The following is a 57,671-nucleotide window of genomic DNA, read 5'->3' on the forward strand; positions in this document are numbered from 1 at the left end:
CGAGGCTACCAAGCCACTAAACTGGCTGCTCGTAAATGTGCCAAACCTGAATGAGTCGCTTTACATCAATGGTGTAAACGTATACAAGGGAGCTGCTGATAAAACTGCTGATGCTGCTCAAAAATTGGTTTACCAAGACAGCGTAATGGCCATCTACAACAAGCGCGGGGAGTTGTATAACAACGCTCCAAAGTGGATTGAAAACAAAGCCTACTTTGGGTATCAGTTTTTCAAGGGAGACAAAACAAGAATCCCTGGTGTGATTGCGGACTTTGAAAAAGCAGTTGAACTAAACGGTAATATCAATCACCAGCTGGTAGCAGCTTATTTCGACTTGATCTACAGAAACTATGCTTTGAATAAGGCATACACTGGAGAGCAAATCCTTGCTATCTATGATAAGGCAAATAAGCTTTTGGATGCATCAGCTGCAGCAGGAAAAGATGTGACCCAGCCAAGATCTACTTTGGAAACCTTGTTGGTCAACATGGAGCTGATCGATTGTAACTTTATTGAGAATACAATGGGTCCAAAGTTGACTGCTGATCCTACCAACGAAGACATCGCCAACCAGATCTTCAAATATTCGGTACAGTATAAGTGTTACTCTTCCAACTCCTTCCTGGCAGCTTTGGAATTGATCGACTCAAAGAAGCCTACCTTTGCGACTTCTCAGGTAAGAGCAATGAGATACATGGCATCAGGAGACTTTGACAAAGCACAACCTGTATTGGAGAAAGCATTGACACTTGCTGAAAACAACAAGCAAAAAGGTGAAATCCAAATGGAACTTGCCAAAGTTCATACCCAAGCGGGAAGAAAATCTGCTGCAAGAGCTGCTGCCAAAGAAGCTGCTTCTTTTGATCCGGAGCTAACCTCTGCTGCTTATTCCTTAATCGGTGACCTATACATGTCCGCTTTCAATGATTGTAGAGGTGGTGAAAGCCGTGCGAAAGACTACAGTATCTTTATCGCTGCTTATGGTGCTTACCAAAAAGCTGGCGACTCCAAAGGTATGGGTAATGCCCGTGCGAGATTCCCATCCAAAGAAGAGCTTTTCACTGAAGGCCTATCAGTGGGTACATCTATCAGCACCGGATGTTGGGTTGGTGAGACCGTTAGCTTGTCTACCAGAGACTAATTTTAGTTTACAGCATAAAGAAAGGCAGCCAAATTGGCTGCCTTTCTTCGTTTATTTGGTTCAAACAATCCTAGTATCTTTGCGACCGATGAATAAAGCCTCTTTTTCATTCTTTATCCTAGTGGTCGGCTGCTTGATGTTTTCCTGTCGGGAGACTATCGATCCGGAATCAGTGCCAGTATACGATGGTCCGATCAATTCGGCAGTCAATATTCACATTCTCCACAGTGACTCCGCGGTGCATCGGTCAGAAGTGACTGCCGCCAGGCAGCTGGATTTTGCCAATGGCAACATGGAGTTTCCTGAAGGGATAGCGATCAAGATATTTACTCCCGAAGGCCTTTTGGAAACGACCATGACCGCAGATCGAGGGTATTTTCTCCGAGACCAAAATCTATATAGAGGTGAGGGAAACGTCCAAATCCATAACCTGATCAAAGACCAACGTCTACAGACGGAAGAGATTTTTTGGAATCAGGCCCAAAAGAAAATTTACACGGAAAAGTTTGTCACCATCCAAGAGCGACAGACCATATTCAATGGAACCGGCATGGAAGCAGACGATACCTTTTCAAATTACCAACTTAAAAAAGTCAGGGATAGTCGTACCCTATTACCTGGAGAAGGCCTATGAAACTACTTGACGCATTGATCCTTTCGCTCTCTTTGGCACTCATCATAGTTGGCATTCACCAGACTTTGGTCAATGGAATTGGGTCTGCCTATGCTATATTTATGTTTGCGGTGGCACTTTTGTTTTGGTTTCAATTGAGAAGAAATCAAAAACAAAATCCTCCAGCTGAAATCCCAAAAAAATCCATCAATCCCAAGAAGAAAAACTGATCATGGACAGCACTTACATCCTTTATGTCTTGATCACGCTGATCTTTTCAGCATTTTTCTCAGGGATAGAGATTGCCTATATTTCTGCCAACAAGCTCCAAATCGAACTTCAGAAGAAACAGGGAGTCTTCAGTGGTAAAGTCCTCAGCAAGTTTATCCAAGAGCCAGGTCAGTTTATTGGAACAACTCTTATAGGAAACACCATCATGTTGGTACTTTATGGCACCTTCATGGCATTTTTGCTGGATGATGCATTAAGGAGTATACTCCCGGATTCATTGAATAATGAAGCAGTCATCCTCATTACCCAGACTTTTCTTTCCACGCTTTTGGTCCTAATAACCGGTGAGTTTTTGCCAAAAAGTCTGTTTATGCTAAATCCCAATAGCATGCTCAATTTCTTTGCATTGCCTTTTTTGGGAATTTATTATTTAATGTATCCCATCGTTTGGCTGATCGTAGGACTTTCCAGGTTATTTATCACCCAGGTGCTGAGGTTAGATTACAATGAGGAAAAGCCCGTCTTTACCATCACTGATCTCAATTCCTTCATCAAGGATCAAATGCGACAAAACCGAACTCCAGGGAAAGTCGAAATTGATTCCAAAATTTTTGACAATGCCGTCGAATTCAAGACAGTGCGCGTGAGAGAATGTATGATTCCCCGTACCGATATCGTCGCAGTGGAAGTAGATGATTCCATCGAGGAGTTAAAAAAAGTATTTGAAGAAAGTGGCCATTCCAAAGTGATCATTTACAGAGAATCGATAGATGAGGTCATTGGGTATTGCCATCAATTGGAGCTTTTCAAAAAACCCAAATCCATCGAAGACATCCTAAACCCGATCATCATTGCGCCTGAATCTGCCTTAGCCAATGAACTTTTGATCCAGTTTATCCAAGAGCGGAAAAGCCTGGCACTAGTAGTTGACGAATTCGGTGGCACGAGCGGAATCGTTTCGATGGAAGATATTATTGAGGAGATTTTTGGGGAAATTGATGATGAGTACGACAACGATGCGCTTACCGAGCAGCTCATTGGAGATCAGGAATACCTGCTCAGTGCACGACTGGAAATAGATTATCTCAATGATAAGTACGGGTGGAATTTACCCTATGGAGATTTTGAAACCTTATCGGGATTCATCCTTTCACTTACCGAAAACCTTCCAAATAAAGGTGAAACAATCACGTATGGAGGTTTTACCTTTACCATCGTGACCAAACAAGCCCACCGCATCGAGACTGTTCGGCTGAAAATCAGCGGCTCCGATATTTTTTAAGCTCAGACAATGTTCAGGGTTAAATTTTGAATTTCGCCCCTAATGCTATTATTTTGCGACACTTCAAAAAAAGCGTAGTAACTACAATGGCGTTAATTAAGCAAATAAGACAGCGGACAGGTCTCGCAATCGGTGTAATCGCCGGCGGGTTGATATTATTTCTTTTGGGCGGTGATCTCTTGAGCCCTAATTCATCCCTGCTAAATACGAACCAAAACATCGTCGGAGAAATTGCCGGTGAGGAAATCACTTTAGAAGAATTTGCCCTTAGGGTAGAGGAATTCAAAGCATCCTTCCAGCAACGTACTGGCAGAATCCCTTCAGAGCCCGAAATGGTATCTGTAAGAGAACAAGCTTGGCAAGCCATGATTGTGGAGCGAGTATTCGACGAAGAATATGAAAAACTTGGCTTACAGGTCTCCAGCCAAGAGCTGATCGACATGGTACAGGGCAAAAACATTGTACCGGAACTTCGCGCCCAGTTGACAAACCCTCAGACTGGTCAATTTGACAAGACTCAATTGATCTCTTTCCTTCAGTCTTTGGAAACTGCGGATCCAGCCCAACAAGCAGCATGGGCTCAGCAGGAGAAGCTTTTTGCGCAAGCAAGAAACCGTGTCAAGTACGATAACCTTCTTGCCACCTCAGAATACGCTACCACGGCAGAAGCGAAATTGGAGCATAAATCTGCCAATTCTATCGCCGATGCTACCGTGCTGTTTATCCCTTATGCTTCTGCTATTGCAGATTCAGAAGTAACCATCTCTGACAGCGAGCTTTCTGCTTACCTTTCCAAGAATCAAGAGAAATTCAAAGTCGGCAATTCTGCCAATTTGGAATATGTTTCTTTTAGTATTCTGCCTAGTGGGGAAGATTCAGCTGCGGTGATTTCCAGAATCAAGGAATTGACAGAAGGTCTGAAAACCGCTGAAAATGATTCTGCTTTTGTGAGTCAAAATTCTGAGACCCAATCTCCTTTTGTTACCGTTGCACCGGGTGATCAATTGCCTGCTTCATTGACTACCAATGTAGCTCAAGTGGTGAAAGGTGAGACTTACGGTCCGTTTATCACTGCAAATTCCTCCTATGTGACCTACAAAGTGACTGATCAATATGAAGGAACTCCCAAGATGAGAGCTTCCCATATATTGTTTGGTACCGATGGAATGGATGATGCCGGAAAAGCAGCTGTAAAGCAGCAAGCTGAAACTGTGTTGGCAGACATCAAAGCCAATGGCAACTTTGCAGAAGCTGCAAGACAATACGGTCAGGATGGAACGGCTCAAAATGGCGGTGACTTAGGATGGTTTGCAAAGGCTGATTTTGTAGAGCCTTTTGCCAATGCCGCTTACGCTGCCAAATCAACTGGACTTTTATCCAATCTGGTAGAAACTGAATATGGCTACCACATCATTGAAGTAACTGAGCTACCAAACTCTACCTATACCAAACTATCTGTACTCGAGCTTGAATTGGTAGCTTCTGATGCCACCAGAAACGAAGCTTTCAGAAACGCAGATTCTTTTGCGGCAGAAAGCGGAAATAGAAATCAGTTTACAGAAAATGCTACGGATAAAGGTTTCAGAATCTTACAGGCTAACAATGTTGATGCTTCTTCCAGAAACTTGAATAACATCGCCAATGCTAGAGAGGTAATTATCTGGGCTTTTGGAGAGGCTTCGGTCGGTGAAGTTTCTTCAGTTTTTGAATTGGACAATTCTTATGTAGTGGCCACTTTGGTAAGCAGAAAAGAAGAAGGTGAAGCTAAATTGGAAGATGTAAGGGATCAAGTGAAGCAACTAGTCATGAATGACAAGAAAGCAGCCATGATCCAGGAAAAACTTGCTGGAAAGACTACACTTGAGGAAATGAAGGCGGTATTCCCTGATGCATCTCTTAACGACGTGCCAGGTTTGAGACTTAGCACTTCCGTACTCCCAGGAATCGGTTTTGCACCAAAAGCTATCGGAACACTCTTCGGATTGAAATCTAGCGGACAGATCACCAAGCCTGTGCAAGAAGATATCGGAGTCATCGTAAGCAAGCTAAACAGCTTGACTCCTGCCACTGAGATCGGTGACTACACTTCTTACCAAGCTCAATTATCTCAAGCAGCTTCTCAGCGAATGACCTATCAGATTATGATGGCCCTTCAAGAACTAGCTAAGGTAAAAGACTACCGATACAAGTATTTCTAATCATTGATTCAATGAAACCCATGTCGAAAGGCATGGGTTTTTTGTTTTTCAGGAATCTTGAAAGAAAGGGTTATTTTTGGCCATGGAAAAGAAGTTTGATAAAATCGCCTTCAAGGAAAAGCTGGAGGCAGTGGGTCCGTTTCCTATGCTTTACATGTTTAAGTTTATTGTTCCTTCGGGAAAAGAACAGGAAATAGGTGCCCTTTTTCCAAAACATGAAATGAGTCTCAAACCAAGCAGCGGGGGAAAATATGTCAGTACCACTATTCACCTGATGGCTGAGAGTGCAGACTTTGTGATCGATGTCTATGAAAAGGCATCTCAAATAGAAGGAGTGATTTCATTGTAACTAACCGTAGTACAGGATGTGGATTGAAGAAAATAACCGGCTGAAGAAGAAGTTTACATTTAGAGACTTTCAGGAGGCCTTTGCCTTCATGACTAGGGTGGCTTTTTTGGCAGAGAAACTTGACCACCATCCCAACTGGAGCAATGTCTACAATACCGTGGAAATTGAACTGACCACCCACGACGCTGGCAATGTAGTTACCGAAAAGGATCACTACCTGGCCAAAGAAATAGACCGAATCCTCCAATGAGTGAGTTATCTGTAAGTCTTTTTTTGGTGCCTACTCCCATTGGCAATCTGAAGGATATTACCCTTCGCGCTATCGACACCCTCAAATCAGTGGATGTGATCTTGGCAGAAGATACGCGCACCAGCGGAATACTTTTGAAACACCTTCAAATCACAAAAACCCTCCAGAGTTACCACATTTTCAATGAGCACAAAGCCGTTGAGAAATTGGTGGAGCGGATGAAAAAGGGGGAGGTGTTTGCCCTCATCAGTGATGCGGGCACTCCTGCCATTTCGGATCCCGGTTTCCTACTTGTGCGAGAGGTAATTGCCGCCGGACTGGAAGTGCAGTGTCTTCCTGGTCCCACAGCTTTTGTACCAGCCTTGGTTAGTAGCGGGTTGCCTAATGATCGGTTTGTTTTTGAAGGCTTTTTGCCTCATAAAAAAGGAAGGAAAACCAGAATCGATGCCCTGCAAGAAGAGACCCGTACGATGATTTTTTACGAATCCCCTCATCGCTTGCTGAAGACACTTGAACAATTGGCAGAGGCATTTGGCAACGATAGACAAGGATCCGTCTCGCGGGAAATATCCAAACTACATGAAGAAAATGTCCGAGGAAGTCTGTCTGAACTGATCAAATACTATGAATCCAATCCCCTCAAAGGGGAAATCGTACTTGTGGTAGCAGGGAAGCCCGAACTCAAAGAGACTAGAGAAGAAAAGCAGGAGAAAAAACAAGCTGCCTGGAAAAAGGATAAATAAGCGAGACACTAGAATAAGACAGAGATTCACGTTGAGATAACCACTACATCCCTATGATTACCACAGAAAACCTCAGCAAACTGCTCGAACAAACGCAGGAAATAGCCAAAGAAGTAGGCGCATTCATCCGAAAGGAAAGGCAGCATTTTGATGTGGAAAAAGTAGAACACAAGGGATTCAATGACTTGGTGTCCTATGTCGATAAGGAAGCTGAAAGACAAATCGTAGAAAAGCTAAGTGCAATTTTTCCGGAGGCTGGATTTATTACCGAGGAAGGTACCAATACCACCAAGGGAGAAAAATACAATTGGGTGATCGATCCACTGGATGGAACTACCAATTTTATCCATGGTATTCCTGTATTTTCGGTGAGCATTGCCCTGATGGAGGAGGAAAAAGTCATCATGGGGGTGGTCTATGAAGTCAATCGTCACGAATGCTTTTACGCGATGATAGGCGGCGGAGCATTTTGCAATGACACACCTATCAAAGTAAGTAATGCCCCTGATTTATCCGCTTCCCTGATTTCTACGGGTTTTCCCTATTACAATTTTGAATTGATCGACCGATACCTCAATTCCATGAAATCGCTCATGCAAAAGACTCACGGGCTGCGAAGGTTTGGCTCGGCAGCAGTAGATCTTTGCTACGTGGCTTCAGGGCGTACAGAAGGTTTTTTTGAATATAATCTCAACTCCTACGATGTAGCTGCTGGTGCGATCATCGTACAAGAAGCCGGAGGAAAAGTGACCGATTTCGCAGGGGGGGAAGATTACATTTTCGGAAGAAAAATCGTAGCCAGCAATGCTGCTATTCATTCCGATTTCTTGGAGGTATTGAATGAATTTTGGGGATAAATCAGCCCAATAAAAAGTACCAAATTGCCAGTGTGATGGCTGATATCGGCATGCCAAGTCCAGAAAGTAACGTGGCTAAGCGGGGTTGAAGTCCAAACTGCATGGCAATGATTGATCCTGTAATCATGGGGGCCATCCCACTTTCCAATACGGTGACTTTAAACTCCAGAGAATCTTTGTCCATCACCTGAGAATAAACCAGCCATACTATTGCCGGTGCTAAAAGCAATCGGTAGCCTAATCCATACCAGAAAAATCTTGAAGTGATAGACTGTAGGTCCACAGAAAACCGCAAGCCAATCACCAAAAGCGCCATGGAAGGCATGGTCTTACCAATCAACTGTAACATGGAAATCAGCACCTCCGGTGTGCTGATCTGAAAGACACTCATCAACAAGGTGCCAACTAAAAACCCAAAGGGAGGAAACTTTAAAATCTTTATCGGGACTTTTTTTAAGCTTTCACTGTGATCTCCATAAATAGAACCAACCAAAATCGATAAAGAGGAAACTAGCAAAAACGAGCCTCCCTGATCAATCAACAAGGCAATTGGCAATCCTTCTTTGCCATAGAGACCCTCGATCACTGGAAATCCCAAAAAAGAAGTGTTGGCCAGTCCCGCCACAATAATCAAGCAACCGGTGATATTTTTTCCCCAATTGTTCTTTTTACCCAAATATCCAAAAACAGCCCAAGAAAGTAAGAAAGTAAACCAAGCTACCGATACCGGAAGCAATAGTCCCCAAGAAGGCTGGATCGCTGGAATATAGAGTAAGGCTAATGCAGGAAGAACAATATGAATGAGGTAAGACTGCACCCAAGCAGCTGCTTTTTTAGCCGGAAAAAGCTCAACTTTTTGGAGTGTCAACCCCAAAAACAGGCAAGCGATGGCAATGATGGCTCCGGTCATGTCAGAATAAACTTAGCCTTAATTTTGAATAACTTAAAAATAATTGAGGAATTGAGGGCTAAATGCTAAAGCAGTCCACCTTAATCAAACCCTTAGACTGGTGGCCAAGCTAATTCTTTAAGATATGATTATTACTCCAGGCCAAAGCTCTTTCGCTTTTCCTCAAAATACCTCTTAACCTCTGGATAAAAGTTGCTTTCCACTTCGGGGATTCCATCAAGCACCAACTCCATCGAGCCCTCACAAGTGTCTTTGTTTAGCTGCATTCCTTCGATGAGGTAAATGATTTCATCCAGGTTGAGCGGTTCCCAACAGCTTCCCGGATAGAGGATGTAGTCGTTTCCATAGAAATCGACTGCTTCAAACTGGATTTTTCCTTCCAAAAAATGGGCATAAAGGCTGATTTGCTCTCCCCAAGTACTTTCTGGATAATGCAGCCTTGCCAGCAAAACGGAAGTAGTTTCTTCTGAAAAGTAGGTTTCCGGTCTGTATTTGAAATCAATCATCGCGCTCTATTCTGAAAACCAATTTCGTCTTTATCCAACAAAATCTGTTCATTCGCTCAAATTTTTCATTCCTCAACACTTGGGAAAACCATCAGAAAGCGGCTTTTCAACACGATTGAGGGAGTTTTTTTTAAATCTGAAAGACCGTATCTGCATTTTCAGCATTAAGCTTTTTTCATCTTGGTTTCTACATTGGATAATAGGGACTTTAGGGCTATTTTTGGACTCCTATTCTTGAGACTGGACGAATATTCCGGTTGAATTACCTTGCTTTCAAACCCCTGATTATGAAAAGAGATTCGCTTGTTTTTGATCTGATTGACAGAGAAGAAGACAGACAAAAGAGAGGCATCGAACTGATTGCTTCAGAAAACTTCACCTCCAAACAAGTAATGGAGGCCGCAGGCAGCGTTTTGACGAATAAGTATGCAGAAGGCCTTCCTGGCAAGCGCTATTACGGTGGTTGCGAAGTAGTGGATGAAATCGAGCAGATTGCCATTGACAGAGCCAAGAGGCTTTTTGGAGCTACCTGGGCCAACGTCCAGCCACATTCCGGTGCACAGGCAAATGCCGCTGTGATGCTGGCATGTTTGAAGCCCGGCGATGCAATCTTAGGTTTTGACCTTTCTCATGGCGGTCACTTGACCCATGGATCTCCGGTAAACTTTTCCGGAAAGCTTTATCAGGCGAATTTTTACGGCGTGGAAGAAGCTACAGGAGTAATTGACTATGACAAAGTAGAAGAGAAGGCGTTGGCCGTTCAGCCAAAAATGATCATTTGCGGAGCTTCTGCCTACTCCAGAGATTGGGATTACGAGCGCTTGAGAGCCATCGCAGACGAGGTTGGCGCGATCCTACTTGCTGATATTTCACATCCATCAGGATTGATTGCCAGAGGATTGCTCAATGATCCCTTGGAGCATTGCCATATTGTGACCACTACCACACATAAGACCCTCAGAGGTCCAAGAGGTGGTTTGATCTTGATGAGAGAAGACTTTGACAATCCTTGGGGACTGACTACGCCAAAAGGCGAAATCAGAAAAATGTCTTCGCTTCTCGATATGGGCGTATTTCCGGGCACTCAAGGTGGGCCATTGGAGCACATCATTGCTGCAAAAGCAGTGGCGTTCGAAGAAGCCCTTTCAGACGAATACATGCATTATGTAATACAGGTGAAAAAAAATGCATCCGTAATGGCAGAAGAGTTCGTATCTCGTGGATACCAGATTATTTCCGGTGGCACAGACAATCACCTTATGCTGATCGACCTACGCAATAAAGATTTGACAGGAAAACTTGCCGAAGAGACTCTTGGCAAAGTGGACATCACCATCAATAAAAACATGGTGCCTTTTGACACCAAGTCCCCATTTGTGACTTCGGGAATGCGTGTGGGCACTGCTGCGGTCACTACCCGTGGGTTGAAAGAGGACGATATGAGAAAAATCGTAGGCCTCATTGACCGAGCCTTACAAAACCACTCCAACGAGGCAGAACTTGCTTCGATCAGGTCAGAAGTCAATGCTTGGATGGTTCAATTTCCTTTGTACTAATTATTAGATTCCCAAAGTGGCCTTAGATCAATATCAAGAGGAAGAAGAAGGAATGTCCTTTTTGGATCATTTGGAAGCACTCCGCTTTCATATCCTCCGGTCAGTATCAGCAATTCTCATCTTCACCATCATTGCCTTCTTGGCAAAAGACATTGTATTCGGAGTCATCATCCTAGGTCCATCCAAGGTTGATTTCCTGACCTACAGATTGCTATGTGATCTGGGAAATTACTTTGGAATATCGGCACTTTGTATAGACGAATTACCGTTTACGCTTCAAAGCAGGCAAATGACTGGGCAGTTTACCATGCACATGACTTCAAGTCTTGTAGTCGGTTTTGTGGTTGCCTTTCCTTATGTGTTTTGGGAAATATGGAGATTTATCAGCCCTGGCCTTTATGATAAGGAAAAAAATGCAGCACGAGGTGCCGTGTTTTTTGTGAGTTTCCTCTTCTTGTCAGGAGCCGCTTTCGGGTATTATGTACTTTCTCCATTATCAATCAATTTCCTTGCAAATTACCAACTTGATCCAACCATCCTCAATGAGTTTGACATCACTTCCTATGTCACCACATTGACGATGTTGGTTTTGGCTTCTGCGATTATGTTTCAATTGCCTGTGGTGGTCTATTTTCTATCCATGTCAGGATTGGTTACCTCCAAGATGCTGAAAGAATACAGAAGGCATTCGATCGTGGTGATTTTGGTGGTTTCTGCAATCATTACTCCTCCGGATGTAATCAGTCAGTTGCTTATCGCCATGCCGATTCTGGTTCTCTATGAAATCGGAATCATGATTGCCAAACGATTGGAAAAGAAAAAAGCAATTAAACTAGCTCAAGAAAGGGCTTCCGAAAATCAGAATTAAACCAATTCACCCATGTCCAAAAAAATAGCCATCGGAGGTGACCACGCAGGTTTTGAATACAAAGTAAAGTTGATTCAAAAATTAACAGATTTGGGTTATGAGGTGAAAGACTTCGGACCTTTCTCCACTGATTCAGTTGATTATCCCGACTATGTACACCCGCTTTCTACTGCAATTGAAAGTGGAGAATTTGAGCAGGGGATTGTCATCTGCGGAAGTGGCAATGGGGTAGCCATCACAGCAAACAAACATCAAGGAATCCGAGCAGCGCTTTGCTGGAATGAGGACCTCGCAGCACTTTCCCGTCAGCACAATAACGCCAATGTATTGGCTATTCCGGCAAGATTTATTTCTTATGAATTGGCCGAAAAGTTGGCAGAGATTTTCCTTACTACCGACTTTGAAGGAGGAAGGCACCAAAATCGGGTCAGCAAAATCTCCTGTATGTGATTAAAAAATAAACCTAAGCTGAACTTTCGCTTAGGTTTATTTTTTCTTTTCTGGTTATCCGCTTTTCTACCATTAACAAAATAAAACAAGGTTTGAAGTACGAATAGAGGTGCAGTGGACTGTCGTCTGTGGTCAGTCGACGAATATCCGCGGTCTTTATAGCCGATGACCTACTTGCTGGTAAGATTGCGGATATTCATATTTTCTTTTTCCCATTTCATAAATCCCGCTCAGGTTCTTGCCGGATCTACCACTCTCGTGCGTGCCGGGTCTACTACCCGGGTGCGAGCTGGATCTACTAAGCTTTCCGAGTCAGAATCATCCAAAGAATCATCCGATTCTTGTGAATCTGAACTTTCCTCTGATAAAGTCTCCTCTTCATCTCCTCCCGCTGATTTGAGCTCTGTGATCAATTTTGCTGTCAATAGCAGCGTCCAAGTGTTAAAAACTTCAGCATAAAATCTTTTCATGGTCGTAAGTTTAAAGTGCAAATAGTATATTCCTAAATATAAGTTGTTTAGGAATCCTTCCAAACTTTATTACTTTCGAATCCATTGACCGCCCTTTCCATTACTCTTGACACCCATGAGGTATCATTTTGATAAAGATTATAAGATTAAAATTGGAAGGCTTAGTCTGATCCTAGGTTTGGTTCTTTGCTTTTTGTGTATAAATGGTCTCCTGCAAGCCCATGCCCAAAGCTTGCAAGAACTTCAAAAAGAGCTAGAATTGCTGGCTAAGAAATCAAACCATATAGAGGACACCATTTACCTAAACAAGGCCAATGAACTTGGGTTTTTGCTTGCCGAAACCAATCCGGACAGTGCATTTCAGTTTTTGGAAAAGCAGGTTGCTCTTTGCCGTAAAGCCGGTTTCAAAAAAGGCGAATCAGAGGCATTGAAAATTTATGGAAATGCGCTTCAAAACAAAGGAGATTTTGCCAGCTCTCTGAAATATTACCAAGACGCCCTATTGATTGCCGAAAGTCTTGAGGATAAAAAACTAGTGCCCGGAATTCTGAATAACATCGGCCTGGTTCATTACAATCTGGGAAACTATGCAGAAGCGCTGAGCAAATTCTATGAAGCTATCAAAGGAGCAGAAACCTCCGGGAATCTGTATGTAAAAGCTGCCGCTCTGAATAACATCGCCTCGATCTATTTTGAGCAGGAAAAACTGGATGAGGCCAAATCCAAGTACCAAGAAATGCTAAAGATCTACCAAAAACTGGGAAATCAAGGCAGGGTAATTTTGGCTTATAATAATATCGGAGATGTAGAACTAAAGCAAAACAAGCCTTTTCAGGCCTTGGAAAATCTGAAAATAGGGCATCGCTCGGCGTTGGAGCTTAATAGTCCTGAGTACATTGAAATGACTGCGAGAACACTGGCAGGAATCTATGCAGCTCTGGACAGTGCTGAAAAAGCAGAAGCCTACTTTCGCCAATCCATCGAAATTGCCAAAGACAAGGGGTACGGAGTACCTTATTCACAGTCTTCGATTGGTATTGCCGACTTATTTTTCAAGCAGGAAAAATATCAGGAAGCATTTTACTACGTCAATGAAGGCCTAAATCAGGCACAGCGAATGGGGCAACCCATGCAGCTCAGAAATGCAAATGAACTGTTGGCCAAAATCCTGGAAAAGCAGGGCGACTTTGAAGGGGCTCTGGAAAAGTACAAGCTTTTCAAGCAGTTCAGTGACAGTATAAACAATACCCAAGGTAAACGGCTCGCCACAGCACTGGAGTCTGAATATGAGTTTTCTAAAAGAACTCTGGAATTTGAAAAAGCTACCATACGTCAACAATGGCTTTTTTATCTCAGTATTCTTGGACTTGTTACTTTCTTGGTGATTCTCTTTTTGGTCTACAGAAACCGCAATAACCTCAACAAAGCCTTTCAAAGTCTGAAAGAAAAAAATTCAGAAATCGAGACCAAAAACACGGTCCTTGAGAATACCCTTACCCAACTTAAATCCACCCAACAGCTCCTGATCCAATCCGAAAAGATGGCCTCATTAGGTGAGTTGACCGCGGGGATTGCCCATGAGATTCAAAACCCGCTCAACTTTGTCAACAATTTCTCTGAGCTCAGCATGGAGCTGGTGGATGAGATGAACCAAGAAATAGAAAAAGGTGATCTTGAGGAGGCAAAATTTCTTGCTTCAGAACTTAAAGGTAACCTCAATCGAATCAATACCCACGGAAAAAGAGCCGGTTCCATCGTGAAAGGGATGCTGGAACATAGCCGAAAAAGTGAAGGCAAAAAAGAACCTACTGACCTCAATCAGCTGGCAGATGAATGTCTGAGATTAAGCTTTCATGGTCTGAGAGCAAAGGACAAAAGCTTTAATGCAGACTTTAAAACAGCCTTGGATACTGCTTTGCCCCTGGTAGATGTAGTGTCACAAGATATTGGAAGGGTATTGCTCAATCTGATTAATAATGCATTTTATGCCTGCGCAGAACAGCCTCGTGAGCCAGGAAGTACCGATACTGACTATGGGGAAAATGGCCAAAAGGCAAAACCTCAAGTAACCATAAGTACTCAAAAAACCTCTAAAGAGGTTATCATCACGGTGAGTGATAATGGCCCTGGAATACCTGAAGCTATCCGAGAAAAAATTTTCCAACCTTTCTTCACTACCAAACCCTCCGGAAAAGGAACAGGTCTAGGACTGAGTCTGAGTTATGACATCATCAAAGCCCATGGGGGAGAATTGAAAGTTGAATCAAAAGTAGGCGAAGGCACCAGCTTTTTCATCCACCTCCCATTGAATTCCTAAAATCCTGTTTCTGGAAAATAAGTTTAGACACTTCGGAAGTTGAATTATGCCGGGTATTGCCAAAAAGAAAAGTTTTTCGCCTACCTTTTATTAGCTATGAAAATCTCCTCCCTACTTTCCACATCCCATCCATGATAAAAAAGATCTTTTTCTCGCTGATTTTACTCTTCCTTACTTGGCAGACTTGGGCACAAAGTGCCGAAAAAGTCAAATCTGCCACCATCAGCTTTATTCAGACGCTCGAAAAGCCGAAGCAGGACTCTGTTTTTATTGACTTTGCTGACAGTGCTAGAACCCAATGGACCAATCTGCCTCTCGGGCTACAAGCCAGGTCTGGGCTAAGGTACGGCGACCTTTCGGAGAAAAGCAAAATCGCGTTTCATAAAGTACTGAGCTCACTATTTAGCTCACAAGGATACCTGAAGACTTTTGCGATCATGCAAGTTGATGACATTCTACATGAGTTGTTCGAAATCCAGTTTCAGCAAGGTAAGGTCAATGAGCGGAGCATGCAGTTTATCCGAAAGCTCAACTGGGATTATGGTAATTATTATGTGGCTATCGCAGGAAATCCACAAACCGAGGATATTTGGGGCTTAAAGTTTGAAGGACACCATCTGTCCATCAATATCACTGCAGCAGGTGATTTGATCACCATGACCCCGCTGTTTATGGGTTCGGATCCGGCTATCGTCGAGGATACTCAATATGCGGGATTGCGACCGCTCAGCAAGGAAGAGGATTACGGGTTTTGGCTGATCAATGCCTTGGATGACACACAAAAAGTCAAAGCAACCCTAAGCGAAAAAGTACCAGGAGACATCATTACCAGTCCCGATCGACCACAGTGGCTGGAGGAATTCCGAGGCATTAAAGGCTCCGAACTCAACGAAGGCCAACAAAAAATTCTTCATTACCTGATCGAAGAATACATCGGCAATCTGGACCAACAGAAAGCCGAAGAGTACCTCGCTAAGCTACATGCCCGAGGAATGGATTCTGTATATTTTGCTTGGATCGGTAGCTACGAACCGATGAAGGCCCATTATTACATCGTTCATTCTCCAGACTTTCTGATCGAGTACGACAACGTCGGATTTCTAGACAATGCCAATCATATCCACAGCATTTGGAGAGAAAAGGGCAATGACTTTGGTGAGGATATTTTGAAAAAGCACCGAATGGATCACAAACATTAAATCAAAAAGACCCGGCAAGTTTTGAAACCTGCCGGGTCTTTTCGCTTTATCGCGTCTTTAATAGGGCAAAATCAATTTACTCCAGCGCCGAATAAATCGCCAGAATTCCAAATAGGCTTGGCAGAAGTATTTGCAATGGAATAACTGATCAGAAAATTCAATTGAACATACGTTTTAGCTGCAGTGAAATTGAAGATTCCATCCATTCCGTCGGCGGCACGGTGGTAGTACTTGGCTCTCCATTCCTTCACAAACTTATCCAGATCAAATCCAGGAATGTTGGATTTGTTGCCATACTTGATGTGCAACGCTGGAATCCCGCTGACCACAAAGCTGTATTGATCACTACGGACAAATCGGTTTTGCTCGGGTTCAGGATCCTTTTCCACATCCAATCCGAGGTAATCTGCTGCAAATTTCACATTGTTCATCAAGCTGGAGTGCTCAGCACCCAATGGAACCACCGAAAGCAAGGGAGCAATCACCGTAGGCATATCGGTGTTGACATTGGCTACAATAGATGATTTGGGCACAGAAGGTTTAGCGGCGAAATAAGCCGAACCCACCAAACCCATTTCTTCTGCGGTCACCATCACAATGAGGATAGAGCGCTTAGGCTTTGCTTTTCCATTGACATAGACTCGGGCGATTTCCAAAAGAGACGCCACCCCGGAAGCATTGTCATGGGCACCATTGAAAATCGAGTCGCCATTTTCCGGTCTGCCTATTCCCACATGGTCTAGGTGTGCCGAATGCACCACATATTCATTTTTCAACTTAGGATCAGTGCCCGGAATCAGACCGATGACATTGTAGCTTTCAAACTCACTGTGAGTATTGGAGTAGCTGGCTGAGAAGGTGTAAGGAAACTCAAAAGAGGAATTCTTTCGAGCTTTAATAGCTGCCAACACCTGATCGAGGTTTTTTCCCGAATTCAAAAACAACCCTGTCAGAAACGACCTGCTACCGTTGAGTGCAAAGCCCAGATTTCCGACAAATCCCCGACCATAGGCAGTGGTTTTCTCAGGATTCAACGCCACATTGGACTGAAGCATGGGATTGGAATTGGAGAAGTTAGCTCCCAACGTAACCATAATGGTTCCCACAGCACCTTTGGCAAAGGCCGTGTTCATTTTATTTCCCGGACTAGAAAAGTGAGAAACCAGGGTCGAAGCGGGAATGCCATCGGGAACTCCGGCTACAAAAACCACTACTTTCCCTTTTACCTCCACACCTTCGTAATCAGAGTAAAGACCAGGAATATCCACTCCATAGCCCACAAAGACGAGTTTGCCTTCTCCTGAAGCCTTTGAAGATAAAGGATGAGGAACAGGCATAAAGTCCTTTCCAAAGATCAAAGAATCCACGTTTCCAATGGGGTCTTTCAGCACCGCTTTGGCGGAGGAATTTTGAACGACTGTTTTTCGGAGGAAAAGCTTTTGGGTGTATTGACCGGGATCACCACCGGGTTGCACACCTATTTTTTTGTATTGATCGATCACATAGTCTACCGCCATCTGGTAGCCTTCGGTACCCGGAAGTCTTCCTTTCAGTTTATCATCCGCCAAGTAGGCAATATGATTTCTGATCGTCACCGTGTCGATCTGGTTCATGGCCTTTTTGACCGAACTGGAAATGGGGACTTTTTGGGAGAATGCCTGGAAAGATAGCAGCGCAAGAAAAAGGATACTGAGTTTTTTCATCATTACGAATGGGTTACATCTGAATAGGTGGCCCAAAGTATCATTTTTAAGGCAAACCACCATTTAGGAAAATTAGAGATTCAACGACTTCATTTTGATTGGTAGGAAAGATCAGGGTTTACCAAAACTTATTTAGAAAGACCCACTTCAATTTTACTTGACTGAACACTTCGCTTGCTTCTAGGTTTGAAATCTAGTGGACAATTCACGTGGCGAAAATTGGAAATTCACTTAATCTGGATTTCTCTTCACTTGAATAATTGAAAGGGCATCATCATCTTTATTCCAAAGCCCAGTTCCCAATTCAACAAAACTCAAAAAGAATGACCAAACTGCTGATCAACGGAATAGAGTATGAAGTAAATGCCGAAAATGGCATGCCTTTACTCTGGGCTATCAGAGAACAATGCGGATTGACTGGAACTAAGTTTGGGTGCGGAATCGCCCAATGCGGGGCCTGCACGGTTCATCTGGACGGGCAGCCCATCCGCTCCTGCATCACTCCCGCGATCAGTGCCGAGGGGAAATCGATCACCACCATTGAAGGACTTGCAAAAAATCCAAACACCCTCCACATCGTGCAAGAAGCCTGGATTGCCGAGCAAACCCCTCAATGCGGGTATTGCCAGTCCGGTCAGATCATGTCCGCCGTAGCACTTCTGAACGAGCATCCTGATCCTACCGATGAGCAGATTGATGCTGCCATGTCTGGAAATATCTGTCGCTGCGGAATGTATGGCCGGATCCGATCTGCCATCAAGCGTGCTTCGGCCTCACTTCAATCTTCTACCCTTTAATCCAGCTGAACATGAAAAAATGGACTAGACGCGCATTTATTGGAGCTGGAGTATTGGCTGGTGGCACCTTGGTGCTGGGAATAGCTATCCGTCCCGGTAACCGAGCTTCTAAAGTTGCCGGTTTGATCGCTTCCGAAGGAGAGACCGTCATGAATATCTGGCTGAAAATCGCCCCGGACAACACTATCACTGCCATCATCCCTCATGCCGAAATGGGTCAGGGAGTGCATACCGCCCTAGCAATGATGCTAGCGGATGAAATGGATGCAGATTGGTCAAAAGTGAAATTTGAAGAGGCTCCTGCGGAAAAAGAATACGCCAATTACTCGATTGCAAAGGGTTTTATCGCAGGTAATGCCCATTTCCCCAAATTCCTTGATGAAACCATCAATGGCATTTTCCTCACAGCAGTAAAGTCCCTCAACTTCCAAATCACAGGAGGAAGCGCCTCGGTACGGTTCACCGGACAAGATGCCATGCGCATCGCAGGGGCAGCAGCAAAAGCGATGCTCCTACAAGCTGCGGCAGACACTTGGAAAGTGCCGGCTGAAGAACTGGTAGCCGAAAAGAGTTTCGTCAAGCATGCAAACAGTGGCCGAAGTGCCTCCTTTGGTGAATTGGCACCCGCAGCTGCCAAGGTCAAAACCCCAAGCCATCCCAAGCTGAAGTCACCAAAGGAATTTACCCTTATGGGCACCTCGTTGCCGAGATTGGACATTCCGGCCAAGGTGACGGGAGAAGCCAAGTTTGGAATGGATGTACAGGTACCCGGAATGAAATACGCCACGGTCAAAGCAGCTCCGGTCTTTGGAAGTAAAGTGAAATCTGTGGATACCACTGTCGGCTCAGGTCAATCTGGAGTCCTCAAGATTGTAAACTTAGGCGATGCTGTCGCTGTAGTTGCTGAAGGATATTGGCAGGCGAAAACAGCTCTGGATAGACTTCCGATTTCGTTTGAATCCACAGAAAATGATGGCCTAAATCAAGCCGAAATCTTATCGAGATACCGACAGGCCATGGATACCGACCACGCTGAAGGAAATCTTGAAACCCACTTCAAAAATGGAGACGCATCTAAAGCCCTTCAGGAAGCAAAGGTCCTGATCGACGCCGAGTATCAGCTACCTTTCTTGGCACATGCCACCATGGAACCGATGAACTGTACCGCATGGGTACAGCCTGGAAAATGCGAAATCTGGTGTGGTAGCCAAAATCCCCTCGGAGTCAAAGCCGCAGCTGCCGAAGTCTTAGAGTTGGAATTGGATCAGATAACCGTACATAATCAGCTTTTGGGAGGAGGTTTTGGAAGACGCTCGGAGACTGATGTGATCAAGCAGGCCATCCTGATCGCCAAAGAAGTGGACTATCCGGTCAAATTGATTTGGTCGCGTGAAGAGGACACCCAACACGACTTCTATCGGGAAGCGACCCTCAGCCGACTAAAGGCGGGATTGGACGAATCTGGTATTCCTACAGCGTATTCCCATCAATTTATTTTCAAGCATCATCCGCCTGAGGCTGCGGACATTCCTTATGCCGTACCCAACCAATTGATCCAGTATTCCAGTCCTCCTTCACATGTTCCTTGGGGCAATTGGCGAAGTGTGGATCACTCCACACACGGGTTTTTGAGCGAATCATTCATTGATGAGATGGCTCATGCTGCCAAAAAAGACCCAGTTGCCTATCGAAAATCCCTGATCAAAGATCATCCGAGACTTCTGGCTGTCTTAGAATTAGCTTATGAAAAGTCAAACTGGGGGAGTCCCCTTCCTGCCAATTGGGGCAGAGGAGTAGCTATAGGACAGTCCTTTGGGTCAGTCGTGGCCGAAGTGGCCGAGGTGGAAGTCAACTTGGAAGGAAAAGTCAAAGTACATCGGGTCGTTTGCGTAGCAGATCCGGGATTTGCCATTCACCCGGATGGATTCACGGCGCAGATGGAAAGCGGGATCATTTACGGATTGGCAGCGGCCATGACCGGAGAGATCACCATCGAAAATGGTGCCGTGGCACAGGGTAATTTTCACAACTATCCTGTGCCACGAATGAGTGAGGCCCCTAAAATAGAAACCCACATCCTGAACTCAGGAAATGCCCCTGGAGGTGCAGGCGAACCTAGTACCCCATTTATCGCTCCTGCTGTGACCAATGCCATCTTTGCCGCTACAGGAATCCGAATCCGTCAGCTTCCAATCTCCAAAACTGATTTGCGGGTATCTATTCGCCAAACAAGCTGATCCTTATTCTTCCATTCAAACTTCACTAAATCACTATGGGACTATTCTGGAATCTTCTCCAACAAAGCCAAATCTCTGAACAAAGCACCCGGGCCTCTACCCTAGAAGCCCGGGTGGCCTATTTGGAACATGAGCTTCGCAAAACTCAGGAAGTACTGATCAAAACGCTCAAAATCCTCGAAGAGCAAAGTGGAAAAGACATCAACGGGGACGGTAAAATCGGGTAAAGATCTTTATTCAAAAATCTCTAAGTCTCTTTTTTTCAAGTCATCAATTCTGCCATAGGTCATTTTGAATTAGGAAGGAATCAATCATTTTCTCATATTGAGACAATAGAAATTGACTCTTAAACCCTTTCTAAATCATGAAAAATAACCGTCGTGACTTTTTGCAAAAAATCGGACTGGGAACAGCCGGGATTGCAGCAGCTCCATTTACAGTAGGTGCACAACCAATCACTCCATCTACACCAGCGTGGGATGATGAGCAATACCTGAAAATCGGAGATGATATTGCCATCGCTGATACCAGCTTCGGTAAAATCCGTGGCTACCAGTTGAATGGTGTTTACACTTTCCTAGGTGTACCCTATGGTGCAAATACTGCAGGGAAAAATCGATTTATGCCTCCTCAAAAACCCGAAAAATGGGAAGGAATCAAGGATACCATCTGGTGGGGAAATACTGCGCCTCAGATCATGGACAATCGTTATGCGGCTGTTCATTATTCATTCGCAGATCATTGGAACTATGATGATGTCTCCGAAGACTGTCTCAAACTGAATGTCTGGACCAATGGATTGGCTGATGGGAAAAAAAGACCTGTATTAGTTTGGCTTCACGGAGGAGGATTCACCAACGGTAACGGAATCGAACAGGATGGCTACCACGGAGAGAATTTCGCCAAAAGCAAAGATGTGGTCTTTGTCTCCATCAATCACCGATTAGGGCCTATTGGATTTACCGACCTCTCCGGAGTAGGAGGAGAGAAATATGCTTCCTCCGGTAATGTCAGCCAACTCGACATCATCGCTTCGCTTCACTGGGTGCGGGACAACATCGCCAATTTTGGAGGTGATCCGGGAAATGTCACCATCATGGGACAATCCGGCGGAGGCGCCAAAGTCACTTGTACGATGTCGATGCCGGCAGCCAAAGGTTTGGTTCATAAGGGTGTTGCACTTAGCGGATCGATGCTTAAAGCGAATGATCAGGATTACGCCAGAAAATTGGGCCGATACGTCTTGGAAGCTGCTGGTTTGACGCCGGATAATGTGGATAAGCTTCAGGAAATTCCCTGGAGAGAATACATCGATATTGCCAATAAAGCACTGGATCGTATGCGAAAGGAAAACCCACAACCCGGATTCAGAGGGGGATTTGGGCCTGTGGCGGATGGAGTCAATGTGCCGAAAGGGGAGTTTTTTTCCAATCCCAACGACCATACGGCTGACATGCCGCTAATGATCTGCACGACCTTTCACGAGTGGGGGGCTACCCGCACCAATCCACAATTGGAAGCTGCGGGTGAAACCGAGATCATTGAAGCCATGAAACAGCGATTTGGTGACAAATCCGCTGAAGTATATCGGGCTTATGCAGCCAATTTTCCTGGGAAAAAACCTGCAGAAATTATGACCCTTGCCGCATCCAACCGCGCCAATGCAGTGGCCTGTGGTAATGCAAAAGCCAAACAAAAAGCCCCAGTATATATGGCTTGGTTTGGTTGGGAGCCCAATCTTTACAATGGCAGAATGCGCGCTTTTCACTGCATAGACATTTGCTTCTGGTATGACAATACCGACCGGATGTATACTCATACCGGTGGAGGTAAACGCCCCAGATTGCTTTCCGAGAAAATGTCAACCTCTTTGCTAGCCTTTATGAAAACCGGAAATCCAAACGCAGGTGTACTACCCAATTGGCCCAAATTCACGACCGAAAAAGGGGAAACGATGATCCTGAATGACACCTGTGAAGTCAAAAATGATCCGGATCGTGAAGCCAGAAAAGCTCTTCCCATAGCTTAATCCTTGGACTCAAAGCTCTAAAAGACTTGGATTTATCAGAAAGATTCCCCTTTTTGAAGTCCAAGTCTTTTTATTTATGAGAAAAAAATCAAACCTTTTACCCATACTACTAGGTGCATTTATTGGTGCCTTCGGCTATTGGACAACAGATTTTTCAGAAGGAAATGCGCTGTATCATTCGCTGTTCTCCATCAAGGCTCCCGGAGCATTTTCAGCAACACTTCTTATCGGCATCTTTAGAAAAAACCAACCCGCATGGAATGCCTTGATGGTTTCTTTAGGAGTAATGCTGGGAATGCTTTCTCGGATTTTTGCAGATATGATTGTAGATCCGAGTTCACATAATTTGTTCCCTTTTGAGTTAATGATAGGCTTAGCGATCGTTTTACCGGTTTCATTCGTAGGGGCCTATCTCATTCACGGTGTCTTTTTCATCGCCGGTAAAAATTAATTTCTGGCCTCCCAATGGCCAATCCTTCGTAACTTTCACGCAGTTATTTGTCATCCTAATTTCTCGTTACCTATGACCGACTTTAGAAACTACAAGGTTCCTTATGAACCTGCGTCTGAATATTCCAAGTCCGTGGCCTACTTCTCCATGGAGTTTGCGATCCATCAGCCTTTGAAAATTTACAGTGGAGGATTAGGCTTCCTATCCGGGTCACATTTGCGCAGTGCATACGAACTGAAGCAAAACCTAATCGGAATCGGAATCTTATGGAAATATGGCTACTATGACCAAAGCCGCAATCAAGATCAGACACTTAAGCCAGAGTGGTATGAAAAAAACTACAGTTTTCTCGAGGATACCGGTATCAAGTTTACGGTACCTGTGCATGATCAACCGGTTTGGGTAAAAGCCTGGTACTTGGCGCCAGATACCTTCCGAAGTGCTCCATTATTTTTGCTAAGCACAGATCTGCCAGAAAATGACTACCTCAGTCAGACCATCACTCACAAACTTTACGATGCTGATACTGCTGCAAAAATTGCCCAAATGATCATTTTGGGAATCGGCGGTGCCAAGCTGGTAGACGAACTCAACTTTAATCCTGATGTCTATCACCTCAATGAAGCGCACGGATTAAGCAGCGTCTTTTTCCTGATGAAAAAATTCGGCAATAAAGAGGAGGTGAAAAAGCGACTGGTCTTCACTACGCACACCCCCGAAGAAGCAGGTAACGAAAAGCACGAGTTTTACCTCTGCAATAAAATGAGCTACTTCTACGGTCACAGCATCGACGAAGTCAAGGCTCTCACAGGAATGGAAGGCTCGATGTTTAATCACAGCTTGGCCGCTTTGAGATTTGCACATGCTGCCAACGGTGTGAGTAAGCTTCACGGTGAAGTAAGCCGCAGGATGTGGGGAGAATACTCCGACATCCCGGAGATCCAATCCATTACCAATGCCCAAAACTGGAAATATTGGGCAGATAAGCAGCTTTACCGTTTTATGGAGGAGGCCGACAACGAGGGCTTCGATGATCGTAAGCGATATCTAAAAAAGCGTGCCTTCGATATTGTAGCCGACCAAACCGGTAAAATCATGGACCCTGACGTGCTCACAATCGTATGGGCCAGACGTTTTGCCGCATACAAAAGACCGGAGTTGATCACTCGGGACATGGAGAAGTTTGAAGAACTGGTCAGTAATACCCAACATCCCATACAAATCATCTGGGCAGGCAAGCCTTATCCGATGGACTATGGCGCAATCTCTGTGTTCAACTCTCTGGTCCATTTGAGCAAGCGCTACAAAAACGTGGCTGTCTGCGTAGGATACGAACTCGCCCTGAGCAAGCGGCTAAAGCAAGCCTCTGACATCTGGCTCAACAATCCCCGCGTACCTCGTGAAGCATCTGGCACCTCAGGGATGACTGCCTCTATGAACGGATCGGTTAATTTCAGCACCTTTGACGGATGGATTTGTGAGTTTGCCAGACATGGGGAAAACTGCTTCATCGTGCCTCAGGCGGACTACCATAATCTCAACATCCAAGATCAGGACGAGCATGATTTACATCACTTGTATGAAATCTTGAAAGGAGAAATTTTACCGCTCTATTACAGCAATAAGAGAAAATGGAGAGACATTGTGCAGGCAGGTATGCATGATGTGCGCTATGAATTTGAAAGTAATCGGATGGCGAAAGAGTACTATGAATTGATGTATAAATAGAAATCTGCACAGACTAGAAAAAGAAATAGCCTCGAATCTTCATTCGAGGCTATTTCTTTTTGAAGCACATTATGCCAAAGATTCCAACCTCCTGGCCAATTCTTCCTTATTGGATTTAAGTAGCTGACTGAGCTTTTCCTGATCCTCGATGCTTTCTTTCATCCAAGCAACACAAGGGCTCGACTCATCAAAGACTTTTATCTCCAAATTGAAAGAAGAAGCAAACTTTAAAAAAACATTGATTAGAAACTTCTGGTTAGGCGTTTTTACTATGACGCCGATTCTTTTATGAACCGAACCAGTGTTCCTGAATTCTCCAAGTCGCTTCACAAAGGCCATGACATCAATTTGATATCCGATAGCTGAACTTCCGGAAAAATCATATACAGTTGGAAAATCGATTCTATAGTCTTGATGATTGAATAATTCGCCAAGAAGATCCACCATATCCTTAGGAAAGATCTTTCCCTGAAAGCTGATGACAATCACTCCAAGCTCTTGGTTGATGGCAATTTGAAAACAGTTGCTTGGCATTTTCTCCGGATTTTTGACCTAAATCGGACCTAAAGATTGTCCAATTAGTTCCATAGATTCCTTATCAAGTACTTGATTAAGAATACAATCTAAACCGTAAACTCCTTTTTTCCAGTCTGTCAATGTTCTTCCTGGTCTGATTTGATAGTAAATGTGCCTTTTTGTACATAAAGAGTTACTGATTGATCTTTCATGTGTATAAAAAATAAATATGAAAAGATTAGTGGAGTTGATTTGATAGCTTGGGAATTCTGATGTTAAAAAAATCTGCAACGTCTGCTTTGCTGGTAATGTTAAGGAAAACTAATTCTAAATGTTGTTCCTTTGTTTACCTCACTTTCCACTTCGATTTTGCCTCCAAGTGAAGTGACATGATGGTATACTAAGTACAATCCTACTCCCTTGCTGTCGGAGTTACCATGAAAGGATTGATTCAGCTTAAAAATACGACTACCCACTTTTTCCAGATCCATTCCCTGACCATTATCCTCCACGCTTAGTTGGAGTGCTTCATCTATTGATTTGGTAGAAAAGTGAATTGTCGGATAGACTTCCGGGCGGGCATACTTGATTGAATTGGTGATGAGATTGAGGAATATGCTTTCAAGGTATTCTCGATTAAAATCTACCGTGTCACCTTCCGCAAAATCATAAGTAATCGTCGCCTTTGCGGAATCGATCAGAGATTTGATTGAAATTGAAACTGAACTCAGCACTTCAGTCAGGATGATGGATTCGATAGAGGCTTCTTTTTCGTGCCGTTCCTTTAGCACATCTATGTACTTATTGAGCGTAAAAGAAAGTTTTTTACCTGAATTTCTGACCAATTGAATGAGTTCGAGTGTCTCCCGGTCTTTAATTTTTTCAGCATCCAGCAGATCAAATGCTGAAAGTAGATTATTCACAGGTGCCCGAAGGTCATGTGAGGTAGAGAAGGTAAGCTGCTTCAATTCCTGATTCAGTTGACTCAGTTGGGTCAAAAGTGAGTTACGCTGAGCTTCGATTTCTTTTTGATGAGTAATGTTTTTGGCAATCGCAAAAACGACTTGTTGACTATTGACAGGCATGGAGGTCCACGAAAGCCATACCGTCTCTCCTGTTTTTGTCAAATATCTGTTTTCAAAATTCAAAAGCGGCTTTGATTGGAGTAACTGCTCCCTCACTCTAGTCGTGGTAGTTTTATCTTCGGGATGGATAAAGTCACTGATTGGGCGACTGTATAGTTCTTCCATACTATAGCCCAATACTTTAGAGACAGAAGTATTGATTTTTTTGAAATAGCCGTCAAAACCGGCGATACAAAAAAGGTCCGCTGTCAACTCAAAAAACAATTCATAATCAAATTTTGTCGGGCTCATAGGTTTTTTAGGGGCCTTCAAGATACACGAGGTGATGAATTGTTGAGTTGAACTTACATTAAATGTAAATGAACTGTAGAGCTCCTTATTTTACCCTATAGATCTTGCCTTCCGTTTTGCTCATGATATAGAGCTTTTTAGTGGCATCAAGACCAAATTTGAGATCGACCCGATCGTGATTGACAAGAGTCTTCATGGAGACTTCCTTTCCTCCGAAAGTTACAGCCCAAGATTGGGTAACCGGATTGGGCAATTCGCTTAGGTCTGCAAAAAACAATCTGCCCGAAGGCACATCTCCAAACACAAATTTTCCTTTCAACGGGCCTTCTGAAACTATGTACCCGCCAATGACTGCCACAGTCTCGTCATGTTCCAGTTGGATCAGAGGATAAGTCACTCCAAACTTAGCATCATCCTCTGGCAATGGATAAAGCGCGCGAAAACTTCCGAAAGGATTAATCACAAAAGTACCTTCACGAACTGGCCAACCGTAGAATTTACCCGGCTCGATTCGGTTGATCTCCTCGATGCTATGCTGTCCGATATCAGTAGCATGAAGATTTCCTTTATCATCCCAAAAGATTCGATTTGGATTTCTGAAGCCATAGGCTAGCACTTCTCCCGCCATTCCTGGCTTTCCGGCAAACGGGTTGATTTTTGGTATTCCATATTTTCCGTTTTTGCCGTCTTTTCCGGCAGGGTCGATTCTCAAAATACTGCTGTAGATTCCTTTTCCCTGATGATTGGAGATGGCCGCAAAGCGCTTTTCGGCAGTACCCCCATCACCATAACCGATGTAGAGTAGGCCATAATCCGGATCTCCTTTTTTGGCAAAAGGATTAAAAGTCAACTCCTGCATACCGTGGGCTTGGGATGCATTGTCGATCCTTAGAATTTCACGGTCTGTTCCTTTGAAAGCTTTGGCCTTGGGATTTTCTGCTTTCCACTCGGTGAGCACCCACTGCATAAAGACATTAAGGCTATCTGTGTAGCCAAAATCTGAAGGAGCCGTACCCCCGGGTTCGGTATGAGAAGTATAGAAAAGTCCGTTCGTTTCAAAATCAGGATGAAACGCAAAGCTACCCACTCCGGTCGCCCAGCCTGGCTTGCTGACCATGGCAGGTCGTTTTTCTTTTAGATTGAGGAAAAGAGCAGGTTGTTGGTTTTCTATTTCATATAGACCGATCCGCTGGTCATTGATGAAAAGGCGGTCAGTTCCAGGAATAGGTTCCATTTTGGTCATTTTGGCCAAAGGAGGTACGGTGTCTGAAGCTGGTAATTGGGCGAAAAGTTCAAGTTCGAGTCTGATCCCGGAGTCTTGGATTTTCTCAGGAATCAGATTGGAGGTAGTATCTCCGCTGATTGGGATCGGCAAAGTCTCAAACGTATGCATGTAGCTGAGCAATGCGTCAATATCCTGATCTGTCAAAGCAGGAAATCCAGGCATCTGTGTTTTGTATTTTGCTAAAAGCTCGACGGCACGAGGATCTTTAGCTTCGATGGAAGCCGCTGGATTTTTGATGAAATTACGAATCCATTGCGTTTCCACTTGCCTCGTGAGTCCGCTTAAGTTTGGACCAATTGCGTCCTCATTGAAATTATGGCAAGTTGAACACTGCTGTTCAAATATTGTCTTGCCTTTGAGTATCTGACTGGCATCCGTGGAGATTTCCGACCCAAATTCCTTTTTGGAAGGGGAACAGGAGTAAAGAAACACCAAGCTTGTGGCAGTAAAAATCAAATAGTTCTTCATCACTTAAAATTGGGATTTTCTGAAGCAATGATAAAGTATGATTCAGAGTGAAAGCTTCTTTTTTACGGAATCCATTTCAGGATTCATTTTGAAAACGAGCCACCTGCAAAATTTTAATTGGGTCAATCATCTACTTGTAATTAAAAGGGGTAAATCACAACCTGCAATTTTATTCATTTAGGTACATTCGCAAGGTCGATCTAATCTTGTTTAAGTCAAACGGTTTCATAAAGTAACTAAGTATCAGTCCGGTGTTTATGGCATTGGCAATTTGTTCATCAAAGTCATACCCAGACATCAGAAAACATTTCATTTCAGGAAAGCTTTCCTTGACTTTGGCAACAAAATCGAAACCATTGATCTCCGGCATTTTCAAATCTGAAATCACCGCCTTCAAATCACCATTTTCCTGTAAAATTTCAAAAGCTTCATATCCGTTAGTAGAAATGATAACCTCGTAAAGTGAGCTGAAATTTGCCTCAAACAATTCCAAATTCATGGGTTCATCGTCTACGTAGAGTATTTTAGGTTTGGTTTTCATTTCTAGCTTTTTAGAGGCAATAAGATACTAACATTCGTTCCCTCCCCAATTTCGGATTCAAAGGAAATCATGCCCTGATGTTTTTGAATAATGGAATAGGTAATTGACAATCCCAAGCCGGTACCTTCTCCTGGAGGTTTGGTGGTGAAAAAAGGGTCCGTGATCTTTTTCAACACTTCTTTACTCATACCACTTCCTGTGTCCTTAATTGTGATTTCGGCTTGATTATGATTTATGGCAGTCTCTATAGAAATCAAGCCTTTACCTCCTCCGATCGCATAGATTGAATTGTTGATAAGGTTTGTAAATACCTGATGAAGCATCCCTACGTTTCCGTTGATCAAGAGAGGTTCTTTAGTATAATTTTTTTCAAGATTAATTCTGTCTTCAAATTTTGAATGAAGTACTAAAAACGAGTTATCCAATATGGCATGAAGATCACATGTTTCTCCCATGGATTCATTGTTTCTGCTGAAGAGATTCAATCCTTTTACAATAGCCGTGACTCTTTCGAGTCCTGTCTGAATACTTTTTAAGAATAAATCTGTACGTTTTGGATTTTCACTTCCGAATTCATTGAAATATTCAGTGAGTCCAGTAGATGCACCCATGATGAAGTTCAGCGGGTTATTGATTTCATGAGCGACCCCTGCCAGTAAGGTTCCCAAGGAAGCCATTTTCTCTTGTTGAATCAACTGTGTCTGGGTTTCCTGAAGTCGTAGAAGGGTATGTTCAAGTTGAAGATTCTTTTCGGAAATTTCTTTGTTTATATTCTGAATTCTGGCATTACTTTCTTCGAGTTGTTGGGTTCTTTTTTGGACTAATGATTCTAAATTTTGTCTGTAGAGTTCCAGCTGATCTTCGTATTTTCTGCGGTCCGTGATATCCTGGAAGACCGTCAGAAGGACTATTCCTTTTTCTTTATCCTCAAAAGGAATAGCTGAAATGGAGACTATCTTTTTATTTCCTTTAAGGCTCAGAATCTCCACTTCAAAGTCTTTTACAAAACCTTTTTGCTGAAAATGTGCAAGAAATACCTTTCGGTCTTCCGGATTTCTATATTGATTTTGAGCAAGGAACCCTTTTAGATTTTGGCCTTCTACTTCAAATAATTTTTCAGCATCCTCATTGTAATCTATCAGTTCACCTTCATTGGAAGAAATGACTATGGGTACAGGGGTTTTCTTGATTTGATACTTCAAACGAGACTCAGACTCCAGCAATTCTGAATTTGCATTGGCATAATATTCAAAAAGTTTACCTGCAGAAACATAAATCAAATAAACTATAAACATGATGGAGGTAATGGAAGAGATCATCCCTGTTGGCTCAAGCAAGAGATGATTCAAGTCTCTTACAGGAATTATAAAACCCTGCACACTCCCAATCCCAATAAAATAAAGGTAGATACCGAAGGCTAGGAAGTAGGTGATAGAGGTTTTTTTAAATCCAACCAAGGAATAAATCATCAATGGCATCAACCCCCAAAATGCCCCAATCAGGCTGATGTGATAAACTTGAAATATCGTCAGTGCTGAAAAAACGAGCGCAAGTGAATGGACTTTTATTGAAATTTTGATTTTAGACTTAAAAAATGAGAGAACAATAAGGAATAAAAAAAGAATGGAATAAAAGATAGCCTGATAGTATAAACCCGTATCAAACACTCGAATTAAGCCGATTAGGTAAGGTATTGATGCAAAAACACAGGTCACCAAAAGTGCCTTATCAATTATTTTTTGTTTTAATTCTTCCATCTGAAATTCATTTCCAACACCGGATTTCTTGCATTTAGGTATTGTTCCTACTCTACTAAACCACCGTAAAATCAAATTTCTCCAAAGTATCCAAATCCGCGTTTTTTAAAACCTACCGATTCAAATCCAAATTTGATCCACTCAATTTAATCCAAAACAAGATACTAAGATCAAGGAATGATGTCTGGTTAGTTCGAAGTTTTTAATTCAGCTAAGTGAAACATAATCAACAGGAATCAATGAAAAAGTGGGACAATCAAATGGAATCACCTAAGTAAGCGAGTTGAATTTGTCTTAATCGATTATGTCCATTCAAGAACCCCAAAGCCGGGTTTTGGACGCCTCTCAGTTTTACCAAAAACAATGAGACTTAGGAAAAATAAAAAAACCTCCGGTCGCTTTCATAACCGGAGGCTTCGCCCTCAACCAATCTATCTCTATTGTTTAAAAAGGGTATTTTCCTTGGGCAATCATGTAATCCGCTATCTGCCTCCTGAGCTCCTTCACATTGATAAAGTCAGGTTTGGTAAATCTCTTCAGACCCATCAGCAGAACTTTTTGCTCATCTCCTTTGGCAAAGGAAACTATTGCCTCTTTCGCTGATGCCTCAATCTTGTCCACAGCTTCATAGAGGTAAATCTTAGCCATGGCGATTTGATTTTTTGCTCCATCCTCTCCATTTTTTGAGGCGATTTTCTCAGCTCGGAGAATTGCGGATTCTGCAGCATAAATCTCGATCATCACATCTGCCAGGTTCATCATGATCTCCTGCTCGTCTTCGATTCGATCTTGTAGCGACATCGCAGCTTTTCCTCCCACCATCAAGAAGACTTTCTTGAGTTTTTTCAGGATATCTTTTTCTACTGCGAAAAGCTCAGAAGCATCGATGCTTTCAAAAGAAGGCACGGAGGTAAGTTCTGCAGCAACAGCCATGGCTGGTTCGAAAAGGTTGATTTCACCTTTCATAGCTCGCTTGAGCACCATTCCAACCATCAGCATACGATTGATCTCGTTCGTTCCCTCGTAAATCCTGGAAATACGGGCATCTCGGTAGGCTCTTTCCATGGGAGCATCCGCCGAATAGCCCATGCCACCATAGATCTGTACCCCTTGATCGACTACATAATCCAATACTTCGGAGCCGTGGACTTTGGCAATGGCTGCCTCAATAGCAAACTGCTCCAAAGCTTTTAGCTTAGCTTCGGCATCAGGAAGACCATCTGCGGTCAATGCTACCATTCGATCTTCTATATCCTGTCCGGCTCGGTAACAAAGCGATTCGGTAGCAAATATTTTGGTAGCCATTTCTGCAAGTTTGGACTTGATCGCTCCAAACGTGTTAATGCTGACCCCAAACTGCTTACGATCTGTGGAGTACTTGATGCTAAGACTGGTCACACCTCGTACACCGCCGAGGACACCTGCACCAAGTTTCACACGACCGATGTTGAGAATGTTCACGGCTATTTTGAACCCGTTTCCACGATCAGAAAGCATGTTCTCAACAGGAACAGGGCAATCATTGAAGAATACTTGACGGGTGGAAGACCCTTTGATTCCCAGCTTTTTCTCTTCTTCGTTCATCGTAATGCCACCAAAGGTCTTCTCTACTATGAAGGCTGTGAGATTTTTGTCATCTTCAATTTTGGCAAATACAATGAAGAGATCGGCAAAACCGGCATTGGAAATCCACATTTTCTGTCCATTGATCAGGTAGTGTTTTCCATCTGGGGTAAGTGTCGCTTTGGTTTTGCCACTATTGGCATCCGAACCTGCGTCAGGTTCTGTCAAGCAATAGCAAGCAGCCCATTCACCTGTGGCGAGTTTGGGAAGGTACTTTTGCTTCTGGTCTTCTGTGCCATAATACAAAATCGGAAGTGTACCGATTCCTGTGTGTGCACCATAAGTAGTAGAAAAGGATCCTGCTCCGCCAATGATATCTGCGATCAGCATGGAGGTATTGAAACTCATGCCCAAACCTCCATACTCTTCTGGAACAGAAATACCCAATAAACCAAGTTCCCCTGCCTTTTTGAATAATGAAGGAACAAGCTGAGGATTTTTCATGCTGTCAATCTCCTCGATATTGGGATTGATCTCTGTATCGATGAAATCCTGACAGGCCTGTGCCATCATTCGTTGCTCTTCGGTAAACTCCTCAGGAATAAAAATCGCCTGGGCTTCTGTATCGCGGATCAGAAACTCTCCGCCTTGGATGGATTTTGATATGGTAGTCATATGAGATTAAGATTTAAGACGTGAGACTTAAGACTTAAGACAGTCACGCTTGATTTTCAAATTTTTGGATTAGTGCGTATAGCATTTTTTGAATTTCTGTTAATTCAGCAGTGATAGAATCGATTTGATCAAAATTGACAAATTCTAATTCCACACTTACATAAAGCTGAGACTCCAATTCACAAATAGACCCATGGGCCACCCCAAGAAAATGAAGAAATTCCCGGTCTGTCCTTCTACCACCTCCTTCTGCAATATTTGACGGAACGGATACAGATGCTCTTCTCATTTGAGAAACAAGTCCGAATCGCTCCTCGTTAGGAAAGTTTGATGTGAGCTTATAAATAGTCGCACAAAGCTTTATTGATCTTTTCCAAACATTCAATTCCTTGTAGTTATGCATGGCTATTGTCATTAAGTCTAACGTCTTGTGTCTAGCGTCTAATGTCTTTTAGTACTACTTCAGTAACTCGTAAATACCCGCAACTCCCTGTCCGCCACCTACGCAGGCAGTGACAAGACCATATTTTTTATTTTGCCTTCTCAGTTCATTGAAAATCTGAATGGAAAGCTTGGCACCTGTGCATCCGAGTGGGTGACCTAGGGCCACTGCTCCTCCGTTGACATTGACGATGTCAGGATTCATGTCGAGGGATTTCATTACAGCTAGACCTTGTGCGGCAAATGCTTCATTGAGTTCGATTAAGTCTATGTCACTCAATGTAAGTCCCGCTTGCTTCAATGCTTTTGGCACTGCTTCTTTTGGACCAATTCCCATAATTCGTGGATCCACTCCAGCTACAGAATAAGACATCATTCTTGCCACAGGCTCTAATCCCAAGGATTTCATAAGTCTTTCAGACATCACTACCACAAAAGCAGCCCCATCGGATGTCTGTGAGGAGTTTCCTGCGGTAACTTGACCTCCATTTTTGAAAGCAGGTTTCAGGGCTGCCAAGACCTCCATGGTCGTACCGGCCCGAGGTCCTTCATCCGTATCGACGGTAAACTTTCGGGTTTTCTTTTTTCCTTTTTCGTCGAGGTAGGTTTCCTCAACTTCAACGGGCACGATTTCGCTTTTGAATTTACCTGCCGCAATTGCAGCTAGGGCTTTTTCATGAGATCTTACCGAAAATGCATCGGCCTGCTCGCGTGTGATGTCATATTCTTTGGCAAGTTCCTCTGCAGTCAAGCCCATACTCAAATAGTAGGATGGCGTCTGCGAAGCAATTTTCCAATTGAGTGCCGTTTTATAACCCATCATTGGGACAAGTGACATCGATTCCGTACCACCTGCGATGATGCAATCCGCCATACCGGCTTTGATTTTACCCACTGCCAAAGCGATGGCTTCTAAGCCGGATCCGCAGTAGCGGTTCATCACAAATCCCGGAGTATCGATTCCCAGGGCTAAAAGAGATATCATTCGTCCCATCTGCATGCCTTGTTCAGCTTCAGGAACGGCATTTCCTACGATCAGGTCATCGACCATTTTTGGTTCAAGACCGGGGGTATTTGCGACTAAGTGCTTGATCACATCTGCAGCCAAGTCATCCGGTCGGTAAAATCTGAAACCTCCCTTTTTGGCTTTTCCTACCGCCGATCTATATCCGTTTATTATGTATGCTTCCATTTTTAATTAGTTTTTGGTAATTGGGTTATTGGTTTAGAGTATCAAGTAGCTAGAATCAAGTATCAAGATTTGGACTCAAGTGAGGTTTTTAATCCCATGATCATTCGATGAACCTCTGTAAGATCTGCCTCCATTTCTCTGGCGAGTTCTTGATCAAGAATTCCTACTTGTTGTGAAATGATCATTTGAGTTTCGAGCTCAAAACTTTCTCCAAGACTGACCTCCAATGAATTCACAAATGACTTTGAGGAAGTTTTTGCACAACCCTCGGCAATGTTTGAAGGAACAGACACACCAGCTCTTCTCATTTGAGAAACGAGACCGAATTTTTCCTCTACAGGAAACGATTTGGTGACGGTGTAAATCTTAACAGCTAAATCAACAGCTTTCTGCCATACTTTTAATTCCTTGAAGTTGTGCATAATCAGTGTGTTTAATGTCTTGATACTTATGTCTTGATACTAGATACTTTACTTAGTTTCTAAGCGGTTTTCCTTTAAACAAGATGCTATGGATTCGTTCTAGCGTCTTTTGCTCGCCAGTCAAACTCAAAAAAGCTTCGCGCTCCAAATCCAGCAAATATTGCTCTGACACCTCTGTCGTGGAAGAAAGGTCTCCTCCGGACATCACCCAAGCCAGTTTTCTGGCGATCTTCGCATCGTGTGCTGAGATGTAATTTCCATAAATCATACCTGTGATACCTGCTTCAAAATAGGCCAAGGATGTTTTTCCCAATACCTTAATGTTCGTCTGCTGTGCAGGCTGTGTATAACCCAGATCGGAGAGAGATAGCACTTTGGCCTTGGCATCTGCCAATTGTCTTTTTCGGTTGAGGGAAATCCCGTCTTGAGTCCTTAGATATCCCAATGCTCTTGCTTCTTCCGCTGAGGTAGAAACTTTCGCAGTAGCGATATTCATGAAATACTCCTGAAGCTGATTGAGCTCCACATCTCCGGCAATAACTCCATTGGCAAATCGACGAGTCATTTCCTTGGTTCCACCACCGGCAGGAATCAATCCTACGCCAACTTCGACCAAGCCCATGTACAGTTCGGCGTGCGCCTGAATGTGGTCTGCATGAAGAGAAAGTTCACATCCACCACCTAAAGCCATATTGTGAGGAGCAACTACGACTGGCACGGAAGAGTATCGCGCCCGCATCATGGTGTTCTGGAATTGGGCGATCATCAGGTTGATTTCATCAAACTCCTGGTCTCCGGCAAACATGAACAGCATGGCCAAGTTGGCACCCGCGGAGAAGTTTCCTCCTTCGTTGCCGATAACCAATCCTTTGTAGGACTTTTCCGCCATTCCGATTGCGGTATTGATGCCTTCGATCACTTCGGCGCCCATGGAGTTCATTTTGGTATGGAATTCCAATCCGATCACTTCATCACCCATGTCGTAAATCGTGGATCCGGCATTTCCCCAAACTTTTTTGCCGGCAGATTTGAGTGTGTCTAGGATGATGAAATCTTCGATTCCCGGAATTTCTACATAAGACTTGGAAGGGATGTCGTAATACTTTCTCTTTCCGTTTTCCACTTTGTAGAAGGATTCATGGCCTGCGGCAAGCATTTCATGAACCCACGGCGCAGCCTTTTCACCGGCGGCTTCCATTTTTCCAACTGTTTCCTCTACTCCCAAGACATCCCATGTTTCAAAAGGTCCGAGTTCCCATCCAAAACCTGCACAAACTGCCTGATCAATGCGATACAATTCGTCAGAAATTTCTGGGATACGGTGTGAGCAATATTTAAACAAATCATAAAAAGATGCTCTGTAAAATTCACCGGCCCGGTCATCAAAATTCACCAAGAACTTGATGCGCTTTTTGAGATCATCGATTTCCTTGGAAGCTTCCAAGGCTTTGAATTTGGGTTTTTCTACCTCCTTATACTCAAAGGTTTTCAGATCCAGTTCTTTCAGTTCTTTGCTACCGTCCTTGTGGCGGATCATTTTGAAATAACCCTGTCCCGATTTATCTCCAAACCACTTGTTGTTATATAGGACTTCGACGATTTTGGGAAGCCTGAATTTGTCTCGGGATTCGTCATGTGGGAGGGCTTTGTATAAGTTGTTGGCGACATTAACGGTGGTATCCAAACCGACCACATCCATAGTTCGGAAAGTAGCTGACTTAGCTCTTCCGATGATCGGACCTGTCAATTTATCGACTTCAGATACACCAAAACCTGCCTTTTCGATCGCGTGCATGCCCGAAATGATCGCGTAAACCCCGATTCGGTTGGCGATAAATGCTGGAGTATCCTTACAAAGCACCGTTTCTTTACCCAAGTACCGATCGCCATAATCCATCAAAAAGTCGATGATCTCTGGTTTTGTCTTTGGTCCTGGAATAATTTCAAGAAGTCTCAAATAGCGCGGAGGGTTGAAAAAGTGTGTTCCGGCAAAATGAGTCTGAAAATCTTCCGATCTACCTTCACACATCAGGTGCATGGGAATACCTGAAGTGTTGGAGGAGATCAAGGTTCCCGGTTTACGGTACTTTTCGACTTTTTCATAAAGCTGCTGCTTGATGTCCAGGCGCTCTACGACCACTTCGATTACCCAATCGTAGTCTTTGATTTTGGGAAGATCATCATTGAAGTTTCCTGTGATAATTCGTGACGCATTAGCCTTGTCATAAATAGCAGAAGGATTAGCCTTAAGTGTATTTTGTAAGGCAGAAGTTACAATCCTGTTTCTAACAGCAGGATGCTCCTTGGTGAGTCCTTTCTTTTGTTCCTCCTCGGTGAGTTCGAAAGGAACAATGTCCAACAAAAGCACTTGAACGCCGATGTTTGCGAAATGACAGGCAATTCGTGAGCCCATCACTCCGGAACCTAAAACGGCTACTTTTTTAATGGTTCTGTTCATTTTTTTGGGTTTTTGGTAGTTAAAATCCTTTAGTTGAGTTGGGTTTATATTTCAAATATGGGCTTGTCAATTTCAGTAATTTGTACTTGGTCGATGACGGATTGGATTTTGGAAAAAATTCCAAAAAACACTTCCAACTCTTCTTCACTAACCACTTCCCTGACCATCAGATTAAATTTCATGATAGTCTGGATTGATATTTCTTTTTTGCGTTTTCCTTCTTCTGTGAGAAAGATTCTAACGGAGCGTTTATCCACGGGGTCGGCCTTTTTATAAATCAGGCCCTTTTCTTCCATGGTCTTAAGCATTCTAGTAAGGCTACGCGTCTCCAAACCAATCAACGGAGCAATTTTGGTAGCAGGGGTTCCTTCTTTTGAATTGATATTGATCAGGACAAATCCAATAGCCGTAGTGAAACCTTCCTCAGCAGCTTGCTGATTGTACATGCGGGAGATCGCATGCCAAGCACTTTTAATATGGTAATCGACTGTTTCTTCTCTTTTCATACTTCACCATTCTAAAAATGAGTTGCTCCAAATTAGAGAAATTTTGTATGCATGCATACTATTTTGAAAAAAAGTTATGCATGCATCACAAATTAAAAAGTGTGAAAATGGGAAGTAATAAAATTATCTATTGAATCCGGATTGAAAAATAACGCTATTTGGAATAAATGAACCTTATCATCCAAAATTCGAAAATTAATTTTGAGATTTTTATTAGGTGATTTTTTTGTAAACCAAAAAAAACCAGGCGGTTAAGCCTGGTAAATTTCTTCGATTTGCTGCTGATATTTCTGAGTAATGACTTTTCTCTTCAATTTCATGGTAGGTGTAAGTTCACCGGTATCTATTCCCCAAGGTTTGTCAAGCAATTTGAATCGTTTGATTTGTTCCCACTTTCCAAAATACTTGTTGTAGGAATCAACCTCTATTTGGTACTTCTCTTTAATCTCTGGCTTTTGTACCATTTCTGCATCGGAAGTGTAAGGAATATCCTTTCGCTTGCAATATTCCCGCAATCCATCAAAGCTGGGTACAATCAATGCAGCCGGATAATTACGACCATCACCCACCACTATGAGTTGCTCGATGAGCGGTGATTCTTTGAATTTATTCTCCATCACCTGTGGAGCAATATATTTTCCGCCAGAGGTTTTAAACATCTCCTTCTTACGGTCCGTGATCTTGAGGTAATCTCCATCCAACTCACCTATATCTCCTGTATGAAACCAGCCGTTTTTAAGTACCTCTGCGGTCATTTCAGGTTCCTTGTAATACCCTTGCATGACATTGGGTCCTTTGACCAGAATTTCGCCATCTTCTGCGATTTTTACCTGAACGTCCTTTACGATTTTACCGACATATCCAATTCTGATTTCTTCTTTAGTCCCGATAGAGGCCGTGACTACAGGGGAGGTCTCTGTTAATCCATAACCTTCACAGACACGTATCCCTGCTGCCCAAAAGACTCTGGCTAAGCGAGGCTGAAGTGCAGAAGCACCGGAATTTATTTGCATGATATTACCTCCAAGTGCTTCTCTCCACTTGGAGAAAATGAGCTTATTGGCAAGCTTCAATTGGAAATCATACCATCCACCCATTTCAGTAGAAGGCTCGTATTTCAGACCAAGATCTAATGCCCAAAAGAAAAGCTTTTTCTTAACTCCAGTGAGTTCATAGCCTTTAGCCACTATTTTGTCATACACTTTTTCCAATAGTCTTGGAACCGTGTTGAAAACATGTGGCTGAACTTCTTTTAAATTTTCTCCGATTTTATCCATGTTTTCAGCATAGTAAACCGAATAACCTAAATAAATAAAGCAGAAAGATGCTGTCCTTTCAAAAATGTGACAAAGTGGAAGAAAACTCAGCACTTTGGATACTCCTGGAGGAGGAGACATAATGTGAGACACGGAAATCAAGTTAGAAAGGACATTGGCATGAGTAAGCATGACGCCCTTTGGCTTGCCTGTAGTACCGGAAGTATAAATGATCGTAAATAAATCTTCAGGTTTTACCTTGGACTTGGATTCTTCCAAAGCAGCTAAATCTCCAGATTCCCCTTTTTCTTCTAGAGAAGACCAATGTTCTACAACCTCAAGGTGATCAAAAGAGTAGATCTTTCTGTCCTCGGCTACCTGTGCAGCCTTATCGAAAATGATTTGATCACCAACAAAAATCATTTTTACTTCAGCATGATTGAAGATATAGGCATAATCTTCAGAAGTAATTGTGGGATACATTGGGACTGATATGGCACCGATTTGCTGCAAAGCCAAATCAATGAAATTCCATTCAGGTCTGTTTTCAGAAATGATCGCGACTTTATTGCCTTCGCTTATTCCTTGAGCAAGAAAAGCCAAACTGAGGTTATCGATGATTTTTTTTACTTCCGTAGAAGAATAGGTTCTCCAAACGCCATTATCTTTTCTGGCGAAGGATACTTCTTTGTTGTATTTACTGATTTGATATGGAATCAAATCAAAAAGACGGGTGAGTTGCATGATTTGAATATTTTGGGTTTAGCTGGATAATATTACCAAATCAATAATACAAACACAATGTTTTGATATCCACACAAAACACAGCTCTATATTTTTATTATTTTATTTAATTAAAAAAATTTATTAAGGTTATTAAGGATGTGGATTTGTGGAAAAGTTGGTTCTTTTATTTTACCAACATTATTAAAGCCTTTTCATATTCTATTTAAACAGGTTATTAACCTATTTTCCACATTTAAATCATTGAATTAGTGTGATTTAGAAAAATTCACTTTGTATTGTGGATAGATTGACAAGTTCTTATGTGGTTAAAATAGATGTTGAAAAGATGCTTTCTAGAAGTGGATAAATTAGGAGTTATCCTCAATTTAAAGGCTTGTTACATTTCCATATTGGATAACCCGTGATTTGTGTGAATTAAGCCTAAGTTTCTTGCAAGTTTTGCACACACTTTGGACCTGTTTTCCACATATGTTTTTCTAATTTTTTCCTGTTTTTCTGCTTGCGTTGATGTCTTGATCTTCCAATGTCCATCCTCCTCTGAGGATTATTTCGCTTTTTTCTTCTTCCCCTTTGAAATAAAACACCCGTTCAGCATGTCTTTTTTGGATGAAATTGGAAGGATCCCATCTTTTGTTACCATTCAGATCTTCTATTACTCTGATTTTAAAGGTTCCTGGTTCTACCAGTTTGAATGAATAGTGGTTGCCTTTATCAACATAAATCTCTCTTAGCACTTCATCTTTGTTATCAATCAATTGGACAATAAATGGAGGTCTGGCGTTTAGGATTTGACCTTTAATTTCATCCGCTAGGTTTTCCCTTTTTAGTTTCCTATAGTTGGCTTCTATCTTCTTGTCATTATACTGGCCCTCTATATCGATGAAAGTTGAATCAGCGGCTCTCAGAGTTAATATTTCCTTGGTGATGGAATCCGGGATAATTAGATTTATTTTTAGTAAGTCCATTCTTGAGGAGTCTGAAAAGTTTACCATCTTTTCGTTGATCTTTATAATTGAGGCCGTGTCATATTGAATGTATAAGGAATCGAAGTTTACAGCTTGAATGGGTTTGTTGAATTTTAGCTCTATTTCCAGGTTTTGATAGAAGTTTTTTCCTGAGTTGATACTTGTTTCCAGTTTTTCCGGCTTTCTTTCTGACTCTGGAAATTTTCCCCAAATAAGCGTGTCCTTTTTAAATCCTACAGAATCTAATACACTGATATTGAATGCTATACTATCTTTTACCGCTGTTTTGGAATAAATTCTTATTCTTTTGTCTGATGTAGAAAAGAAATAATTCTTTCCAACATCTTGATTCTTAACACTGCTTTCAATTGGATTCCTGTTCAGTACGATATCAAAGTTTTTTCCTGTTGCAGCTGATCGTATGATTCGGATGGGGGTTAGATCTGCTTTGGATAAATTGAATTGAATACCACTTATGTCTGATTCCAAAAAGATAGTGTCCAACATGAAGTCGTAATCTTCAGATTTTGATTCTCCTTTTAGATTACCGTTTAAATCTCTCCATGCATAGGCTTTATATGAACCGTTCTTTACATTGGATATATTGAAATTTCCTAAGGTATCGACTTGGCCTAGGTAATACGGTTGCGCTGTAAATACGTCTGTGGTATCAGTCAAAGGATAAACTCCAACGAGTACATTTTTGTAATCTTCTTTGTTTTCTGGGTAGTAAAAGTTGATGTTTCCTGATATGTTTAAACTATCAATAGAAGTTCCTGTAGAAAATACGATTTTTAAATTTTCAGCGGGATTTTTTTCTGATAGATCTACTACAGCTTTTTGAAAATCAAATACATAAGTAGTGCTATCTTCAAGATCTTGGTTCAAATTGACAAGGACAGTATTTTTCAATGCTGTAAATTCAATCTTATCCTTATCAATTCTTGGTGTTATTACTACACCTTTGTTGGCGTTTTCTAATGCTACAAATTCATCAAAGGTTAGTTTGATCTGTTCTGGCTTTGTATTTAAAGATTGATCCTTTGGATTGGACTCAATTAACTTTGGGGGATCCTCGTCCCTGGGTCCTCCAGTTGGTGAGCTTTGCTTGGCACAAGAGACCAAAACTGCCTGAATAAAGATGAGAAACAGTAAGGCTTTAATAGACTTCACTTCTTTTGGAAAATAAATATGTTACTGGAATAATCTCCCGGGTTCTTCGCTTGCTGGTTTGATTTCAATCCATTTTTTATTGCTCTGCTGTATTGTCTGATTTGACTTTGATTTGGATTTTGATACTTTTCTGACAGTAAAGACACATAAAAAGAGTCAAAAATCATTGGTTTTATTTCTACCAATGACAATTCGAATTCCTCTTTGAATCGGGTGATTGCTTTGGTGTTGAAGTGGTACAAGTGTCTGGGGACATCCCAACCTGCCCAGAATTTCCCGTAGATTTTCCCATCAAAAGATTCATGATTTGGTACTGCAATAATTAAGTAACCATCTGATTTTAAATGAGATAATAACTTTTTTAGGGTTTTCCTTAAATCATGGATGTGTTCTAGTACATGGAAAAGAGTGATTACGTCAAAAACATTTTCTTTTTTTAGCTCATCTATTGAAGGATAGACTCTATTTCCAAGTTTTTTAATTGCTTGATTTCTAGCTTTATCATTAGGTTCTATTCCAGTTACTTTCCATAGGTTAATTCTTGCTTCGTTTAATAGCTCTCCTGTTCCACACCCATAATCAAGTAGTTTACCTTCTTCCTCATATTGCTCGATCAATTCGATTTTTTTTGAGGTACTGTAATTTCTCACTCTTTGATAAATCCAGTGAGTAAGGTTTCTGGAATTATCCTGATGAGAGTAATACTCTGGGAAGTCATAATAAGGGGCAATCTCTTCAGATGTTGGTCTTGGATTTGTAAACAAAAGGTCACACTCCGTGCACTTGGAGAGCAGGAATGATTCCTTTGTCACAGCGTAATCTGTTATCTCTATTTGGTTAAGAAAATGCCCACTTTTGCAGAGTGGGCATTTGGTCAATCTTTCAGGCATTTTATCTTCCTAGGTATACTGTCAATATTGATAAATCAGCTGGTGATACGCCACTGATTCTAGAAGCTTGTCCCATTGTTTCTGGACGGATTTTGTTGAGTTTTTGTCTTGCTTCATTTGATAAAGCGGTAATCGCCAAATAGTCAAATTTTGGAGGAATTCTGAAATTTTCCATGTTGGAAAGTTTCTCTACCATTTGTTTTTCCTTATCCAGATAGCTATCGTACTTGATTTGTACTTCAGCCTGTTCAAGCACCTCTTTGGAATATTTTTCAAGATATGCCTTTAAGTCTGCATGAATTGTTTTCAATTCTTCCATGCCTACTTGAGGACGCTTGAGAAGTTTCTCTGCACTTATCTTTTCAGTGATTGTAGCTGTTTCAATTTCTGTCAACCCTTGATTGATTTCCTCTGGTGCAAATCGTTTTTGCTTTAGGTCATTGATCAGTTTAGCTGTTTCAGATTTTTTATTCAACATCTTTTGATGCCTTTCTTCATCTGCTAAGCCAATTTTGAACCCTAAATCTGTTAGTCTTAGGTCTGCATTGTCTTGTCTCAGTAATAATCTAAACTCGGCTCTAGAGGTAAACATTCGATACGGTTCTTCAGTCCCTTTATTAATAAGGTCATCGATCAGTACTCCTATGTATGCTTCCGATCTTTGAAGAACAAAAGGATCTTTTTCTTGGACTTTAAGGCTGGCATTGATACCTGCCATTAGCCCTTGACATGCGGCCTCCTCGTAACCGGTAGTACCGTTGATTTGTCCAGCAAAGTATAAGTTTTCGATTAAATGTGTCTCGAGAGTTAGTTTCAGTTGAGTTGGTGGAAAAAAATCATATTCAATCGCATATCCTGGACGGAACATTTTGGCATTTTCAAATCCCGGAATTTGTCTGAGAGCTTTGTATTGTACGTCTTCTGGAAGTGAGGTAGAAAATCCATTCACATAAATTTCTACTGTATTCCAACCTTCTGGTTCGACGAAAATTTGATGTCTTTCTCTTTCAGCAAACCGGTTGATTTTATCTTCAATACTAGGACAATACCGTGGTCCTAATCCCTGAATTCTTCCATTGAACATTGGTGACCTATCAAATCCTGTTTCCAAGGTTTGATGAACTTCCTTATTTGTATAAGTAATCCAACAGCTTCTTTGGGTTTGCAGTGGTCTTGTAATATCTAGATAGGAGAATTTTTCTGGTTTATCGTCGCCAAGTTGTTCTTCCATCTTGGAATAATCCAGACTTCGGCCATCTACTCTTGGGGGTGTCCCTGTTTTCATTCGTCCTGCTTCAAAGCCTAGCTGAACCAGTTGTTCAGTAATACCTTTAGCAGCGGATTCGCCTGTTCTGCCTCCTCCAAATTGTTTTTCTCCGATATGAATCACTCCATTTAAGAAAGTCCCATTGGTGAGTACTACAGCTTCAGATTCGATTTCTATTCCAATTCCAGTTTTAACTCCACTTACCCTGCCATCTCTTACCAACAAACCGCTGATCATTTCCTGCCAAAAATCCACATTGGGTGTTTGTTCTAGGGCGAGTCTCCATTCCTCAGCAAAGCGCATTCGATCATTCTGTGTTCTTGGAGACCACATGGCTGGGCCTTTTGATCGATTAAGCATGCGGAATTGGATCATCGATTTGTCAGATATAATACCCGACATGCCGCCTAGGGCATCTATTTCTCGGACGATCTGTCCTTTGGCTACGCCTCCCATTGCAGGATTACAGGACATTTGCGCAATGGTATTCATGTTCATGGTGCATAGAAGCACTTTTGAACCCATTTTTGCAGCGGCATGAGCGGCCTCACATCCAGCATGTCCTGCACCTACTACTATGACATCATATTTTGGGAACATGATTTTCTATTGATGGTGTTTCACGTGAAACAGGTAATTACTCAAAGAAGAAACAACTGTTTCACGTGGAACTATTATAATGTTTGAAATAATTCTATTGCAAAAGCTTCTTTATTTCTCATTACTTCTGCGTCAGTTTTGGTTTTGTCTTTATATCCCATTAGGTGAAAGAGTCCATGAGAAATAACTCTGCTAAGCTCTGAACTTTCTTCCTGATTAAGTTTTTGAGCATTTTCCTTTATTCTGTCTATACTGACAAAAATATCCCCTTCGATTAATTGCTCTTCTTCTGAGTTGTCAAACGTGATGATATCTGTATAGGTGTGATGATTGAGATAGTCCACATTGATTTGATAGAGGTATTCATCAGAACAAAAGATGTAATTCAGCTCTCCGATCTTGAAATTTTCTGATTGAGCGATTTGCTTCAACCAGTTCTTTCTTTTTTGTTTTTGGGTTAAATCAAATGTGATGTCCTCGGTAAAGAAATTGATTGCCATACCTTAATCCATGTAAAAAGAAAGAACGGTTTTCTTTCCCCCTTCTTCAAACTTCACCTCGTCACTTAGATGCTTGATTAGGAAAATGCCTCTTCCTCCAGTTTTTTCTATGTTTTCTGGTTCTGTAGGATCCGGTAAAAGAGCTAGATCAAAACCGTCTCCTTCATCTTCTATGATAAATTTGAGCTGATCATCTTCCATTCGGAGTTCCAAATGAACCAGTTTGTTTTTATCATTTTGATTTCCGTGAATAATGGCATTACTAATGCACTCTGTTACTGAAATCATAATGTTCCCATAGATATCATCATTGATTTCGAAGTTTTCCTTGGCGTTGTCAATGAAACTTTCGATAATCTTAATGTTCTCTATCAGAGATGGAATTGAAATTTTTATAGACTTCATCAGAGAAATAATCTATGAGATATAATTTATTGTCTTTTTTTACTCGATTTCCAGTACAATCGGACAATGATCCGAATGCTTTACATCCGACAAAATTACGGCACTTTTCAGTTTGTTTTGCAATTCTCTGGTAGCCATGTGGTAATCTATTCGCCATCCGATATTTTTAGCACGGGAATTAGCCCTAAAACTCCACCAGGTATATTGATGAGGTGCGGGATTGAAGTGCCTGAAAGTGTCTATAAATCCTGAATCAGTAAACCTGTCCATCCATGCCCGCTCTTCAGGAAGGAAGCCAGATGAGTTTTTGTTGGAAATAGGATTGTGGATGTCTATAGGCTTGTGGCAGATATTATAGTCACCACTCAAAATCAGGTTTGGATTTTCTCTTTTCAAATCTTGCATGTAACCATAAACATCATCCAGAAATTCGTATTTGAAATCCTGCCTGATATCGCCTGTGGTACCGGATGGAAAATATGAGGAAATAAATGAGAAGCCATCAAAATCGGCTTTGATCATCCTACCTTCATCATCATATTTATTCAATCCCATCCCATATTTCACCGTTTTTGGTTTGACTTTAGTGAAAATGGCAACACCACTATAGCCCTTCTTCACCGCTGGAAACCAATACAATTCGTAGCCCAAGTCCTGAAAAATGGTTGGGTCTACATCCTTTTCCTGTGCTTTAATTTCTTGTAAACCAATGATATCCGGATTTTCTGCCTTTAGCCAATCCACAAAACCTTTGTTCATGGCAGAACGGATACCGTTCACATTGTATGAGATTAACTTCATGTGGTTATAATCGATTTTTATTGGTCACATGGAATCTCGCATTGATCATATTCCTGTGGTACTTCAGCGTATGTAGAATGCTCGATTTCATTCAAATTTCTATTTGATATTCTTTTTCAAAGTATTCCAATACTTGGAGCTTGAGCAATTTCTCCTGTTCCAGCAAGTCGAAATGTGGCAGTTCATTTACCAGTTTCCAATGCGGCCAACCCTCTTGGTCTACATAGTCTAGTTCATAGAATCCGGCATAACTCAAAACTTTACAAACGGCAATGTGCATCAAGTCCTGCTTTTGCTCTTTGGAAAAGGTACGAGTTCCCTGACCCAATTCTTGTACTCCTATCAAGAAGAGTACGCCATTTAGATCATTGGGTTTTTTACCTATGGTATCCTTAAGCCCGTCCAAAAGCTTTGACCAACGTTTCTCAAGATCCAAATCTCGTTTAAACATACTCTTTATCCTTGATTTTCAAGTTCTTCCCAGTATTCTACGGCTCGGCGCAAATGTGGGATAACTATGGATCCGCCGATAATCATGGCTATAGAAAATACTTCGAAAACTTCTTTTCGCCCCACTCCAGCTTCAAATGATTTACCTAAATGGTACTTGATGCAGTCATCACATCTAAGCACCATGGAACATGCAAGGCCAATCATTTCTTTGGTTTTTACGTCCAATTCTCCTTCTGCATAGGTATTGGTATCCAAATTGAAAAAGCGCTTGATTACCTTGTTGTCTTCAGATAGGATACGCTCGTTCATTTTGGCGCGGTACTCGTTGAATTCCTCTATTAGATTCATTAACTTAAGGATTAAATTCGGTCCAAGGGGTAAATATAAAGCTTATTCTACCCTATGGAGGAAAAACAACACTTTTTACCCATGCGTTTATTTTTCTGGAAAGATTTTTTGGATCTGATCTTCCCTCGCAATTGTCCAATTTGTGGGAAAAGTCTCTTTGACTTTGAGCCCTGTCTTTGTACCATTTGTCAAGGTACTCTTCCAAGGGCCAATTTTCACCTACGTGCGTTTGACAACGAGTTGACATCCAAGCTTAGAGGTTTGATGCCTGTTCATCGCGTGATGGCTTTTATCCGATTTACCAAAAAAGGGAAAAGTCAAAAACTTCTGCACCTTCTTAAGTATCGAAACAAGCCTGAAATCGGTGAGGAAATGGGAAGATTGTTTGGAATTACCCTCACCCAAAATGGCTATTTAGGAGAATGGGACATCATTATTCCAGTACCGCTTCATCCTTTGAAACAAAAGCGAAGAGGGTATAATCAAAGTGAAAAGTTTGCCTATGGCCTTTCTCAAACGCTGAAGATACCTGCCAAAGAAATGCTGGAGCGAAAAAAATTTACAGAAACCCAAACCAAAAAATCCAGACTTCAGCGATTGGAAAATGTGGATGAAGTTTTTGATCTGAAAGAAACAGAAAATGTCAGCGGGCTTCGGATCTTATTGGTTGATGATGTCATAACTACCGGCGCAACGCTTTGTGCCTGTGCCAATGTGCTTTTGGCCTATGGGGCAAAACATGTAGATTTGGCGACCATCGCAGCAGGTGGCCAATGATCAAAAACCATGAGCATAGACATCGAATTTCTAAAATATCCTGTCGGAAAATTTCAGCTTCCAGAAAGTATCGATTCTGAATCCATTACGGAGGCCATTCAAACCTTAAAAAGTTTTCCAGATCTGATTTTTACAGCAGTTAGTCCACTTTCGCTAGAACAACTAGACACCCCCTATCGCCCCGGAGGATGGACTGTGCGTCAGCTTATCCACCATTGTGCTGATAGCCACATGAATGCATTTATCCGCTTCAAACTTGCCTTGACGGAACAAAATCCCACGATTAAACCCTACGAGGAGGCCGAATGGGCTAAGCTTCCGGATTCCAATTTGCCGATCGAACCTTCATTGGCACTGATTGAAGCGATCCATCTTAAATGGGTTACGCTGTTGGATTCTATGAAAGCCGAAGATTTCAAGAAAACTTTTTTTCACCCCGAAAAGCAGAAATCTCAATCCTTAGATGGGGTCACGTTGATGTACGCTTGGCACTCCACCCATCACCTGGCACATGTCCAGCAGTTGGTCTTGAGAAATTTTGACCGGTAAATCCTAAACGCCCATGAATATTTCTCTTAAAAATCAGCGAATCCTCGTAACTGGCGCTTCACGTGGAATCGGCAGGGCTATAGCAAGACAGCTCTCTGAATCTGGCGCTGAGGTAATTATCCATTACAACTCAAATCGTGCTGAGGCGGAAAGTCTGCTAAGCCAACTCAAAAACCCAGCCCATATTGAGGCGTGCGATCTTTCCCAATCTACTGAAGTAGTCGGATTTATTCCCCGATTAGTGGAAAAATATGGGCCTTTGACTGCTTTGGTGAATAATGCAGGCATCTCCCCCATGGCCCCCGACACCTTGCCTACAGGAGAATGGCTACAAATCTGGGAAAAAGTCATGGCGGTCAATTCAACTGCTGTCGGGATTCTAACCAAAGAATTTATAGATCAGGCTAAGCCACAGGAAAATGGACGTATCGTGATGATTTCCTCACGGGCAGCCTTCCGCGGAGATACGCCCGATTACTTAGCTTATGCTGCATCAAAAGGAGCATTGGTGAGTTTAACCCGCTCGATAGCAAGACATTATGGTAAAATAGGAATCAAAGCATTCCTGATTGCACCAGGATTTACACGTACAGATATGGCCAATGATATTTTGGCTGAGTATGGTGAAGACTTTGCACTCAAAGATATTGCACTAAAGGAACTGACTTTGCCTGAAGATATTGCGCCGATGGTCACGTTACTATGTTCAGGATTGGCAGATCATGCAACTGGCACTTCCATCGATATGAACGCAGGATCTTATGTAAGGTAAGTTTATCTAAACCTCTGCCTGAGCTTTAGGTTATTTGGAAAAAGTACTTGCATGCCAACTAGAGATCCAGTCCTTACACCCGAGCTGATCAAAATTCTGAAAATCTTCATTTTTTCCTCTTTTGGGTTGGTTTTGGTCTTTTCTTTCTTCAATACCTACCGGGCAGACAATACGGGTCAAGACAGAACCTTTAAAGTCTCTGATGCAGAAAAATTGTATTTTTTAAATGTCAGATCCATTCATTATGATCGAGAGCTGAGACGTGATGCAGGAATGACGCTTTTTCGACATGGGAAAAGAATGCGGTCTGATTCCCTGCCCACTATTGAACCTATGATCCTTGTCAGTCCGATCAAAGATGAGGCTTATATATTTTTTGAACTTCTCAATGCGGAATATCCAATTTCTCTTTATACACTGTCTGATAAGGATTCCACTTCAGTAGAATTTTCCAATGGAAATAATCAGGATCATTTGAAGTTGATGAACCAGTTAAAACCTTGGATAGAAGCTAATTATCAAATTGTATTGAAAAAAGGGAATCAAAGTTTTCCTCTTTGGTCTACTGAGGAGGAAAAAGAAGTTTTCAAAACCATAGCAGAAGACTATTTTCGGCTGATCAATCAAGCTCACAACTAGTGGAAAACGCAACTACACCCCAACTCGAATTTTTCAAGTCATTTATTGGAAAAACGCTTGACCAAACACCATCAGCTGCAGGCAATTGGCTGGCTGGCGTACTCCTTGATGTAGATAACCATCACATTAAAGTCCAATACGTGGTAAGACCGGAGATGTGCAATCCCGGAAAGATTCTCCATGGAGGTATTGCTTCCTTGATGCTGGATGATGTGATCGGGATGGGAAATTTTGTGGCAGGATCGGAATACCTGATGACGAGTATTAATTTGAATGTGGACTTCCTAGCAGCAGCTCAGATCGGCGAAAAGCTCGAAGTTACCGCCAAGTTGGTTCGCTCGGGATCCAATCTGAATCATTGGGAAGCCATCATCCGAAAGGATACAGGAAAAATCGTAGCAAAAGCAAGTTCCAACCTGATTAAAACTCATGTGAAGCTTTCCGACTTGGGGTACTAAAAATCTTTATCTGTGCCTCTGTGGCTAATCAAATCCCCTCAGCTTCACCATCAAATCCCAAACAGCAATCCCTAAGCTCACCGAGATGTTAAGCGAGTGCTTCGTGCCTAGCTGAGGGATTTCTAGGACGGTATCACAGTTTTTCAGCACATCTTCTTCTACTCCAAAAACTTCATTTCCGAAGACTAACGCATATTTTTTTCCTTTTTCTGGAGCAAAATCATGGAGCATCACGGATCGGTCTACCTGTTCTAATGCACAAATCTGGTATTCTTGAGCTTTCAGTTTTTCAATTGCTTCCACGGTATTCAGGCAATATTCCCACTCCACGGATTCCGTTGCACCGAGCGCTGTTTTTTGGATATCGCGGTGAGGAGGAGTGCCAGTGATGCCGCAGAGGTAGATTTTATTGATTCGAAATGCATCCGCCGTTCGAAAAGCTGATCCGACATTGTTTAGGCTACGGATATTGTCTAGCACAATGGCAATTGGTGATTTTTCGGTGTTTCTAAATTCCTCGACAGATAATCGGTCAAGATCTTCCATGCTTAATTTCTTCATCTTTTTTGATCTCCTGCCCTAATCGGCTATTTTCAGGCCATATTCCCGATTCCAAAAGTACGACAATTCCATTTTACCCATGAGCAAATCAAAAGACGGACAGGAAACTCCCCTGATGAAGCAATACAACGCCATCAAGGCCAAGCATCCGGGTGCTTTATTGCTTTTTCGGGTGGGAGATTTTTATGAGACTTTTGGTGAAGATGCCGTCGTAGCAAGCAGAGTGTTGGACATTGTCTTGACCAAGAGAGCGAATGGGGCAGCCTCCCACATCGAGCTGGCAGGCTTTCCTCATCATTCTTTGGACAATTACCTCCCCAAATTGGTCCGAGCAGGTAATCGCGTGGCCATCTGTGATCAGCTTGAAGATCCAAAAATGGTCAAAGGGATTGTCAAACGAGGGGTCACAGAACTGGTTACTCCTGGTCTTTCTTATAATGATCAGGTGCTCGATACCCGCAAAAACAATTACCTCGCTTCGATTCATTTCGGAAAAGAAAAGCATGGAATCGCTTTCTTGGACGTTTCCACAGGGGAATTCATGTGTGCTGAAGGAAACGCTGCCTACGTCGAAAAGCTCTTGCAAAGCTTCGCTCCTTCTGAACTCATTTTCTCAAAAGCAGCAAAAAAAACCGCTGCCGACCTGATCAAAAATGACTTTATTACTTTCCATTGCGAAGACTGGGTCTATCAGTTTGACTTTACATACGAAAAGCTAAAGAATCACTTTGGTACTGCTAACCTGAAAGGATTTGGTATTGAGGAATTGGAGTCTGGAATAGTGGCTGCGGGAGCGATTCTCTTTTATTTGGAAGAAACCGAGCATCGTGAGGTTCAGCATATTTCATCCATTTCCAGGATTGCGGAGGAAAAATACGTGTGGTTGGACAAGTTTACCATTCGTAATCTTGAGCTGGTATATCCTCAGCACGAAGGAGGAGTGCCATTGATCCATATCCTAGATCAGACCGTGACGCCGATGGGATCTCGGATGATGAAAAAGTGGATGGTTCTTCCCTTGAAGGAAAAACAGCCCATCGAAGAAAGGCTTAATGTGGTAGATTTTTTCTACCAAAACTCTACTCTGATCGAAGAGATCCTAGGTCCACTTCGACATATCGGGGATTTGGAGCGATTGATCTCCAAAGTGGTCGTCGGTAGAGCCAATCCAAGGGAAATGAATCAGATCAAGCGGGCACTGAAGTCCACGCTTCCTATCAAGGAATTGCTGAAAAATCAGTCAAATCCGACGCTAAAGCGACTTTCGGATCAGATTCACCCCTGTGAATTTTTGCTGGAAAAGATTGAAGGTGAACTTCAAGAGGATGCACCGATGCTGGTTCATCAGGGAGGGGTGATCAAAGACGGGGTCGATTCTGAATTGGATGAATACAGAGGCTTGGCGAATAAAGGCAAAGATTTCTTGGTGCAAATCCAACATCGCGAGGTCCAGAATACAGGAATTTCTTCTCTCAAAATATCATACAATAAAGTCTTTGGGTACTACCTCGAAGTGACTCATGCCCACAAGGATAAAGTTCCTGCGGAGTGGATCCGAAAGCAGACTTTGGTCAATGCAGAGCGGTACATTACGCCAGAGTTGAAGGACTATGAAGAGAAAATCCTCAATGCGGAAGAGCGAATGATTGCTTTGGAGCAGAAGTATTTCCAAGAATTGGTACAAGAAGCAGCACAATATGTGACTCAAATCCAGCAAAATGCTAGAGTTCTAGGCACCTTGGATGCCTTGCTTTCCTTTGCAAAAGTTGCACTTAGCAATGGGTATAACCGACCAAAAATCTCAGATACAGAAACCCTTGAAATCAAGGATGGTCGACACCCTGTGATCGAGAAGCAGCTGCCTGTAGGCGAGCATTATGTGCCGAATGACATTTACTTAGATCATGACAGTCAGCAGATCATGATCATAACCGGTCCCAATATGGCAGGTAAGTCAGCTCTTTTGAGACAGACAGCCTTGATCGTGCTTATGGCTCAGATGGGAAGCTTTGTACCGGCGTCATTTGCACGAGTCGGAATCATTGACAAAGTCTTCACCCGTGTAGGGGCTTCAGACAACCTTTCCAAGGGAGAATCCACCTTCATGGTAGAAATGACCGAGACTGCTAGTATTTTGAATAATCTTTCAGATCGAAGCTTGGTACTGATGGATGAGATTGGTAGGGGCACATCTACTTATGATGGGATATCCATAGCATGGTCTATTGTGGAGTTTCTTCACAATCATCCAACTTTCAAAGCCAAGACGCTTTTTGCCACCCATTACCATGAGTTGAATCAATTGGCCAGTGATTTTCCAAGAATCAAAAACTTCAATGTGGCGGTAAAAGAGGTAGGGAATAAAGTGATTTTCATGCGGAAACTGAAGGAAGGTGGTAGCGAACACAGTTTTGGTATTCATGTCGCTCAGATGGCCGGTATGCCCAATCCTGTTGTCTTGAGAGCCGCCGAAATCATGGGGCATTTGGAAAAGGATAAGGCGTTAAAGGAAAAAAAGGAAACCTTTAAAACCGTTCCTAAAAATAATTTCCAGTTGAGTCTTTTTGAGATGGACCCCAAACTGACTGAAGCAAAGAAACTTATTGATGAATTGGATATCAATACTATTTCTCCCATTGAAGCATTATTGAAATTGCATGAAATCAAAAAGAAAATGGAATAGTGAATATTATATTATTATTAAATTGACCTAGTCAAAACTCAACACTAGAAGTATTTTTCTATGGATAAGGTATTACTCAAAGACCTTAAAAAGCAGGATAAGTATACCAAGTTTTTTAAAAATTGGAAGGAACAGCAGTTTCAGGGTGAAATTGATGAGCAAAAGCTAAAAGACGAATTATTAGTCCTGAGCAATACGATAGGAATGCGCGAAGAACTCCTTATCGCTTGTTTTGATTATCGCAATTTGAATTTGGCCTTCTTTGCCGGAAATGTTGAAAGCATTACAGGGTTTCCTTCTTCAATGTTTCGTAACAAAGGAATGGAAACATCTTTTGCTATGATTCATCCTGATGATAGACCTGAACTATTTAATTTTCAGAAAATAGTTTTCGAGGTTTACCATTCATTGAGTATTCCAGAAAGGCATACCTTTCAATTTTCTTATACCACAAGATGGGTACATCGCAAAACACAGGAAATCACCTGGGTGACAGCTAAGGTCAGGCCTTATGTGATCGATGAGGCAGGTAATTTCATTATGGATTTGCATATCATCATTCAGTTGTTTACCCCACCCAAGGTGAAAAGCTATGATTGGAACTATTCTTTTACCAAGGATGATGGAAGTAAAATCTTTGTAAGTAAAAATTCACCTGTTGATAAAGAGATAGCCCTAACAGGTAAAGAGCGAGAGATTGTAAATCTTATTTTGGAAGGTAAAGAATCCAAAGAAATTTCCAGCATTCTAAACATCTCACCAAATACGGTAGCTACTCACCGGAAAAACATATTAAAGAAGCTAGGTGCAAGAAACGTCGGCGAAATGGTGAAAATTTTGGTCTCTTATGAGTTCTGAGAATCAGCACTAAACATAAAAATTAATCGATTTTTCAAAAAAATTATTGACTCATGCCTTGCAAAAATATTTTCAGGGTATACCTTTGCATCCACAATTCGCTCAGACGACGGTAAGAGCGCTATTTATTGCGAGAGTAGCTCAGTTGGTAGAGCACGACCTTGCCAAGGTCGGGGTCGCGAGTTCGAATCTCGTCTCTCGCTCAAAAAAGCCCTTGCAAAAGGGCTTTTTCATTTCAGGACATTGTACATTCGATTCTTGAAATCTCTACGGAACGGTAGAGCAAGCCGGGATGGTGGAATAGGTAGACACGCAAGACTTAAAATCTTGTGGCCATATCGGCCGTGCGGGTTCGATTCCCGCTCCTGGTACAGAAGCCCTTCAGAAATGAGGGGCTTTTTGTTTTTCTAACCAAAAAATAAAGCCGGCCTGATCACTCAAACCGGCTTTTGATTGTTGCTTTTGGGCTTATTTCTCCAAGATTCCCTTCAAATCCGCTGGAGAATAATTCACAGACTTAAGCGTCTTGTGATCACCCTCTCGGAATACCAAATATAAATCTCCTTCTTTTTCATAGAAGCAAGGCGTTCCTTTGTCTTCGTAGTGTTTTACGGTTGCTCTGGCCTCTTCTTCTGTTTTGCATGCCTTGCTCATATTGGAGCGCTGCACTTCGTCAAAAAGTGCTTTGAATTTTTCTCCTAAGCCAAATTCCAGAATTGCTCCTGACAATACATACTGTAAATCACATAGCGCGTCGGCTATTTCTACAATGTCTTTGTTTTCGATTGCCTCTTCCAGCTCCTTTAATTCCTCAGACAAAAGTGATACCCGTAGGTTGCATCTCGTCTCGGATGGAATGGTGGGCTCAGGAAGTACAGGATGTTTGAATGTCTGATGAAAAAGGGCGACAGAGGTGAGTGATTTAGGATCTTGCATGATGTTGGAATTCTTAATTCAGGATTGAAATAAAAGAAAAAGACCGGATTTTCCGGCCTTTAGTAGTTTCAATTCTTCAGATCGCTGCTTGGTATCGCTCGGCGACTGCTTTCCAGCTGACTATATTCCAAAAAGCACTCACATAATCTGGTCTCCGGTTCTGATAATTTAGATAATAAGCATGTTCCCATACGTCTAAGCCAAGGATCGGAGTTCCTTTCACTTCTGCAACATCCATCAGCGGATTATCTTGGTTTGGTGTGGAGGAAACGACCAGCTTTTTGTCTGCTGTGACACTAAGCCAAGCCCAACCTGATCCAAATCTGCTTTTTGCAGCGTTTTCAAATTGGGTTACAAATGCTTCATAGGTTCCAAATGATGCAGTGATAGCCTCCATCAGTTTTCCTTCTGGTTTTCCTCCGGCATTGGGAGCCATGATGCTCCAAAAGAGTTCGTGATTGTAATGCCCCCCTCCGTTGTTTCGCATTTTTGGAGTGTATTTGGAGATAATTCCAAGGACGTTTTCCAAGGGCTTTGATGTATCCACACCTTCCTCTTTTGCCGCATCTTTTAGGTTGTTGGCATAGGCAGCGGCATGTTTGGTATAATGAATTTCCATCGTCCGTGCATCGATGTGAGGCTCAAGCGCTGTGTAGCTGTAGGGAAGTGGATTCTGAGAAAACCCAGTTGAGAAGGGAACGCTTTTGGGTACCTCTATTCCTTTTGCCAACAAATCAGTAATGGATGACCCAATGAAGCCCACTGTCAATCCGACTTTTGCTGAGTTAGTTACAAATGATCTTCGGGTTATGTCTGTGTTTTTATTTTTCATTGTCTGTGTATTAAATGCATTTTAAAAACCAACTCAAGAGAGAGATAGTTGCGAAAACTAGAGATATTCTGACGAAAATGGAATGGACAGTCAGACATTAAGTCTGATTTTCTGACAAGTTGGTTAAGTTTGTGATCGTTTGGGGATATGGATAAGTTTTTGTCTTTTCCCCGATATCAAAAACCAAATGGAACTTTCATTTTATAAATACCAAGGAACAGGCAATGACTTTGTCATGATCGACGATCGAGACCAGCGATTTGACGAAAAGAATTTATCCTTGGTACAAAAGCTCTGTGACCGCAAGTTCGGGATAGGGGCGGATGGGTTGATTCTGATCCGAAATCATGCGGAGTTTGATTTTGAAATGATCTATTTCAATGCAGATGGATCTCAAAGCATGTGCGGAAATGGATCTCGATGCGCAGTTGCCTTTTCTGCTTTTTTGGGAATTATCAAAGAAAAAACCCATTTCCTAGCAATAGATGGCTCTCATGAAGCGATTTTGGCAGGTGATCAGGTAGAGTTGATGATGGGAAATGTTTCAGGTATTACCGAAAGTTTGGGAGATTTCTTTGTCAATACCGGTTCGCCTCATCACATCCGTTTTGTAGAGAAGGCAAAAGATTATCCGGTTTTTGATCAAGGAAGAGCAATCCGATATGATGCCTGCTATGCCCCTGCTGGTACCAATGTCAATTTTGTAGAGAAAATCAGTGATCATGAAGTGTTTGTTCGGACCTATGAGCGTGGGGTAGAAAATGAAACGCTTTCCTGCGGTACAGGTGTGACTGCTGCTGCAATTGCATTTGGAGCTCTTCAAAACCAAAATCAAGTAAAAATTAATACCCTAGGTGGAAAATTGTCCGTGAAGTTTCAGCAAGATCAATTAGGCGGATATCGAGATATCTGGCTGATTGGACCAGCTGAACAGGTTTTCAGCGGAAAGATCATCTTATAAACCATTAAAAAACCAGGCCTTCCGTCTAGTGGGCCTTATTATCAATTCTAACAAAAAGGGCTTATTTTTAAGCCCCTAAAAAGGGATTCAACACCATACCATGCTAGATTTTATTGCAAAAGGATTGGCCAAAATTTTCGGCACCAAATCCGACC

56 protein-coding genes and 2 tRNA genes (2 of these 58 only partly in view) are annotated in these 57,671 nt (G+C 42.3%); 31 read left to right on the plus strand and 27 right to left on the minus strand.

The genetic code is table 11. From position 1 onward, the window contains the following. The 9 genes from ACFPIK_RS07105 to ACFPIK_RS07145 all read left to right on the plus strand — a co-directional run. Window positions 1–1,141, plus strand: the 3' portion of a protein-coding gene (locus ACFPIK_RS07105; protein ID WP_377913660.1) for a tetratricopeptide repeat protein. 158 nt of this gene lie to the left of the window's left edge; only the last 1,141 of its 1,299 coding nucleotides appear in the window; its start codon lies off the left edge, out of view; the stop codon is at window positions 1,139–1,141. A gap of 88 nt (window positions 1,142–1,229) precedes the next feature. Further along, complete coding sequence (gene lptC, locus ACFPIK_RS07110) at window positions 1,230–1,775, plus strand: LPS export ABC transporter periplasmic protein LptC (RefSeq protein WP_377913662.1); 546 nt, start codon at window positions 1,230–1,232, stop codon at window positions 1,773–1,775. Next, entirely contained in the window at window positions 1,772–1,984 is a 213-nt protein-coding gene (locus ACFPIK_RS07115; RefSeq protein ID WP_377913664.1) for a hypothetical protein, read from the plus strand. Before lptC ends, ACFPIK_RS07115 begins: the two co-directional genes overlap by 4 nt. 2 nt (window positions 1,985–1,986) lie before the next feature. After that, window positions 1,987–3,267 (plus strand): hemolysin family protein, encoded by a 1,281-nt coding sequence (locus ACFPIK_RS07120; protein ID WP_377913666.1) that lies wholly within the window; start codon window positions 1,987–1,989, stop codon window positions 3,265–3,267. 86 nt (window positions 3,268–3,353) lie between these two features. Further along, entirely contained in the window at window positions 3,354–5,465 is a 2,112-nt protein-coding gene (locus ACFPIK_RS07125) for a SurA N-terminal domain-containing protein (RefSeq protein WP_377913668.1), read from the plus strand. 82 nt (window positions 5,466–5,547) lie between these two features. Next, on the plus strand, window positions 5,548–5,814 hold the full coding sequence (locus ACFPIK_RS07130) for a DUF493 domain-containing protein (RefSeq protein ID WP_377913670.1): 267 nt from the start codon (window positions 5,548–5,550) through the stop codon (window positions 5,812–5,814). A 16-nt stretch (window positions 5,815–5,830) separates the two neighbouring features. Next, window positions 5,831–6,064, plus strand: a complete 234-nt coding sequence (locus tag ACFPIK_RS07135; protein ID WP_377913672.1) for a 4a-hydroxytetrahydrobiopterin dehydratase — start codon at window positions 5,831–5,833, stop codon at window positions 6,062–6,064. Continuing rightward, window positions 6,061–6,807, plus strand: a complete 747-nt coding sequence (gene rsmI, locus ACFPIK_RS07140; protein ID WP_377913674.1) for a 16S rRNA (cytidine(1402)-2'-O)-methyltransferase — start codon at window positions 6,061–6,063, stop codon at window positions 6,805–6,807. Before ACFPIK_RS07135 ends, rsmI begins: the two co-directional genes overlap by 4 nt. A gap of 53 nt (window positions 6,808–6,860) precedes the next feature. Then, window positions 6,861–7,664, plus strand: a complete 804-nt coding sequence (locus ACFPIK_RS07145; RefSeq protein WP_377913676.1) for an inositol monophosphatase family protein — start codon at window positions 6,861–6,863, stop codon at window positions 7,662–7,664. Window position 7,665: 1 nt separating this feature from the next. Here the strand turns inward: ACFPIK_RS07145 and ACFPIK_RS07150 are convergent, their stop codons facing one another. Further along, a complete protein-coding gene (locus ACFPIK_RS07150; protein WP_377913678.1) occupies window positions 7,666–8,574 on the minus strand; it encodes an AEC family transporter in 909 nt (302 codons plus the stop codon). A gap of 131 nt (window positions 8,575–8,705) precedes the next feature. Then, on the minus strand, window positions 8,706–9,080 hold the full coding sequence (locus tag ACFPIK_RS07155) for a UDP-glucuronosyltransferase (protein ID WP_377913680.1): 375 nt from the start codon (window positions 9,078–9,080) through the stop codon (window positions 8,706–8,708). Window positions 9,081–9,367: 287 nt separating this feature from the next. Here ACFPIK_RS07155 and ACFPIK_RS07160 point away from each other — a divergent pair, with 287 nt between their 5' ends. Genes ACFPIK_RS07160 through rpiB form a run of 3 tightly spaced genes read left to right on the plus strand, consistent with a single transcriptional unit; the run spans window position 9,368 to window position 11,954 of the window. Continuing rightward, on the plus strand, window positions 9,368–10,636 hold the full coding sequence (locus tag ACFPIK_RS07160) for a serine hydroxymethyltransferase (protein WP_377913682.1): 1,269 nt from the start codon (window positions 9,368–9,370) through the stop codon (window positions 10,634–10,636). Between the two features lie 16 nt (window positions 10,637–10,652). Further along, window positions 10,653–11,504 carry a twin-arginine translocase subunit TatC gene (gene tatC, locus ACFPIK_RS07165; protein ID WP_377913684.1) on the plus strand — a complete coding sequence of 284 codons (852 nt, stop codon included), beginning with the start codon at window positions 10,653–10,655 and terminating at the stop codon, window positions 11,502–11,504. A gap of 12 nt (window positions 11,505–11,516) precedes the next feature. Then, window positions 11,517–11,954, plus strand: coding sequence for a ribose 5-phosphate isomerase B (gene rpiB, locus ACFPIK_RS07170; RefSeq protein WP_377913686.1), 438 nt, complete (start codon window positions 11,517–11,519; stop codon window positions 11,952–11,954). Between the two features lie 230 nt (window positions 11,955–12,184). On the opposite strand, the gene ACFPIK_RS07175 is transcribed toward rpiB, so the two are convergent. Then, complete coding sequence (locus ACFPIK_RS07175; protein ID WP_377913688.1) at window positions 12,185–12,424, minus strand: hypothetical protein; 240 nt, start codon at window positions 12,422–12,424, stop codon at window positions 12,185–12,187. 232 nt (window positions 12,425–12,656) lie between these two features. Between ACFPIK_RS07175 and ACFPIK_RS07180 the strand changes: the two genes are divergently transcribed. Continuing rightward, window positions 12,657–14,741, plus strand: coding sequence for a tetratricopeptide repeat-containing sensor histidine kinase (locus tag ACFPIK_RS07180; protein ID WP_377913690.1), 2,085 nt, complete (start codon window positions 12,657–12,659; stop codon window positions 14,739–14,741). A gap of 131 nt (window positions 14,742–14,872) precedes the next feature. Next, entirely contained in the window at window positions 14,873–15,940 is a 1,068-nt protein-coding gene (locus ACFPIK_RS07185) for a DUF3500 domain-containing protein (protein ID WP_377913692.1), read from the plus strand. 71 nt (window positions 15,941–16,011) lie between these two features. Here ACFPIK_RS07185 and ACFPIK_RS07190 read toward each other — a convergent pair whose 3' ends face one another. Beyond that, window positions 16,012–17,646, minus strand: a complete 1,635-nt coding sequence (locus ACFPIK_RS07190) for a M28 family peptidase (protein ID WP_377913694.1) — start codon at window positions 17,644–17,646, stop codon at window positions 16,012–16,014. A 320-nt stretch (window positions 17,647–17,966) separates the two neighbouring features. On the opposite strand from ACFPIK_RS07190, the gene ACFPIK_RS07195 reads away from it, so the two are divergent. From ACFPIK_RS07195 to glgP, 6 genes are all read left to right on the plus strand, one after another. Beyond that, window positions 17,967–18,440, plus strand: coding sequence for a (2Fe-2S)-binding protein (locus ACFPIK_RS07195; protein WP_377913696.1), 474 nt, complete (start codon window positions 17,967–17,969; stop codon window positions 18,438–18,440). 11 nt (window positions 18,441–18,451) lie between these two features. Next, entirely contained in the window at window positions 18,452–20,677 is a 2,226-nt protein-coding gene (locus ACFPIK_RS07200; protein WP_377913698.1) for a xanthine dehydrogenase family protein molybdopterin-binding subunit, read from the plus strand. Between the two features lie 35 nt (window positions 20,678–20,712). Then, the gene (locus tag ACFPIK_RS07205; RefSeq protein ID WP_377913700.1) at window positions 20,713–20,904 is read left to right on the plus strand and encodes a hypothetical protein; all 192 of its coding nucleotides are present in this window, start codon (window positions 20,713–20,715) and stop codon (window positions 20,902–20,904) included. A gap of 137 nt (window positions 20,905–21,041) precedes the next feature. Next, complete coding sequence (locus tag ACFPIK_RS07210) at window positions 21,042–22,706, plus strand: carboxylesterase/lipase family protein (RefSeq protein WP_377913702.1); 1,665 nt, start codon at window positions 21,042–21,044, stop codon at window positions 22,704–22,706. 76 nt (window positions 22,707–22,782) lie between these two features. Continuing rightward, window positions 22,783–23,157, plus strand: a complete 375-nt coding sequence (locus ACFPIK_RS07215) for a hypothetical protein (protein ID WP_377913704.1) — start codon at window positions 22,783–22,785, stop codon at window positions 23,155–23,157. Window positions 23,158–23,229: 72 nt separating this feature from the next. Further along, window positions 23,230–24,885 (plus strand): alpha-glucan family phosphorylase, encoded by a 1,656-nt coding sequence (glgP, locus tag ACFPIK_RS07220; protein WP_377913706.1) that lies wholly within the window; start codon window positions 23,230–23,232, stop codon window positions 24,883–24,885. Window positions 24,886–24,954: 69 nt separating this feature from the next. On the opposite strand, the gene ACFPIK_RS07225 is transcribed toward glgP, so the two are convergent. The 20 genes from ACFPIK_RS07225 to ACFPIK_RS07320 all read right to left on the minus strand — a co-directional run bounded on the left by ACFPIK_RS07225 (window position 24,955) and on the right by ACFPIK_RS07320 (window position 47,490). Beyond that, window positions 24,955–25,419 (minus strand): hypothetical protein, encoded by a 465-nt coding sequence (locus tag ACFPIK_RS07225; RefSeq protein WP_377913708.1) that lies wholly within the window; start codon window positions 25,417–25,419, stop codon window positions 24,955–24,957. Window positions 25,420–25,712: 293 nt separating this feature from the next. Then, the gene (locus ACFPIK_RS07230; protein WP_377913710.1) at window positions 25,713–26,777 is read right to left on the minus strand and encodes a PAS domain-containing sensor histidine kinase; all 1,065 of its coding nucleotides are present in this window, start codon (window positions 26,775–26,777) and stop codon (window positions 25,713–25,715) included. Between the two features lie 85 nt (window positions 26,778–26,862). Beyond that, a complete protein-coding gene (locus ACFPIK_RS07235) occupies window positions 26,863–28,530 on the minus strand; it encodes a PQQ-dependent sugar dehydrogenase (protein ID WP_377913712.1) in 1,668 nt (555 codons plus the stop codon). Between the two features lie 169 nt (window positions 28,531–28,699). Beyond that, window positions 28,700–29,071 carry a response regulator gene (locus tag ACFPIK_RS07240; RefSeq protein ID WP_377913714.1) on the minus strand — a complete coding sequence of 124 codons (372 nt, stop codon included), beginning with the start codon at window positions 29,069–29,071 and terminating at the stop codon, window positions 28,700–28,702. Window positions 29,072–29,073: 2 nt separating this feature from the next. Next, window positions 29,074–30,549, minus strand: a complete 1,476-nt coding sequence (locus ACFPIK_RS07245) for a PAS domain-containing sensor histidine kinase (RefSeq protein WP_377913716.1) — start codon at window positions 30,547–30,549, stop codon at window positions 29,074–29,076. A gap of 723 nt (window positions 30,550–31,272) precedes the next feature. Further along, window positions 31,273–33,066 carry an acyl-CoA dehydrogenase family protein gene (locus tag ACFPIK_RS07250; protein WP_377913718.1) on the minus strand — a complete coding sequence of 598 codons (1,794 nt, stop codon included), beginning with the start codon at window positions 33,064–33,066 and terminating at the stop codon, window positions 31,273–31,275. A 43-nt stretch (window positions 33,067–33,109) separates the two neighbouring features. Beyond that, a complete protein-coding gene (locus ACFPIK_RS07255; RefSeq protein ID WP_377913720.1) occupies window positions 33,110–33,469 on the minus strand; it encodes a four helix bundle protein in 360 nt (119 codons plus the stop codon). Between the two features lie 54 nt (window positions 33,470–33,523). Next, the gene (locus ACFPIK_RS07260) at window positions 33,524–34,699 is read right to left on the minus strand and encodes a thiolase family protein (protein WP_377913722.1); all 1,176 of its coding nucleotides are present in this window, start codon (window positions 34,697–34,699) and stop codon (window positions 33,524–33,526) included. Between the two features lie 62 nt (window positions 34,700–34,761). Continuing rightward, window positions 34,762–35,121, minus strand: coding sequence for a four helix bundle protein (locus ACFPIK_RS07265; protein WP_377913724.1), 360 nt, complete (start codon window positions 35,119–35,121; stop codon window positions 34,762–34,764). Window positions 35,122–35,173: 52 nt separating this feature from the next. Next, entirely contained in the window at window positions 35,174–37,579 is a 2,406-nt protein-coding gene (locus ACFPIK_RS07270) for a 3-hydroxyacyl-CoA dehydrogenase/enoyl-CoA hydratase family protein (RefSeq protein WP_377913726.1), read from the minus strand. A 44-nt stretch (window positions 37,580–37,623) separates the two neighbouring features. Further along, window positions 37,624–38,085 (minus strand): MarR family winged helix-turn-helix transcriptional regulator, encoded by a 462-nt coding sequence (locus ACFPIK_RS07275; RefSeq protein ID WP_377913728.1) that lies wholly within the window; start codon window positions 38,083–38,085, stop codon window positions 37,624–37,626. Window positions 38,086–38,336: 251 nt separating this feature from the next. Next, entirely contained in the window at window positions 38,337–40,085 is a 1,749-nt protein-coding gene (locus ACFPIK_RS07280; RefSeq protein WP_377913730.1) for an AMP-dependent synthetase/ligase, read from the minus strand. A 479-nt stretch (window positions 40,086–40,564) separates the two neighbouring features. Then, window positions 40,565–42,226 carry an Ig-like domain-containing domain gene (locus tag ACFPIK_RS07285; RefSeq protein WP_377913732.1) on the minus strand — a complete coding sequence of 554 codons (1,662 nt, stop codon included), beginning with the start codon at window positions 42,224–42,226 and terminating at the stop codon, window positions 40,565–40,567. Next, window positions 42,223–43,116 carry a class I SAM-dependent methyltransferase gene (locus ACFPIK_RS07290; RefSeq protein ID WP_377913734.1) on the minus strand — a complete coding sequence of 298 codons (894 nt, stop codon included), beginning with the start codon at window positions 43,114–43,116 and terminating at the stop codon, window positions 42,223–42,225. The genes ACFPIK_RS07285 and ACFPIK_RS07290 overlap by 4 nt, the downstream gene beginning before the upstream one ends. Before the next feature lies 1 nt (window position 43,117). After that, window positions 43,118–44,983, minus strand: a complete 1,866-nt coding sequence (mnmG, locus tag ACFPIK_RS07295; RefSeq protein ID WP_377913736.1) for a tRNA uridine-5-carboxymethylaminomethyl(34) synthesis enzyme MnmG — start codon at window positions 44,981–44,983, stop codon at window positions 43,118–43,120. 74 nt (window positions 44,984–45,057) lie between these two features. Next, window positions 45,058–45,483: an rRNA maturation RNase YbeY gene (gene ybeY, locus ACFPIK_RS07300; protein WP_377913738.1), complete on the minus strand. Its 426-nt coding sequence runs from the start codon at window positions 45,481–45,483 to the stop codon at window positions 45,058–45,060. 3 nt (window positions 45,484–45,486) lie between these two features. Next, window positions 45,487–45,888, minus strand: coding sequence for an ATP-binding protein (locus ACFPIK_RS07305; RefSeq protein ID WP_377913740.1), 402 nt, complete (start codon window positions 45,886–45,888; stop codon window positions 45,487–45,489). Window positions 45,889–45,927: 39 nt separating this feature from the next. Beyond that, complete coding sequence (locus tag ACFPIK_RS07310; RefSeq protein ID WP_377913742.1) at window positions 45,928–46,689, minus strand: exodeoxyribonuclease III; 762 nt, start codon at window positions 46,687–46,689, stop codon at window positions 45,928–45,930. Window positions 46,690–46,780: 91 nt separating this feature from the next. Next, window positions 46,781–47,140, minus strand: coding sequence for a hypothetical protein (locus ACFPIK_RS07315; protein WP_377913744.1), 360 nt, complete (start codon window positions 47,138–47,140; stop codon window positions 46,781–46,783). A 5-nt stretch (window positions 47,141–47,145) separates the two neighbouring features. Next, window positions 47,146–47,490, minus strand: coding sequence for a carboxymuconolactone decarboxylase family protein (locus ACFPIK_RS07320; RefSeq protein WP_111391457.1), 345 nt, complete (start codon window positions 47,488–47,490; stop codon window positions 47,146–47,148). Window positions 47,491–47,571: 81 nt separating this feature from the next. Here ACFPIK_RS07320 and ACFPIK_RS07325 point away from each other — a divergent pair, with 81 nt between their 5' ends. The 5 genes from ACFPIK_RS07325 to ACFPIK_RS07345 are packed head-to-tail and all read left to right on the plus strand — an operon-like array spanning window position 47,572 to window position 50,685. Continuing rightward, on the plus strand, window positions 47,572–48,267 hold the full coding sequence (locus ACFPIK_RS07325) for a ComF family protein (protein WP_377913747.1): 696 nt from the start codon (window positions 47,572–47,574) through the stop codon (window positions 48,265–48,267). A 9-nt stretch (window positions 48,268–48,276) separates the two neighbouring features. Further along, the gene (locus tag ACFPIK_RS07330) at window positions 48,277–48,816 is read left to right on the plus strand and encodes a YfiT family bacillithiol transferase (RefSeq protein WP_377913749.1); all 540 of its coding nucleotides are present in this window, start codon (window positions 48,277–48,279) and stop codon (window positions 48,814–48,816) included. Window positions 48,817–48,829: 13 nt separating this feature from the next. Then, entirely contained in the window at window positions 48,830–49,588 is a 759-nt protein-coding gene (locus tag ACFPIK_RS07335; RefSeq protein WP_377913751.1) for an SDR family NAD(P)-dependent oxidoreductase, read from the plus strand. Window positions 49,589–49,639: 51 nt separating this feature from the next. After that, window positions 49,640–50,227 (plus strand): hypothetical protein, encoded by a 588-nt coding sequence (locus ACFPIK_RS07340; RefSeq protein WP_377913753.1) that lies wholly within the window; start codon window positions 49,640–49,642, stop codon window positions 50,225–50,227. After that, on the plus strand, window positions 50,227–50,685 hold the full coding sequence (locus ACFPIK_RS07345) for a PaaI family thioesterase (RefSeq protein WP_377913755.1): 459 nt from the start codon (window positions 50,227–50,229) through the stop codon (window positions 50,683–50,685). Before ACFPIK_RS07340 ends, ACFPIK_RS07345 begins: the two co-directional genes overlap by 1 nt. Before the next feature lie 24 nt (window positions 50,686–50,709). On the opposite strand, the gene ACFPIK_RS07350 is transcribed toward ACFPIK_RS07345, so the two are convergent. Beyond that, window positions 50,710–51,246: an RNA methyltransferase gene (locus tag ACFPIK_RS07350; protein ID WP_377913757.1), complete on the minus strand. Its 537-nt coding sequence runs from the start codon at window positions 51,244–51,246 to the stop codon at window positions 50,710–50,712. 79 nt (window positions 51,247–51,325) lie between these two features. Here ACFPIK_RS07350 and mutS point away from each other — a divergent pair, with 79 nt between their 5' ends. From mutS to ACFPIK_RS07370, 4 genes are all read left to right on the plus strand, one after another. After that, window positions 51,326–53,929, plus strand: coding sequence for a DNA mismatch repair protein MutS (gene mutS, locus ACFPIK_RS07355; RefSeq protein WP_377913759.1), 2,604 nt, complete (start codon window positions 51,326–51,328; stop codon window positions 53,927–53,929). Between the two features lie 204 nt (window positions 53,930–54,133). Further along, window positions 54,134–54,787 (plus strand): LuxR C-terminal-related transcriptional regulator, encoded by a 654-nt coding sequence (locus ACFPIK_RS07360; RefSeq protein ID WP_377913761.1) that lies wholly within the window; start codon window positions 54,134–54,136, stop codon window positions 54,785–54,787. Window positions 54,788–54,917: 130 nt separating this feature from the next. Next, a tRNA-Gly gene (locus ACFPIK_RS07365) sits at window positions 54,918–54,990 on the plus strand. An 83-nt stretch (window positions 54,991–55,073) separates the two neighbouring features. Then, window positions 55,074–55,158 (plus strand) — tRNA-Leu (locus ACFPIK_RS07370). 97 nt (window positions 55,159–55,255) lie between these two features. Here the strand turns inward: ACFPIK_RS07370 and ACFPIK_RS07375 are convergent. After that, window positions 55,256–55,723, minus strand: a complete 468-nt coding sequence (locus ACFPIK_RS07375) for a pyrophosphohydrolase domain-containing protein (RefSeq protein ID WP_377913763.1) — start codon at window positions 55,721–55,723, stop codon at window positions 55,256–55,258. A gap of 76 nt (window positions 55,724–55,799) precedes the next feature. Beyond that, complete coding sequence (locus ACFPIK_RS07380) at window positions 55,800–56,555, minus strand: superoxide dismutase (protein WP_377913765.1); 756 nt, start codon at window positions 56,553–56,555, stop codon at window positions 55,800–55,802. Window positions 56,556–56,742: 187 nt separating this feature from the next. Here ACFPIK_RS07380 and dapF point away from each other — a divergent pair, with 187 nt between their 5' ends. Further along, complete coding sequence (gene dapF, locus ACFPIK_RS07385) at window positions 56,743–57,516, plus strand: diaminopimelate epimerase (RefSeq protein WP_377913767.1); 774 nt, start codon at window positions 56,743–56,745, stop codon at window positions 57,514–57,516. A gap of 100 nt (window positions 57,517–57,616) precedes the next feature. Continuing rightward, window positions 57,617–57,671, plus strand: partial view of a preprotein translocase subunit SecA gene (secA, locus tag ACFPIK_RS07390; RefSeq protein ID WP_377913769.1) — the beginning only. The gene runs 3,326 nt beyond the window's last position; the window shows 55 of its 3,381 coding nt (coding positions 1–55); the start codon lies at window positions 57,617–57,619; its stop codon lies off the right edge, out of view.

Origin of the sequence: Algoriphagus aquatilis, assembly GCF_042657405.1 — a bacterium.
In the GTDB taxonomy this organism is placed as follows: Bacteria; Bacteroidota; Bacteroidia; order Cytophagales; family Cyclobacteriaceae; genus Algoriphagus; species Algoriphagus aquatilis.

Bases quoted from the DNA above. Each gene is read 5' to 3' on its own strand.
- lptC (WP_377913662.1), top strand. From the start codon at position 1,230: ATGAATAAAGCCTCTTTTTCATTCTTTATCCTAGTGGTCGGCTGCTTG.
- ACFPIK_RS07115 (WP_377913664.1), top strand. From the start codon at position 1,772: ATGAAACTACTTGACGCATTGATCCTTTCGCTCTCTTTGGCACTCATC.
- ACFPIK_RS07120 (WP_377913666.1), top strand. From the start codon at position 1,987: ATGGACAGCACTTACATCCTTTATGTCTTGATCACGCTGATCTTTTCA.
- ACFPIK_RS07125 (WP_377913668.1), top strand. From the start codon at position 3,354: ATGGCGTTAATTAAGCAAATAAGACAGCGGACAGGTCTCGCAATCGGT.
- ACFPIK_RS07130 (WP_377913670.1), top strand. From the start codon at position 5,548: ATGGAAAAGAAGTTTGATAAAATCGCCTTCAAGGAAAAGCTGGAGGCA.
- ACFPIK_RS07135 (WP_377913672.1), top strand. From the start codon at position 5,831: ATGTGGATTGAAGAAAATAACCGGCTGAAGAAGAAGTTTACATTTAGA.
- rsmI (WP_377913674.1), top strand. From the start codon at position 6,061: ATGAGTGAGTTATCTGTAAGTCTTTTTTTGGTGCCTACTCCCATTGGC.
- ACFPIK_RS07145 (WP_377913676.1), top strand. From the start codon at position 6,861: ATGATTACCACAGAAAACCTCAGCAAACTGCTCGAACAAACGCAGGAA.
- ACFPIK_RS07150 (WP_377913678.1), bottom strand. From the start codon at position 8,574: ATGACCGGAGCCATCATTGCCATCGCTTGCCTGTTTTTGGGGTTGACA.
- ACFPIK_RS07155 (WP_377913680.1), bottom strand. From the start codon at position 9,080: ATGATTGATTTCAAATACAGACCGGAAACCTACTTTTCAGAAGAAACT.
- ACFPIK_RS07160 (WP_377913682.1), top strand. From the start codon at position 9,368: ATGAAAAGAGATTCGCTTGTTTTTGATCTGATTGACAGAGAAGAAGAC.
- rpiB (WP_377913686.1), top strand. From the start codon at position 11,517: ATGTCCAAAAAAATAGCCATCGGAGGTGACCACGCAGGTTTTGAATAC.
- ACFPIK_RS07175 (WP_377913688.1), bottom strand. From the start codon at position 12,424: ATGAAAAGATTTTATGCTGAAGTTTTTAACACTTGGACGCTGCTATTG.
- ACFPIK_RS07185 (WP_377913692.1), top strand. From the start codon at position 14,873: ATGATAAAAAAGATCTTTTTCTCGCTGATTTTACTCTTCCTTACTTGG.
- ACFPIK_RS07190 (WP_377913694.1), bottom strand. From the start codon at position 17,646: ATGATGAAAAAACTCAGTATCCTTTTTCTTGCGCTGCTATCTTTCCAG.
- ACFPIK_RS07195 (WP_377913696.1), top strand. From the start codon at position 17,967: ATGACCAAACTGCTGATCAACGGAATAGAGTATGAAGTAAATGCCGAA.
- ACFPIK_RS07200 (WP_377913698.1), top strand. From the start codon at position 18,452: ATGAAAAAATGGACTAGACGCGCATTTATTGGAGCTGGAGTATTGGCT.
- ACFPIK_RS07205 (WP_377913700.1), top strand. From the start codon at position 20,713: ATGGGACTATTCTGGAATCTTCTCCAACAAAGCCAAATCTCTGAACAA.
- ACFPIK_RS07210 (WP_377913702.1), top strand. From the start codon at position 21,042: ATGAAAAATAACCGTCGTGACTTTTTGCAAAAAATCGGACTGGGAACA.
- ACFPIK_RS07215 (WP_377913704.1), top strand. From the start codon at position 22,783: ATGAGAAAAAAATCAAACCTTTTACCCATACTACTAGGTGCATTTATT.
- glgP (WP_377913706.1), top strand. From the start codon at position 23,230: ATGACCGACTTTAGAAACTACAAGGTTCCTTATGAACCTGCGTCTGAA.
- ACFPIK_RS07225 (WP_377913708.1), bottom strand. From the start codon at position 25,419: ATGCCAAGCAACTGTTTTCAAATTGCCATCAACCAAGAGCTTGGAGTG.
- ACFPIK_RS07230 (WP_377913710.1), bottom strand. From the start codon at position 26,777: ATGAGCCCGACAAAATTTGATTATGAATTGTTTTTTGAGTTGACAGCG.
- ACFPIK_RS07235 (WP_377913712.1), bottom strand. From the start codon at position 28,530: ATGAAGAACTATTTGATTTTTACTGCCACAAGCTTGGTGTTTCTTTAC.
- ACFPIK_RS07240 (WP_377913714.1), bottom strand. From the start codon at position 29,071: ATGAAAACCAAACCTAAAATACTCTACGTAGACGATGAACCCATGAAT.
- ACFPIK_RS07245 (WP_377913716.1), bottom strand. From the start codon at position 30,549: ATGCCATTGATGATTTATTCCTTGGTTGGATTTAAAAAAACCTCTATC.
- ACFPIK_RS07250 (WP_377913718.1), bottom strand. From the start codon at position 33,066: ATGACTACCATATCAAAATCCATCCAAGGCGGAGAGTTTCTGATCCGC.
- ACFPIK_RS07255 (WP_377913720.1), bottom strand. From the start codon at position 33,469: ATGCATAACTACAAGGAATTGAATGTTTGGAAAAGATCAATAAAGCTT.
- ACFPIK_RS07260 (WP_377913722.1), bottom strand. From the start codon at position 34,699: ATGGAAGCATACATAATAAACGGATATAGATCGGCGGTAGGAAAAGCC.
- ACFPIK_RS07265 (WP_377913724.1), bottom strand. From the start codon at position 35,121: ATGCACAACTTCAAGGAATTAAAAGTATGGCAGAAAGCTGTTGATTTA.
- ACFPIK_RS07270 (WP_377913726.1), bottom strand. From the start codon at position 37,579: ATGAACAGAACCATTAAAAAAGTAGCCGTTTTAGGTTCCGGAGTGATG.
- ACFPIK_RS07275 (WP_377913728.1), bottom strand. From the start codon at position 38,085: ATGAAAAGAGAAGAAACAGTCGATTACCATATTAAAAGTGCTTGGCAT.
- ACFPIK_RS07280 (WP_377913730.1), bottom strand. From the start codon at position 40,085: ATGCAACTCACCCGTCTTTTTGATTTGATTCCATATCAAATCAGTAAA.
- ACFPIK_RS07290 (WP_377913734.1), bottom strand. From the start codon at position 43,116: ATGCCTGAAAGATTGACCAAATGCCCACTCTGCAAAAGTGGGCATTTT.
- mnmG (WP_377913736.1), bottom strand. From the start codon at position 44,983: ATGTTCCCAAAATATGATGTCATAGTAGTAGGTGCAGGACATGCTGGA.
- ybeY (WP_377913738.1), bottom strand. From the start codon at position 45,483: ATGGCAATCAATTTCTTTACCGAGGACATCACATTTGATTTAACCCAA.
- ACFPIK_RS07305 (WP_377913740.1), bottom strand. From the start codon at position 45,888: ATGAAGTCTATAAAAATTTCAATTCCATCTCTGATAGAGAACATTAAG.
- ACFPIK_RS07310 (WP_377913742.1), bottom strand. From the start codon at position 46,689: ATGAAGTTAATCTCATACAATGTGAACGGTATCCGTTCTGCCATGAAC.
- ACFPIK_RS07315 (WP_377913744.1), bottom strand. From the start codon at position 47,140: ATGTTTAAACGAGATTTGGATCTTGAGAAACGTTGGTCAAAGCTTTTG.
- ACFPIK_RS07320 (WP_111391457.1), bottom strand. From the start codon at position 47,490: ATGAATCTAATAGAGGAATTCAACGAGTACCGCGCCAAAATGAACGAG.
- ACFPIK_RS07325 (WP_377913747.1), top strand. From the start codon at position 47,572: ATGCGTTTATTTTTCTGGAAAGATTTTTTGGATCTGATCTTCCCTCGC.
- ACFPIK_RS07330 (WP_377913749.1), top strand. From the start codon at position 48,277: ATGAGCATAGACATCGAATTTCTAAAATATCCTGTCGGAAAATTTCAG.
- ACFPIK_RS07335 (WP_377913751.1), top strand. From the start codon at position 48,830: ATGAATATTTCTCTTAAAAATCAGCGAATCCTCGTAACTGGCGCTTCA.
- ACFPIK_RS07340 (WP_377913753.1), top strand. From the start codon at position 49,640: ATGCCAACTAGAGATCCAGTCCTTACACCCGAGCTGATCAAAATTCTG.
- ACFPIK_RS07350 (WP_377913757.1), bottom strand. From the start codon at position 51,246: ATGAAGAAATTAAGCATGGAAGATCTTGACCGATTATCTGTCGAGGAA.
- mutS (WP_377913759.1), top strand. From the start codon at position 51,326: ATGAGCAAATCAAAAGACGGACAGGAAACTCCCCTGATGAAGCAATAC.
- ACFPIK_RS07360 (WP_377913761.1), top strand. From the start codon at position 54,134: ATGCGCGAAGAACTCCTTATCGCTTGTTTTGATTATCGCAATTTGAAT.
- ACFPIK_RS07375 (WP_377913763.1), bottom strand. From the start codon at position 55,723: ATGCAAGATCCTAAATCACTCACCTCTGTCGCCCTTTTTCATCAGACA.
- ACFPIK_RS07380 (WP_377913765.1), bottom strand. From the start codon at position 56,555: ATGAAAAATAAAAACACAGACATAACCCGAAGATCATTTGTAACTAAC.
- dapF (WP_377913767.1), top strand. From the start codon at position 56,743: ATGGAACTTTCATTTTATAAATACCAAGGAACAGGCAATGACTTTGTC.